Source organism: Rathayibacter sp. KR2-224, assembly GCF_049446075.1.
Taxonomy (GTDB): Bacteria; Actinomycetota; Actinomycetes; order Actinomycetales; family Microbacteriaceae; genus Humibacter.
Window position 1 is genome coordinate 513,386 of the sequence record NZ_JBMSEB010000001.1, and the last position, 55,655, is coordinate 569,040.

Genomic DNA, 55,655 nt, shown 5'->3' on the forward strand with positions numbered 1-55,655 from the left:
CATGAGCCCGACGCACAGGAGCATATGGGCCAGGGTGGCGGGCCACGAACCGGTTGCCCCAGTGCACGTACTCCTTGATCAGCAACGCCGGACGACCCGTGATCACATGGTCGACCGCCGTCCCATCACGCGTGAGCCACTGCAGCAGCGCATCGTGACGCCCGAGGCTGATGCACTCCGCGAAGTAGCGGCCTGCGAACGGCTTCGCGGCGCCGCCGGCCAGTCCATTCACAACATTCCTCGGCACGGCGAAAGCCATGAACGCCCCAGTTCGGCAGCCCATCTTCAGGGGTGACCCGTCTGGACCGGGCACCCGGGCTGCATCTCCGATCACCCAGACATCCGGATCCGAGACCGAGCGGAAAGTGTCATCGACGTAGGCACGATCGAGCTCATCAACCGAGATTCCGGATGCCTTCAGCAGCGGGTTCGCGCGGAATCCGCCCGCCCAGAACGTGAGCGCTGACGACAGTTCACGTCCGTCGTCGAGGGCGATAGTTTCCGGGCCGATCTGCGTCACGTTGCCCCGGATTCGTTCGATGTGGAGCCGGTCGAGAGCGCGATCGAGATGACGCAGACCGGGCTCGCTGAGCCAGTCCCCCGGAGGCCGCCGGCTCACGATGGCTACTCGGAGTCGCGGGTGCGATTCGGCGAGCTCTGTCGCGAGCTCGATTCCCGTAAGCCCCCCGCCCACCACGGTGACTCCGGCACCGTCGGGCAGGGCGCTGAGGCTTCGTGCCGCCGCCTGAATGGATGCCACATTGGTGAGCCCGTGCGCGTTCTCACGCGCGCCCGACACGGCCCCGAAGTCGATGACGCTACCGAGCGCGACCACCAGCGAGTCATAGGGCAATGATTCGCCACCAGCGAGCCGCACCATGTGGCAGTGGGCGTCGATGCGTTCCGCTGTCTCGACTCGCAGCTCTGCGCCCGACCCTTTCAGCGCGGCTGCGATCGGTAGCAGGGGGTACCGCTGCCCTGCCGCCAACTGATGCCAGCGCATGCGCTCGTTGCGCGTCGCCCGCTCTGTCACCAGCGTGACGGATACATCCTCCGAACGCATCCGCCTCGCGAGCTGTCCGGCGACTGCGACTCCGGTGTAGCCGCCACCCAACACAATGATTCGATGCCTGCTCATACCAGTACGACGCGGTGGCCCGGCCGGCTGTGACATCTACTCCGTCAGGTCACTGCCCATACGGTGCGTCTCGAATACAAAGAATCCGCGTGATTCACGAGGAAGTCACGCGGATTTCGGTGGATCTGAGGGGACTCGAACCCCTGACCCCCTGCATGCCATGCAGGTGCGCTACCAGCTGCGCCACAGACCCGTACACGTTGTTCCGCGGGCGGAACAACCTCACCAGACTACTACATGAGCAGGTCGCTCATCGAATCCGGCGGCGTCACGCCTCCCGGGCGACCGGCAGCTCGAATGGCACGGTCGGGCAGTCCTTCCACAGCCTCTCGAGCGAGTAGAAGGCGCGATCCTCCTGGTGGAAGACGTGCACGACGAGGTCCCCGAAGTCGAGGAGGATCCATCGCCCCTCGGAGCGGCCCTCCCTTCGCAGAGTCCTCGCACCCGCCTCGTTCAGCTTGTCTTCAACCTCTGCCGCGATCGCGATCACGTTTCGTTCCGAGTTGCCGGACGCGAGCAGAAACGCATCGACGAGGGGTAGTGGCCCTGAGACGTCGAGCCCGACCAGATCGGTCGCGGCCTTCGAATCGGCCGCCTCGGCGGCCAGCTGGAGCAGTTCGCGCGCACGCGCGGACGCGGTCATACGGATAACACCTCGTGGAGTGGAAGAAGGATCGCACCGGCGTCAGGCCCGAACAATCCGCGGAAGGAAGATCGATGGAAATCAGAATGCATGAAAGTAGAAGCCGGCGGCCAGCAGGGCCCCGACACCGGCCGCGAGGACCGCGGCGGTCGCGGCCAAGATGACCGGAAGCTTGTTGCCCCTTGCCCTGGGCGGAGTGATCATGCCTCGCGTCGACGTGTGCGTCGCGATCGCCTTGCTCGCGCGCACCGGGGCCACCGCCGAGGTGGCGGGCGATGCATCCGATTCCTCGAAGAGGCGATCGATGTCCGACGAATCGAAGTGGTCAGGGTGCTGTCCCGTGGCGCCGAACGACTTGGGCAAGTCGATCGACCCGGTCACGATAACCTCGCCCGTGCTCGTGAGCGGCGAGGTCGTGAGCCCTGCAGAAGGGATGGACGGGAGGATCAACGCGTTCGTCGTCGTGACGCTGCCCGTGGAAACGGCCGATCGCGAGGTCTCCCCCGTCGCGTTCTCTTCGTCCATGTTCGACCAGTGTCCGGCCGCACGCGCCGTCAGCTGGGGGTTCGCGGCCGGATCAGTGCCAGCGTCGTGCGAGTCCGATTCGGTCGTCGCCGCCTGGGCTCCCGCATCGGGGAACGCTTCGGGAATGACGAGCGGCGACACTGGAGTCGTCGGAGACGCTGCACGAGCGGCGGCCGGCGCCGACACCGCGGTGACCGGCGTCTGGGGCTTCGCTTCTTCTTCCTCGCTCACTAGCGGGGTGGCAGGCGGCACCACCCTGTGCGTGGTTTCGCCGGAAGCGCCCTCTGCACTGTCACCTGTGCCCTCTACCGGCACCGCAGTAACGCCGCCGGAAACGGAGCCCGGCTGTGCCGCCTGGTTCGCAGCCTGCGCCTGCAGCATCGCTCGGAGTTCGCGTCTGGTCAGCGGATGCCCGTCGACGGGAGACACTGTCGGCAGCGGGGGCATCTGCTGCGCGGCGGCTGCTTCACCCGACGCATCGCTCTGCTCGCCGGCTCCCGGCTGCGCATCCGGGGCGGACGAATCGTTCGAGCCATGACCCTCGCCCCCGGCTGCCGCATCGGCGGGTCCGCCGGCATGCGAAGCTGCAAGGAGGTTGTCGAAGGAGAGGTCGTCGTAGCGAGGTGCACGGGGTCGCGCGGGCGGGGCATCCGTCGCGACCGACCGCTTCTCGGAAGCGCTCTGCTGTTCGTCGGCTTCTTGCACGGCCGTCTGCTGTGCGCTGCTCTTCTGAGCTGCGGCACCGCGCTGTGCGGATGCGAACGAATAGGGGGTGGCGACGTCTGGGACCTCGCCTGCGGTAGTGGGTGCGATGGTGGCTGCGCGACGCGAGACGGGCACCTGTTGCTGGGGTGGCGTGGCGCCCTGCTCGCGCTCCGCGGCGCGCTGGTGCTCCCTAGCTTGTCGCCGCGTCTGTGGCGGCTGGTCTGGCCACGACGTCATGCCACACTCCGGTAAAGGTGATGCTTGGAGATGTACTGGACAACTCCATCGGGTACGAGATACCAGACAGGGAATCCCCTGCTGACTCGGTCCCTACAGTCGGTGGAAGAGATCGCCAATGCGGGAACCTCCAACAAGCTTACGTCGCCGTTGGGTAAACCCGTCACTTCGAGTAGATGTCCCGGTCGACTCACAGCGACGAAATGAGCCAATTTCCACAGCTCTTCGACATTCCGCCAGCTCAGGATCTGGGCGATCGCGTCGGCTCCTGTGATGAAGTAGAGGTCGGAGTCTGGGCGCGCCTTCTGCAGGTCGCGCAGCGTATCGATCGTGTAGGTGAGGCCCGCACGATCGATGTCCACCCGGCTCACCGTGAAGCGCGGATTGGATGCCGTCGCGATCACGGTCATGAGGTAGCGGTGTTCGGCCTCGGTGACGTTGCCCTTCTGCCACGGCTGACCCGTCGGGACGAAGATGACCTCGTCGAGGTCGAACGACTGCGCCACCTCGCTTGCGGCGACAAGGTGGCCGTGATGGATCGGGTCGAAGGTGCCACCCATCACACCTACGCGCCGACGACGCTGCCCCGACGGTCCGGTGGACGGTGACGGCCGCATTCAGATCCGCCGGTCAGTGGTCCTGCGGGGTGGGGTGGCCGCTTCCGTGGTGGTAGGCACCCGGCGCGCCCGCATGCTGCGCGGCATCCGCTTCTGCCTTGTGGCTGTGGCGGTTGGCGACGTCGCGGTACGTCCACGTCACGAAAGCCAGCGCTGCGAACACGCACAGCACGACAACCCCCAGAACCCAAGGCTGCACGGTGGCGCCTGCTGAGGATGCCTGGGCGGCGGCTACTGCGACGATCGACATGCGTAACGTTTCCTTTCGGGCGGATGCCGGAACTCAAGTCTACCCACGAAGCGTGCAGGGACCGGCGCTCACGCCCGCACGTGTCCTGTGCCGCGCACAATCCACTTGGTGCTGGTCAATTCGGGAAGCCCCATCGGCCCTCTGGCGTGAAGCTTCTGCGTCGAGATCCCGACCTCGGCGCCGAATCCGAACTCACCGCCGTCGGTGAACCTCGTCGATGCGTTCACCATGACGACGGCCGAGTCGACCTCGGCGAGGAATCGCTCGGCATTGACCAGATCATCGGTGATGATCGACTCGGTGTGGTGCGTCGAGTACCGGCGGATGTGCTCGATCGCTTCGTCGAGTGAATCGACGACCCCCACGGAGATGTCGAGGCTCATGTGCTCGGTCGCCCAGTCCTCCTCGGTCACGGGCACGGAGTCGGGGAAGATCTCGCGGGCACGCGCGTCGGCGTGCACCGTCACGCCCTCCTCACGAAGCGCCGTCAGTACGGGAGGGAGCAGCCTGGATGCCGCGTCCGCGTGCACGAGGACGGTCTCGACCGCATTGCAGACGCTGGGTCTCTGCACCTTCGCGTTGCGGACGATGTCGACGGCCCACTGTTCCCTGGCGCTCTCGTCCAGCACGATGTGCACGACGCCTGCTCCCGTTTCGATCACCGGGACCAGGGACGACTCGACGACGGTACGGATGAGCTCTGCACTCCCCCTCGGGATGAGGACGTCCACGAGGCCGCGCCCGCGCATGAGCATGGTGCCGCCTTCGCGACCGAACTCATCGACCGTCTGTACGGCACCCGCTGGTATGCCCGCTGCACCGACGGCCTTCTGGATCAGCTCGACGAGAACCCTATTGCTGGATTCGGCGGCTCGACCGCCTCGCAGCACGACCGCGTTGCCGCTCTTGAGCGCAAGTGCTGCGATGTCGACCGTGACGTTGGGACGCGCCTCATAGATGGCGCCGACCACGCCGAACGGCACACGGACCTGCTGGATGTGCACGCCGTTGGGGAGGCGGCTGCCTCGCAGCGACGTTCCGATCGGGTCGGGAAGCGCCGCGATTTCACCCACGGCCGCGGCCAGGGCGGCGATGCGGCGCTCGTCGAGGGCTAGCCGGTCGAGAAGCGCCTCCGCGAGCCCGTTCTCACGCCCCCTTGCGAGATCCTCGGCATTCGCCTCGATGATGAGCGACTCGTTATCGGTCAGCGCGCCGGCGATGCGTCCAAGGGCGTCGTTCTTCTGAGTCGTTGTAGCGGTAGCGAGAGGAATCGACGCGGCCCGCGCTGCCTCGAGCTTTCGGGTGAAAGCGGCGAAGTCTGTCGACGCGGGTGCCGAATCGAGCGTGCTGAGGGGCATCCCGCAAGTTTACCGGCCGAGCCCCGCCCGTCCCGCTGCAGGCTCAGTCAGGAAGTACCTGCGTCGCCCGGGAGACATCGGGTAGTCGCACGCCATCCTTGCGGGGCTCGAACCAGGTGCCGACCGGCCGGCCGGCCAGGGCGTCTGACACCAGTCGCGTCGACGTCAACAGCACGGCACTGCCGGCGTCGGCAGCGTGACGCGCCGCCGAGACCTTCGTGATCGCTCCGCCTGTGCCGACCCCGGCGGATCCGGTCGATCCGATCTCGACGCCCTGGAGCGGATCGCCCGAGGGAACGAGGTCGATTCGTTCGGCGCCTTGCTCGTGCGGAGGACGCGTGTACAGGGCATCCACATCCGACAGCAGCACCAGCAGGTCTGCGCCGATGAGCGTCGCCACGAGGGCCGCAAGCCGGTCGTTGTCGCCGAACCGGATCTCGTGTGTCGCCACGGTGTCGTTCTCGTTGACAACGGGAAGGATGCGCAGCTCGAGCAGGCGCTCCATCGCACGCTTGGCGTTGGAGCGGTGCGTCGGGTTCTCGAGGTCTCCGGCCGTGAGGAGCACCTGCCCGGCCACGATGCCGTACCGGTCGAGGCTGTCTTGATAGCGGTAGATGAGCACGTTCTGCCCAACCGCCGCCGCCGCTTGCTGAGTGGCGAGGTCGGTCGGGCGCCCATCGAGTGACAGATATGGGATGCCCGTCGCGATCGCTCCAGACGACACCAGAACCACCTGCACACCTCTGCCGTGTGCTGCGGCCAGCGCGTCGACGAGCGGTCCGATCTGGTGGGCGTTATCACCGCTGATGGACGACGATCCCACCTTCACAACGACGCGCTTGGCTTGCGGCACAAGCGAACGGTCGGTGATCACCATCTGTCTACGAGTCCTCCTCGTCGTCACGCCACAGTCCGGCGTCCCGTTCGCGCACCAACTCTGCCCGGGCCTCGGCCTTGGCGTCCATGCGCTCGTGGTACTCCTCGCGCCGCTGGTCACGCGTCGGACGGTGGACGCCGTCCAGACGCGGGTCGGTGCCACGTGGTGCTGTCACAAGTTCGGCCGTCGAAGTGAGCGTCGGCTCCCAGTCGAAGACGACCGCGTTGTTAGCACCGATGACCACTGTCGAGCCGGCCACGGCCCCCGCCTTCACCAACTCGTCCTCGACGCCCAGCTTTGCAAGGCGATCGGCGAGGAAACCGACTGCCTCGTCGTTAGCGAAGTCCGTCTGCGCAACCCACCGCTCCGGCTTGGCACCGAGGATGCGGTACAGGGGCCCGTCCGTGCCGCCTTCGACCCGTACCGTGAACCCCGCGTCGTCGACCGCCCGCGGCCGAATGACGATGCGCGGCTTCGACTCGGCGTTCGCCACGGACTCGGCGCGGGCATCCTCGACCACCTGGGCAAGGGCGAAGGACAGCTGGCGCAGACCTTGATGGCTGACCGTGGAGATCTCGAACACGCGGTAGCCGCGTGCCTCGAGCTCGGGCCGCACGAATTCGGCGAGCTCCGCGGCCTCCGGAACATCGATCTTGTTGAGCGCGATGAGCTGCGGACGCTGCAGCAGCGGAACCTGTCCGTCTGGGACCGGATAGGCCGCCAATTCGCCCAGGATGACGTCGAGGTCGCTGATCGGGTCACGCCCGGGATCGAGCGTTGCGCAGTCCAGAACGTGCAGGAGCGCGCTGCAGCGCTCGACGTGGCGGAGGAACTCGAGGCCGAGCCCCTTGCCCTCGCTGGCACCTTCGATGAGCCCTGGCACGTCGGCGATCGTGTATCGCACCTCGCCGGCCTGTACGACGCCGAGATTGGGGTGCAGGGTCGTGAACGGATAGTCGGCGATCTTCGGCTTGGCGGCCGACAGCGCCGCGACGAGGCTGGACTTGCCGGCCGAGGGATAGCCGACAAGTGCCACGTCTGCCACCGTCTTCAGCTCGAGGACGACGTCGCCCTCCCAGCCCGGGGTTCCGAGCAGGGCGAATCCGGGCGCCTTGCGCTTGGTCGAGGCGAGGGCGGCATTGCCCAGGCCGCCGAGGCCGCCGGGCGCGACGACGAAGCGCATGCCCGGCTGGTCGAGGTCGACGAGCAACTGCCCGTCGGCATCCTTCACCACGGTGCCGACGGGCACGGGAAGCTCCAGATCTCCGCCGGAGGCGCCGCTGCGGTTGTCGCCCATCCCGAAGCCGCCGTTCTCGGAGGAACGGTGCGGATGCCTGTGGTACGCAAGCAGCGTCGTCACGCCGGCATCGCTGACCAGCACGATGTCGCCGCCGTGGCCGCCGTTGCCGCCGTCAGGGCCGGCAAGCGGCTTGAACTTCTCACGGCGCACGGACACGCATCCGTTGCCCCCGTGGCCCGCTCGCAAGTGCAGCGTCACGGTGTCCACGAACGTCGCCATGATGCTCCTCTCCCCCGCATGCGGGCCGTCGATGATCGGTTGCCGGCCGCGACGTCAGCCTCGGTCGGCGATGCAAACACAGATGGGCGGGCACGAGGCCCGCCCATCGGCTGTGTTCGTCACAGGAATGGTCAGTCGACCGCCACCACGTTGACGACCTTGCGGCCGCCCTTGGTGCCGAACTGAACGGCGCCGGGTTCGAGGGCGAACAGCGTGTCGTCGCCGCCTCGTCCCACGTTCGAGCCCGGGTGGAAATGAGTGCCGCGCTGGCGGACGATGATCTCGCCTGCGCTGACGACCTGGCCGCCGAAGCGCTTCACGCCGAGACGCTGTGCATTCGAGTCGCGGCCGTTGCGAGTGGAGCTCGCTCCCTTTTTGTGTGCCATGAGTGTCTCTCCTCGCGCTGCTTACTTGATGCCGGTGACCTTGACGCGCGTGAGCTCCTGGCGGTGGCCCTGGCGCTTCTTGTAGCCGGTCTTGTTCTTGAACTTCTGGATCACGATCTTCGGACCGCGGAGGTCACCGAGAATCTCGGCCGTGACCTTCACCTTGGCCAGAGACTCGGCGTCGCTGGTGATCTTGTCACCGTCGACGAGGAGCACCGCGGGGAGCTCGATGGTGCCGTTCTGACCGGCCTTCACGCGGTCCATCGTCACGATGGTGCCGACCTCGACCTTCTCCTGCCGACCGCCGGCGCGCACAACTGCGTAAACCACTACTCGTACCTATCTGATGAGGGGCCTGACGGCCCCAGACTGACGTTGATTTTCGCTGGTCACGCCCCCAGTGGGAGAAGGGTTCGAGCCAGAAAACGAAAGAGTGTTGGCCGCGATAAGTCGGCGCACACCAACGGTCAACCTTACCAGACGCCTGCTGAGCCCTCAAACCGAGGCGGCCGTAGACTCGCGGGCATGGCGATCCTCATCGACACTCCGATGTGGCCGAACCACGGCACGCTGTGGGCCCATCTCGTCAGCGACGCCTCCGTCGACGAGCTCCATGCGTTCGCACGGGCCAACGGCGTACCCGAGCGGGCTTTCGATCTCGACCATTACGACGTTCCGGCCGCCAGACACGCCGATCTCGTACGAGCGGGCGCCATTCCGGTTTCGAACCGCGACCTGGTCCAGCGACTTGTGGCGAGCGGATTGCGGGTCAGACAGGCGCAGCGCCGCGATCGTTGACCGCGGCGCCCCCGCCGAAACGCTTCCGAACGCCCGAGGTCGAGCTCTTCAGACCAGCGCCCGCTCAGCTCGCCGCAGAGTCGTCCTGCTGCCCCGCAACCACGCCTCCCGTGAGTCCCGCTGTGGTCACGCGCCGACGCGATCGGCCCTGCCCCGGCTGCTTGGGTTCGGGAAGCGCGTCGAGCACGGATCCGAGGAGTTCCTGCGCTTGCACCAGATCCACCTTGGGCTTCTTGGGCTCTGGATGCGTCGCCACGGGGATATCGAGAATCGACAGCGGACCCGCGGCCTCCTGGGCTACCGGCTCAGGGGCGGCCGACGGCGCAGTCTGCGACAGGGCGGCATCCTCGCTCGGCTGCTCTTCAGCCCTCTCATCCGCAGGCGCACCCGACTGGCGGCGGGAGTCGCGGCCGCGGTTCCCGCGCCTGCTGCGCGGCGCATCCTGGCGCTGCCTCGAGTCGCTTTCGCCCGACTCCGCACCGACCGGAGGAGTGGTTTCGGTCTCATCGGCACTCTCGCCGTCGCCGAGTAGATGCTTCGGACCCGCATCGCCGTGCTCCGCCGCCTCGTGGTGGTTGTGCAGAGTGCTGGCCGCGATCTGGGCGAGCGCGTTCTTCGCGTCGTCTGTGATGGCGTGCGTCACGACATGGCTGCCCGTCGAAGTGCTGCCGTTGCCATTGCCGTTGCCGTTGCCGTTGCCGGAAGAGGATGCGCCACCTTTGGACCCGCGGCGCCGCTCGGGCGGCTGGGGCGAGCGGTGGCGCGTGACGGGGTCGTGGTGAACGATGACGCCACGGCCTGCGCAGACCTCGCACGGCTCGCTGAAGGTCTCGAGCAGGCCGAGTCCGAGCTTCTTGCGGGTCATCTGCACCAGGCCGAGTGAGGTGACTTCTGCGACCTGGTGCTTCGTGCGGTCCCGGCTCAGGCACTCGACGAGGCGGCGAAGCACGAGGTCTCGATTCGACTCGAGCACCATGTCGATGAAGTCGACGACGATGATGCCGCCGATGTCGCGCAGCCGCAGCTGGCGCACGATCTCCTCGGCCGCTTCAAGGTTGTTCTTGGTCACGGTCTCTTCGAGATTGCCGCCCGAGCCCACGAACTTGCCCGTGTTCACGTCGATCACGGTCATCGCCTCTGTGCGGTCGATGACCAGGGAACCGCCCGAGGGCAGCCAAACCTTGCGGTCGAGCGCCTTCTCGATCTGCTCGGTGATGCGGTACTCGTCGAACGCGTCGCGAGAGCCCTCGTACGGTTCGACTCGTTCGAGCAGGTCGGGCGCGACCTGGCGCAGGTAGCTCTCGATGGTCTGCCTCGCGTCGTCTCCCGCGATGACCATCTTCTGGAAGTCCTCGTTGAAGACATCCCTGACGATCTTGATCAGCAGGTCCGGCTCGCTGTGCAGCAGGGCTGGGGCCTGGACAGTCGCCGTCTGCTTCGAGATGTCGGCCCATTGCGACGTGAGCCGGTTGACGTCGACCGTCAACTGCTCCTGCGTCGCTCCCTCTGCCGCCGTGCGCACGATCACGCCGGTGTTCTCGGGAAGTACTTCCTTGAGAATCTTCTTCAGCCGCGCCCGCTCCGTGTCGGGAAGCTTGCGGCTGATGCCGTTCATGGAGCCATTGGGCACGTACACGAGGTAGCGGCCAGGAAGGCTCACCTGGCTCGTCAGACGCGCACCTTTGTGTCCGACCGGGTCTTTCGTCACCTGCACGAGCACCTTGTCGCCCGGCTTCAGCGCCAACTCGATGCGTCGCGGCTGGTTTCCCGTCTCGGCGGCTTCCCAATCGACCTCACCTGAGTAGAGCACCGCGTTGCGGCCGCGCCCGATGTCGACGAAAGCCGCCTCCATGCTGGGCAGCACGTTCTGCACGCGCCCGAGGTAGACGTTGCCGATGAGGGACGCCTCCTGCGAACGAGCGACGTAGTGCTCGACGAGCACGCCGTCTTCGAGCACGCCGATCTGGATGCGGCCGTCTTTCGAGCGCACCACCATCTGACGGTCGACTGCCTCACGGCGGGCGAGGAACTCGGCTTCGGTGATGACGGGGCGTCGCCTGCCGGCATCGCGGCCGTCGCGACGTCGCTGCTTCTTTGCCTCGAGCCGGGTCGACCCCTTCACCCTCTGCGGCTCCGTGATGAGCTCCGGCTCGCGCTGACGCCTGCCGGCCTCATCTTCTCGAGGGGTGTCGCCCGATGTGCCGCGACGACGAGTGCGGCGACGGGACGTCGCGCTCTCCTCGCGCTCGTCCTCGTCTTCGTCGTTCGGGGCCGCGGGAAGCGGCGGGAGCACTGGCGGCGCCTGGAAGAACAGCGCCGTGCTCGGAAGGCCGGGAGCCTGGGCGGCGTGCGCCGGGGAGCCAGGTGTTGTCGGCTCGTCGGTTTGCACACCTACCGACGCCGCACCGGAAGGCTCACCTTCCGGTGCCGACATGGCATCCGCACCGGCATCTGATTCGGACGCTTGCTTCGGCGCGGCCGTGTCAGCCACGTCTGTTGTCTCGGTCACCGGTTCTGGGATGGCTGGCGCCTGGAGCTCGGGCTGAGCGGCGTCCTCGGGGGCAGGCGAAGCACCGGCCGAGGCCTGCGCCGATCCCGCCTTGCGGCTTACACGACGGCTTCCGAAGAGCCGACCGCGCCTACGCTGCGATCCGCCGTCTCCGCCCCGTGCTCCTGATTCGTCCCATGCATTCTGATCGTTCTCCACCATCGCTGGTGCACTCCTCGACCGCACGGCGCACGCGCGCGCCCGGTACGGATGTACTCATGCGGACGGCGCGTTGTGCGCTCGTTCGCCAATCCTCGGTTCGACGTACGAAACGGTGCGCGATGGTTCCGGCGCTTCGTGGTGCCGGCCTCCCGTCGTCGATTCCGAGGGAGCCGCTACGCGGGCCCGCCGGTCGTGCGATCGGGATCGCTGCTCTCGCTTTCGTTCGCCTGTCCCCTGTCTCGTCTGCACTGTCTTCTCGTCCGATCGCGCGCGACCGGACCACCCGGCATCCGCCGTTGTGGCGCTGCCTGGAAAAGCTTCTTCGACGCCTTCCGGATGCTCTCCGGACGGCTGGGCACCATTATCGCACGGCAGCCTGCGAGACCCGTTCAGCACCCGCGGACGTCATCAGGCGCTCTGCCATAATGCGATGGTGTCGCTCGACTCCCCCACCGAAACCAGGCGCCCGATCGGGCTCGCGATCTTCCTCATCGTCGCAGGGATCATCGGCTGGCTAGCCGCATTCGCGCTGACGCTCGACAAGTTCACCTTGCTCGAGCATCCAGCCGCCCAGCTGACCTGCAACATCAATCCTTTGGTGGGGTGCGGCAAGAACCTGGGTTCCTGGCAGGGGGCGGTACTCGGTTTCCCGAACCCACTCATCGGCATCGCCTGCTGGGCCGCACCGATAGCGGTGGGCGTGGGCATCCTGGCGGGCGCGCGCTTCCGGCGGTGGTTCTGGATGCTTTTCAACTTGGGCGTGCTCGGCGCGATGGTGCTCGTGGTCTTCCTGATCTACTCGAGCCTGTACGACCTGTACGTGTTGTGCCCGTACTGCATGATCACGTGGGTAGCGACCATCCCCACGTTCTGGACAGTGACGTTCTACAACCTCAAAGAGGGCAACATCCCGACGAACGCCCGCGTTCGCGGCCTCTTCGAGACGCTCTACAGCTGGATCCCGCTCATCACGCTGATCTCCTACGTGATCGTCGCCGTGCTTGCCCAGGTCCAGGTGCAGTGGATTCCCAACGCCTTCCGCTGATCCGGCGACGCGGTGCTGATGACGGCCCGAGCCCAGCCCGAATGCTGAGGCGCGGATCTCATCGACGATCGGCCGGAAACGCACGATGCGCCGGACGGAACTCAGGTCTCCGTCCGGCGCATCGCCGAATCGCCGGCGATCATGCCGATGTGGTCGAGGTCAGGTCAAAACCACAGGGCGAGCTCGCGAACAGCGCTTTCTGGCGAGTCGGAGCCGTGCACGAGGTTCTGCTGTACGGCCAGACCCCAGTCCCGGGCGAGATCGCCGCGGATCGTGCCGGGAGCGGCGGTCGTCGGATCCGTCGCACCGGCGAGTGAACGGAACCCCTCGATGACCCGGTTGCCCGCGACGCGGATGGCGACGATGGGCCCGGACTCCATGAATTCCACCAGCGGCTCGTAGAACGGCTTGCCCTGGTGTTCGGCGTAGTGCTGCGCAAGCAACTCCCTATCGGGCTCCACCAGCTTGATATCGACGAGCGCGTAGCCCTTCGCCTCGATGCGGCGGAGTATTTCGCCGGTCAGTCCTCTGGCGACGCCGTCGGGCTTCACGAGCACCAGGGTCTCTTGGATGGTGGTCATTCGTTCTCCTTGCGAGTTGGGTCAGGGCTTTGGGAATCGGATGATCGGTCGAACTCGTCTGTCTGAGCCCGGTATGCGGCACTCCTTCGGTCCAGGCGCGCGCCCGCGATCATCGCGTATGCCCAGATCGCCGTGAAGATCACGCCGACGATGAACAGCATGCCGACCAGGAACCCGGACGCGACAACGACCAGTTGCGCGAACCAGCCGAGCCAGTAGCCGACTCGGAAACGCAGGAGCGGGATCGCCACGATCATGAGCACGATGAGAACGGCTCCACCGCCCAGTGCCTGAACCGGCGTGAGCGCGTGAAGCCCGAACACCACGAGCGCCCCGAGGAAGACGACGACCAGTTCGAAACCGAGGACGATGGCGCCGAGGCTCTCTTGCGCCGTTCTTGCCCGGCGGGGACGTGCCCCACGGCTCGGCGCTTCCTCGCTCATCGCTCGAACCTCGAAGTACCGCCCTGGAACCTCATTGCGTGCCGGCCTTCCAGTCGCGTTCCTGCGCGAGTGCGAGTGTTTCGCCGATGAGCGCGATCGAGCCGGTGACCACGACCGCCCGCTTCGGGTCGGATTCCGCCCATTCACGGGCCGCCTCGATCGCCTCCGAGAGATCCTCATGCGCCTCGGCGTGCTCGTGCGTCCACTCCTCGACGTGGTCGGCCAGCTCTGCAGACGACGTGGAGCGTTCCGAATGGGACTGGGTCACGAAGATGCGGGCGGCCAAGGGGGCGAGAGCGTCGACGATGCCGTGAGCATCCTTATCGCGCAAGATGCCGAGCACGAATGCGATTTCGTTGAAGTCGAAGAACTCAGGCAGAGCCTTCGCGAGGGTGAGTGCCCCGGCCGGATTGTGCGCCGCATCGACGAGAACAGTCGGCTCGGTGCCGATGAGCTGCAGCCTGCCCGGCGAGGTGACTGTTGCGAAAGCCTCCTCCAGAAGCGGACCGCGCAGCGGTTCGACGCCGTCGCCGAGGAACGTCTCGACGGCCGCCACGGCCACCGCCGCGTTCTGCGCCTGGTGTGCGCCGTACAGCGGAAGGAACAGGTCGCTGTACGTTCCCGCGCGCCCGCGGATCGTGACCAGTTGCCCGCCGACTGCGACGGCGTCGCTCTGCACGTCGAATTCCGCGGGCTGGAAAGTGATGGATGCCTCGCGCAACTCAGCGGCTCTCTGCAGTTCCTGCGTCGCGGCATCCACCTGCGCGGCGCTGACCACGGATGCCGCCGGCTTGATGATGCCGCTCTTGGTGCGCGCGATCTCGGCGATGGTCGAGCCCAGCCGATCCGTGTGGTCGAGCGAGATCGGCGTGAAGACGGCGACCTGTCCGTCGCCGACATTCGTCGAGTCCCACTCGCCGCCCATGCCGACCTCGATGACGGCGACGTCGACTGGCGCGTCGGCGAAGCAGGCGAACGCGAGCACGGTGATCACCTCGAAGAACGTGAGCCGTTGCTCCCCCTGCTCGGCCAGTTCCGCGTCAGCCATCTGAACGTACGGCGCGATGTCGTCCCAGTTCCGGGCAAGGGCTTCGTCGGTGATCGGCTCGCCATCGATCATGAACCGTTCGTTGAAGCGAAGCAGGTGCGGGCTGGTGAACAGACCCACTCGCAGCCCGTAGGCACGCAGGATGCTCTCGATGATGCGGCTCGTGGACGTCTTGCCGTTCGTACCCGTCACATGAATGATCGGGTACGCGCGCTGCGGGTCGCCCAGGAGCTCCACTGCGCGACGCGTCGGGGCGAGCCTTGGCCGCGGGCTCCCCTCGCCCAACCTGGTCAGGAGTGTCTCGTAGACCGCGTCGGCTGCTTCGCGGAACTCGTCGTCTATCGCGTCTGTCACTGCACCCTCTCCAGGCTCACCAGAAGTGCCGAGCCGGCACCGACCGGCGTGGATCCCGCGGCATCGGCGACCGCGTCGTCCACATCCACATCCAGCTCGACTGCAAGCGTCTCAGAACTCACGAGGTCCGAGTGCGCGCGCACCGCGTCGGCACCGGCACGATCGAGCACGAGGCGCAGACGGATGCGGTCGCTCACCTCGAGCCCTGCCTGCTTGCGGCTCTCCTGCACGACTCGAACGGCGTCCCTGGCCAGACCCTCCGCTTCGAGCGCTTCATCGGTGTTCGTGTCGAGCAGAACGAATCCCTCGTCCGGCAGTAGTGCCAGTGCGCGTCCGGTCTCGTCGGCGTCTGCCGCCTCGAGCACCAGGTCGTACTCGCCCTCCTGCAGCTCGATGCCGCCGGCCACGACGACGCCACCCGACTCGCTCCAGTCGCCCTCGCGAGCCGCACGGATGGCCAGCTGCACGTTCTTGCCAAGGCGCGGGCCGGCGGCGCGTGCGTTCACGGTGAGTCGTTTGCTCACGCCGTACTCGGACGGACTCTCGGCGGTCAGCTCGACGAACCGCACCCTCTTCACGTTGAGCTCGTCGCGCAGGATGCCCTCGAACCGTTCGAGCGCCTCGGCGCCGCGCGCGACCACGGTCAGCTCGGCAAGCGGCAGACGCACCCGCAGGCCAGCGGCCTTGCGCAACGACAGTGCGACCGAACTCACCTGACGCACGCGGTCCATCGCTGCGACCAGCGGCTCGTCAAGCGGATAGTCGGATGCCCGCGGCCAGTCGGTGAGGTGCACGCTGCGACCTCCGGTGAGGTCCTTCCAGATGCGCTCGGTGACGAGCGGCAGGAGCGGCGCGGCCACCCTTGCCACGGTCTCCAGCACGGTGAAGAGCGTGTCGAACGCCTCCGCATTTCCGCCATCGGGTGTGACGCCCTCCCAGAACCTGTCGCGAGAGCGTCGCACGTACCAGTTCGTGAGCACATCGGCGAAGTCGCGGATCTTGGCCGCAGCGAGGGTGGAGTCGAGGTTCTCGAGGTCGAGCGTCACTGCGTCAACGAGTTCCCTCGTCTTGGCAAGAAGATATCTGTCGAGAACGTCGACCGAGTCCGTGCGCCACCTGGCGTCGTACCCGCATGCGTTGGCGTAGAGCGAGAAGAAATACCACGTGCTCCACAGCGGAAGCAGCGCCTCGCGCACACCCTGCCTGATGCCCTCCTCGGTCACCACCAGGTTGCCGCCGCGCAGCACGGAGGACGACATCAGGAACCAGCGCATGGCATCCGATCCGTCTCTGTCGAACACCTCCGCGACGTCTGGGTAGTTGCGCAGCGATTTCGACATCTTCTGCCCGTCGCTGCCGAGCACGATCCCGTGGCTCACCACGCGCTTGAACGCGGGCCGGTCGAACAACGCGGTGCCCAGTACGTGCATCAGGTAGAACCAGCCGCGCGTCTGCCCGATGTATTCCACGATGAAGTCGGCCGGATTGTGGTTGTCGAACCACTCTCGGTTCTCGAACGGGTAGTGCACCTGGGCGAACGGCATCGAGCCGGAGTCGAACCACACATCGAGCACGTCCGAGATGCGGCGCATTCTCGACCGTCCGGTCGGGTCGTCCGGGTTGGGCCGAGTGAGTTCGTCGATGTAGGGACGGTGCAGGTCGGGTTCGCCGTCCGCGTTCACGGGAAGGCGCCCGAAGTCGCGCTCGAGTTCCTCCAGCGAGCCGTACACGTCCACGCGGGGATACGCGGCGTCGTCGCTCTTCCACACCGGGATGGGCGAGCCGAAGTAGCGGTTGCGACTGATCGACCAGTCCCGCGCACCCGCGATCCACTTGCCGAACTGCCCGTCCTTGACGTTGTCTGGCACCCAGTCGATCTGCTGGTTCAGCTCCACCATGCGGTCACGGAACTCGGGAACGCGCACGAACCAGCTCGACACGGCCTTGTAGATCAGCGGGTTGCGGCACCGCCAGCAGTGCGGGTAGCTGTGCTCGTAGGATGCCTGCCGCAGCAGTCGCCCCATCGCCTTCAGCGCCTGCGTGAGCGGCTTGTTGGCCTCGAAGACCTGCAGCCCAGCCACATCCGAGACCTCCGGCAGGAACCGGCCGCCTTCGTCGACGGAGATGACGACAGGGATGCCCGCGGCGGCACACACACGCTGGTCGTCCTCACCATAGGCGGGAGCCTGGTGCACGATCCCGGTGCCCTCCTCGGTCGAGACGTAGTCGTCGACGAGGATCTGCCAGGCGTTCTGCGTTCCGTACTTCTCGGCATCCGCGTAGTAGTCCCACAGGCGGTCGTAGCGCACACCGGCGAGCTCTGAGCCGATGACCGTGCGCGAAACCGCCGCGCGGGCATCCTCAGCGGACTCGTACCCGAGATCCTTGGCGTACGAGCCGACCAGGTCGAGCGCGAGGAGGTACTCGGCGCCGAGTACCTCGCCGCCCGCTCCTGGCGATCCGAGGTCCTCCCTCGCCACCTCGGCGTCCGGCGTTCCGTTCGGGCCGGCGGGCACCACGGCGTACACGATCGCCGGGCCGACGGCCAACGCCGCGTTGGTGGGAAGGGTCCACGGTGTGGTGGTCCAGGCGAGCGCGCGCACGGCCGTGAGACCCATCGATTCGGCCTTCTCGCCCACGAGCGGGAATGTCACGGTGACGGTCTGGTCCTGCCGCGGCTTGTAGACGTCATCGTCCATGCGCAGCTCATGGTTCGACAGTGGCGTCTGGTCGCGCCAGCAGTAGGGCAGCACTCGATAGCCCTCGTACGCGAGGCCCTTCTCGTGCAGCTGCTTGAACGCCCAGATCACGGACTCCATGAACGTCACGTCGAGCGTCTTGTAGTCGTTGTCGAAGTCGACCCAACGCGCCTGCCGGGTGACGTACTCACGCCATTCGCGTGTGTACTTGAGCACGGATGCCCGCGCCGCCTCATTGAACGCGGCGATGCCCATCTGCTCGATCTGGCTTTTGTCCGTGATGCCGAGTTGGCGCTCGGCCTCCAGCTCGGCGGGCAGTCCGTGGGTGTCCCAGCCGAACCTGCGGTGCACCTGCTTGCCGCGCATCGTCTGGAAACGCGGGAAGACATCCTTCGCATAGCCGGTGAGCAGGTGTCCGTAGTGCGGAAGGCCGTTCGCAAAAGGCGGCCCGTCGTAGAACACCCATTCCTGGGCGCCCTCGCGTGCCTCGACCGACGCCCGGAAGGTGTCGTCGTCCTTCCAGAACGCGAGAACCTCCTCCTCGATCTGAGGGAAGCGTGGAGAGGGCGTAACGCGCTGTGCTTCAGCCGCTGCCGCGTCGTGTGTAGACGGCAAGCCGCCCGAGGGGCGGGAGTCATCGGACTTGGGGTACGGCATGTTTCTCCTGGGCAGCTGCGGACTTCTGCTCGAGGACGCCACCAGCCGGGTCTTTGACGACCCAACGCCGGAAACGCGGTACCACCCCGTTTGCCGTGCCCCGGCATCCATCGGCGAGGCGCGACCGCTCATTCTGACAGGCTGTGACGGGCCCGCCCGCCCGGTTCTACTGAGTGCTCCGCACCTCGCCTGAACGAGAGCGACGCTCCGTTCTTCCGGAGACTCCCCGGTGATGGCCGGATCGTTGTCGTTGCGCCCATTCTATAGGCGGAGCCGCCCCGGTCGGGTGGGGATAACCCACCGCCAGCTTGGGGAACCGGCCGGATGGAATACCCCGTGCGCCGCAGCGAGGCTCGAGGCATGACAGTGAGCACTGAATCGGCCGACCAGACTGTGGGTATGAGCGCGAGCACGTCTGGCATGGCCCGGGCATCCGGCACGCCCCGACGCGCAGGCGGGTTCTGGGCCTTCTACGGTCGCCTCTGGCGCCGCGTTCCCGCCGAGGCGGGAGTGTTGTTCGTCGCGTTCCCGCTCGCGGTGCTCGGTACCGCAGTGCTGTGGCCCGTCTTCTTCACGGGCGTGGGGATGCTCGTGCTCATAGCCGGGTTCTTCCTCGTGCTCGCCGCCCTGTACATGGCCCGTGCCTACGGGAACGTGACGCTCGCCCTGCTGGAGGCTGCGGGGCAGCCCAGAATCCCAAGACCGGCGTGGAACAGAAAGGTGGGGACCGGCTATCTCGGCCGGGTGTTCGGGCCGTTCGCCAACGGCCACTACTGGCTGTATCTGCTCGACGCCATGCTGGTGCAGATCGGGTTGGCCACGGTGACCTGGGGCATCCTCATCGCGTGGGTGTCGACGGCGTTCGGAGGTGTCACGTACTGGATCTGGGCCCCGTTCATCCCCCGGGACGGCCAGACCGTGTGGACCTCGCGGGTCGTGTGGGAATGGGCCACGCACTCCAACCCGACGTTCGACCCTATCCTCGGCGACGCCGTGCTGTACGGCGTGACCGGCATCGTCTTCCTGTTCACGCTCCCGTTCGTCACGCGCGGCCTGGTGAGCGTGCACTGGGTTGTCGCCAGGGGATTCCTCGGGTCATGGCAGACCGATCGGCTTCGACGCGAGGTCGATGAGTTGTCCCTGTCCCGCGCGGCCGCCGTGGCCGCGGAGGATCGCGAGCTCCGACGACTCGAACGAGACATCCACGACGGGCCGCAGCAGCAGCTCATCAGGCTGCGCATGGACATCGCTGCGGCCCAGCGACGACTGCACGACGACCCGGACGCGACCAACCGGCTGCTCGGCGAAGCCGGGCTCCGCGCCCAAGACGCTCTTGACGAGCTTCGCGCCCTGTCGCGCGGATTCGCCCCTCCCATCCTGCAGGACCGAGGACTGGCCGCCGCGCTCGACTCCCTCGCCTCGCGCAGCGTCGTTCCGGTGACCGTGGTCAACCGGCTGTCGAAGCGAGCGATTCCGTCAGAGGTTGAACGCAACCTCTACTTCGTGGCGGCCGAGCTGCTGACGAACGTGGGCAAGCACGCGAATGCGACCTCCGCTCGGCTCGAGCTGACCGCCGACGGCGACCAACTCGTGCTCACCGTCGAAGACGACGGCAACGGCGGGGCGAGTGAGACGGCCGGGCACGGGCTCGCGGGAATCAGGGAACGCATCACCGCGATGCGTGGCACGACGCAGTTCACGTCTGGCGCGTCCGGAACGACGGCGAGGATCTGCGTGCCGTTATCGTGAGAGCGTGACCGGGCCTCTTCGCGTGCTGTTGGCCGACGATTCGGTGCTTCTCAGAGAGGGACTTGTCCGGGTGCTCGAGGAGGCCGGGTTCGAAACGGTCGGAGCGTTCGGCGACGCCGAGTCTCTCCTCGCCGCCGCGGCCACAACGGGCTTCGATGTCGCAATCCTCGACGTGCGAATGCCGCCGACGTTCCGCGACGAGGGCGTTCGTGCCGCGCTCGAGCTGCACGGTAGGCATCCTTCCTGCGGAGTGCTGCTGCTCAGCCAGTACGTCGAAACCACGTACGCGCGAGAACTGCTCGGCGGCGGTGCCGGAGGCATGGGCTACCTGCTGAAGGACCGGGTCGCCAGTCTCGACGAGTTGGCGGATGCCGTGACGCGGGTGGCTGCAGGTGGAACGGTGCTGGACCCGGAGGTCGTCGCCCAACTCGTGGGCCGCCGCACAGACCCATTGAGCGCTTTGACCCCCCGCGAACGCGAGACGCTCCAGCTCATGGCCGAGGGTCGCACGAACGCGGCCATCGCCGAACGCCTGCACGTGGGGGTTGGCGCCGTGGAGAAGAACGTGACTGCAATCTTCGCCAAGCTTGGCCTCGAGGACTCCGGGGCCGACCACCGGAGAGTGCTCGCCGTGCTCACCTGGCTCGACATAGCGGGCTGAGCCCGAGCCCGCTGAGAGATCGGACACAACTCGGGGGCTCGGACGCTGGAGGAAACAATCGCCACGGCCCCGTTTCCAGGCACCACACTTGGAGCCCGTGACCGATTCCACAGCCATCGCCGCACGCAACGCCGACCGCAACGCCTGGCGGGTGACCCTCGCCTCCGTCGTCGGCACCTCGCTCGAGTCGTACGACTTCTATGTCTTCAGCTATTTCAGCGCGTTATTCAGCGCCTCGGTGTTCTTCCCCGAGCAGGACCGCGTCGTGGGCACCCTGGCCGCGTTCCTCACGCTCGCCACCTCCTACTTCGTGCGTCCGATCGGAGCGATCATCTTCGGCCACCTGGGTGACCGCCTGGGCCGCCGCACAACGCTCATCTGGACCATCGGCATCATGGGCGTCTCCACGGCCCTGATCGGCGTGCTGCCCGGATACGCGACGATCGGCGTTGCGGCGCCGGTGCTGCTCGTGCTGCTGCGCGTCATCCAGGGCATCTCGCTCGGCGGCGAGTGGGGCGGATCGATCCTCGTCGGCGTCGAACACTCGACCGAGAAACGCCGCGGCTTCTACGCCGCCCTGCCGCAGCTGGGCTCTCCGATCGGCACGATCGTCACCGCAGTCCTGTTCCTCGTACTCAGCTTCAACATGTCAGCCGCGGCTCTCGCGTCGTGGGGTTGGCGCATCCCGTTCCTGCTCGCGCTCCCCCTGCTCGCGGTCTCGCTCTACCTGCGACTCTCCATCGACGAGACACCGGTCTTCTCGCACCTGGTCGAGAAGAACCGCCGCACGAGGATGCCCGTGTTCGACGTGTTCCGCAGGCAGCCGGTCGCTCTCGTGGTCGCCGTCGGCGCTGCCCTTCTGGGCATCGGCTCGTACTCGCTGATGAACACGTACACCATCAGCTACGGCGTGTCGGCTCTGCACTTCGACTACACCCAGCTCTTCGTCGCGACGACGATCGGGAGCCTGCTCCAGCTCGTGACGATTCCGCTGTTCGGGCTTCTCGCCACGCGCATCGGCTCGGCTCGCGTTGTGCTGATCGGCGCGGTGACGACGCTGGTCATCGCCTTCCCGATGTACTTCCTCCTGCAGTTCGCGACGTTCCCGATTCTCGTCGGCACCATGATCGTCGGCGGCATCTTCCCCACGCTCAGCTGGGCAGGACTGGGTGGGCTGATGGCGGACATCTTCGGCCAGTCCATCCGCTACAGCGCGCTCTCGATCGCCTATGCGGTGGCTGCAGCACTGTCGGGTCTCATCCCGCTCGTGACCGAGTCGCTGGGCGCCGCGACGCACAACGCGTGGTGGCATCCGGGAATCGTGCTCGGCCTGCTTTCGGCCATCACCCTGGTGGCTGCGATCGCCGCGGTGTCCATTGCGCGCCGGCGCCGTGAAGACGTCGTCGACACGAAGGACGTGCTCGAGTCCGAGGAGTCTCTCGCCACCGCAGAGTGAGCATCGTCCTCCGGTAGAATGGCGGGAATCCCACACTCAGGCACCAGTTGACGCGGTGCCGCACATAGCGACCACGGAGACCCGCCATGACCGACGCTGCCAAGCCCCAAGCATCCGCAACCGGAGCGTTCGGAGCCATCCCAGACAAGCCGGCGCTCGAGGGTCTCGAGCGTGCATGGGACGAGAAATGGCGAGCGGCCGCCACCTACCACTTCGACAGGGATGCCGCGCTGGCAGCAGGCAGAACCGCCATCTATTCGGTGGACACGCCACCTCCCACGGCATCGGGTTCGCTGCACATCGGACACGTTTTCAGCTACACCCACACCGATATCGCCGCACGCTACCAGCGCATGCGGGGCAAGCACGTGTTCTATCCGATGGGGTGGGACGACAACGGCCTGCCCACCGAGCGCCGTGTGCAGAACTACTACGGGGTGCGCTGCGACCCGTCGCTTCCATACGACCCGGACTTCGTGCCCCCTTACGAGGGCGGCGACAACAAGAGCTCTCGCGCCGCCGACCAGAAGCCCATCTCACGCCGCAACTTCATCGAGCTCTGCGCGAAGCTGACGGTTGAAGACGAGAAGCAGTTCGAAGCGTTGTGGCGAGGCCTCGGCCTGTCCGTCGACTGGCGCCAGACGTACCGCACCATCGGCGACGAGTCACTCTTCGTCTCCCAGCTCGCCTTCCTGCGCAATATCGAGCGCGGCGAGGCGTACCAGGCCATGGCACCCACCCTGTGGGACGTCACGTTCCGCAGCGCCGTCGCGCAGGCCGAACTGGAGGACCGGGAGCAGCCTGGTGCGTTCCACACCGTGTCGTTCCACGGCGAAGCCGGCCCCGTCGTCATAGCCACGACCCGTCCCGAGCTGATCCCCGCCTGCGTCGCCCTCGTGGCACACCCCAGCGACGAACGGTACAAGCCGTTGTTCGGCAAGACCGTACGCACTCCGGTATTCGGCGTCGAGGTGCCGGTGCTGGCGCACCACCTGGCCGAGCCGGACAAGGGCACCGGCATCGCCATGGTGTGCACGTTCGGAGACATCACCGATGTCACGTGGTGGCGCGAACTCGATCTGCCCACTCGCGCGGTCATCGGCTTCGACGGCCGCATCCTGCCCGAACCGCCGGAAGCAATCGCGACGCAGGAGGGAAAGGATGCCTACGCACAGCTCGCGGGCAAGACCGTCTTCTCCGCGAAGCAGGCGATGGTCGAGCTGCTCAAGGCATCCGGCGACCTGCTCGAAGACCCCAAGCCCATCACCCACCCCGTCAAGTTCTACGAGAAGGGCGATCGCCCGCTCGAAATCGTCTCGACCAGGCAGTGGTACATCTCCAACGGTGCGCGTGACGAGAAGCTCTCCTCGCGCCTGATCGAGCTCGGGCGCGAGATCGACTGGCATCCGGAGTTCATGCGGGTGCGTTACGAGAACTGGGTGGGCGGGCTCTCGGGCGACTGGCTCGTGTCACGCCAGCGGTTCTTCGGCGTGCCCATCCCCGTGTGGTACCCCGTCGGGGACGACGGCGAGACCGTCTTCGACCGCCCCATCCTGCCGACGCGGGAGCAGCTTCCGGTCGACCCGACCACCGATACCGCACCCGGCTACGACGAGTCTCAACGAGGCAAGCCGGGCGGATTCGTCGGTGAGGTCGACATCCTCGACACGTGGGCGACGTCATCCCTCACTCCGCAGATCGCCGGAGGCTGGGAACGGGATTCTGGACTGTTCGACGCAGTGTTCCCGTTCGACCTGCGTCCGCAGGGTCAGGACATCATCCGCACCTGGCTGTTCTCGACGCTTCTGCGCGCTCAACTCGAGCAAGGCGTGTCGCCATGGGCGCACGCTGCCATCTCGGGCTTCATCGTCGATCCGGATCGCAAGAAGATGTCCAAGTCGAAGGGCAACGTCGTGACGCCCGCCGACATCCTCGAGCAGCACGGTTCGGACGCCGTGCGCTACTGGGCCGCATCCAGCCGCCTCGGTACGGACGCCGCCTTCGACCCGCAGAATCCCACTCAGATCAAGATCGGGCGCCGCCTGGCGATCAAGGTGCTCAACGCCGCCAAGTTCATCCTGGGCTTCCCCGCCGGAAGCTCGGCGGTGACCGAGCCCCTCGACCGCAGCATGCTCGCCGGGCTGGCCGAGGTGGTCGCCGAGGCGACCAAGGCGCTCGACACGTATGACCACGCTCGGGCGCTCGAAGTGACGGAATCGTTCTTCTGGGCGTTCTGCGACGACTACCTGGAACTCGTGAAGGAACGCGCGTATGGCGAGGGCACCGGAGCCGGTTCTGCTGCCGCCGCACTGCGCATCGCGCTGACGACGTTGCTGCGTCTGTTCGCGCCGTTCATCCCCTTCGCCACGGAGGAGTCCTGGTCGTGGTTCCAGCAGGGGTCGGTGCACCTGGCGGCGTGGCCCGACGCCGAGGAGGTGCGTACCGCTGCGGGTGACGCGGTTCCGCTCGTCCTGACGGCGACCTCTGGCGTGCTGACCGGCATCCGCAGGGCCAAGACCTCCGCCAAGGCGTCGCAGAAGGCTCCGGTGCGCCGGGCCGTGGTGAGCGCTCCCGAGCACGAGCTGAGGGCCATCGAGCAGGCGGCCGCCGACATCCGTGCAGTCGGCCGGGTGGTCGAGCTGGAGTTCCAGGTGGGCGACGAACTGACGGTCGAGGTCGAACTCGGCGATGAATCCGCGGCGTAGCAGATGTAGCCGTAAGGGCCGCCGGACAATAGGTTGTACAACACAGTGCGCTCTCTACAACGGAGTGGTGCAGAGGGGGACCGATGGGAATCACGATCCGCGAACCGGCAGAAGGCGATTTCTTCTCCTGGCTCGGACTGTATGAGGATTACGCGGCGCTCTTCGACCGGGAGCTGGACGACCAGGGTGCGCTCCTGGTGTGGAGCTGGCTGACGGATGCCTCGCACACGGAGCGCGGGCTGGTAGCGGTGGGCGACGACGGCGCACTCGTCGGTCTCGTTCACTACCACGACGTGCCCCGCCCCCTTGAGGGCGTCCACGCATTGCACATCGACGACCTCTTCGTGCTACAGGAGCACAGGGAGCAGGGATACGGGCGCGCCCTGATCGAAGCGGTCGCCGCGCAGGGCGCCGCTTCCGGCATCCGCATCGTCGAGTGGGTCTTCGACTCCACCGACTCCGACGCACGTGAGCTGTACGACGAGATCGCCGACGCGTCAGAGGTGACCGTGTACCGGCTGCGTTCGCAGGAGGCCTGACGATGCAGCTGGGCACACGCTGGCCGGTCGGCGGCAAGGCGCCTGAGCGGCTCCCCGCCGTCGTAGTATCGGCCGTCAAGGCGGTCGAGGACGAGCTCGAGGCAGTCGACGTCGATGCCTCGACCTGGCGTTGGACGTTGACCTGGCTGGAGGGCAAGCCTTTCGTCGAACTCGACGACGGCACCCTGATCAGCTACCACCCGGAAGAAGACACCGCGACCGTATCGCAGCCCGGGGAGTCGGAGGAGGCGCAGGCCTAGTCCTGTTCCGCGCCGGGTGCCGACGCAGGGCGCTACGGGAGCAGACCCGTTCGAACGGAAGCCGCACGAGTCGCCGCGGCGTTCTGCGCCTCGGCCTGACGCAGGTAGAGCCCACGTCGTTCGTCCTCCACCTGCTCCCGCCGCTCTCCCCATGACACGAGCGCACGGCCGATTCTGATCACGGCACGCTCCACGCCGAAGCCCCGTGCACCGACTGCACCGATGGTGCTCATGATTCCTGCTCCACTCCCCCGATGATCGGGAACGCATTGAACTGCACTTGCACCGGGCGTGCGCCCGCCGGTGTCTCCCTGTCGCGGAACGTGAGGATGGCGTCGTCGAGTGCCGTGAACACCCGTTTCGACAGTTCGGCGAGCTCCTCGACCGTCATCCGTAGATTCGCCGTAGAGATCGTGCTCGATTGCAGCCAGGCCTCCGACAGTGCGTCGCTCCCCCGCACCATGAATTCGTTGAGAGCGTTCTCCTGGTTCCTTCGGAACTCCCGGTTCACGAGGTCGTAGGCCTCGCGTCCCGCAGCGGTGTCGCCGAGTTCGGTCGGATCCATCGAAAGGCCGACGGGTGCACGCCGCCACCAGCGCTCTCGCGCGCTGCCCTTACCCTCGACCTCGAGCACGAAGTCGTGCTTGGCGAGCTGTCTCAGGTGATAACTGGTCGCGCCGCTCGATTCCCCGAGGCGATCGGCGAGGCCGCTCGCAGTCAGCGGACCGAACTTCGAAAGCTCGTCGAGGATGCGCACCCGCAGCGGATGCGCCATCACCTTCAACGCAGCGAGATCGACGTGTCGGTCAACGGGTCGCAGGGGCGCCGCAGCTTCGGAAGCCTCACCCGTCACCCGCTGCGCCTTGGGGTCGCGCTCTTCGCTCATGACTCGAGGATAACAATGCAAACACTTCTTTGCAAGCAGTTCTTTGCAATAGTTCGTTTGCACCAGTTCGTTTGCGAGCCGACCGCCGACTGGGCACCGGTGCCGACCGGTGACGCGGCGCAGACCGTGTTTGGCGCGCTCAGGCCGTGGCGATGATCTCGCCGTGGGTGAGCGCGAACCAGCCGTCGGGCGCCGAGGACCACTCGCGCCAGGCATCCGCTATTTCCCGCAGCTCGGCGACCGTCGCGTGTCCAGCCTCGATGGCACGAACGGCGAAGTGGGACTCGGTCACGCGTTCGGCCCAGGACGATCCCCACCACTCTCGATCGGCGTCCGAGGTGAAGCACCACACCGAGGCAGAGCCTGCCACGTCGTCGAACCCGGCCTGGATGGCCCAGGCCTTGAGCCGCCGGCCGGCGTGCGGCTCTCCCCCGCTGGTGTGCGCGGCCTCGACGTATACGCTCAGCCACTCGGCCAATCCGGGAAGCTGAGGATGCCATATGGTCGCCCCGTAGTCGACGTCGCGCGCTGCAACCACCCCGCCAGGTTTCAGCACGCGACGGAACTCCCGAAGGGCTGCGACCGGGTCCGAGAGGTGCTGCAGCACCTGATGGGCGTGCACAACGTCGAACGTGGCGTCGGGAAAGTCGAGCGAATAGGCATCACCGGTCTGGAATGAGACGTTGTGCAGATCGTTGTCGCGCGCGAGCGCGTTGGCATCGACCACCACCTGCGCTGACGCGTCGATCCCGATCACCGGTCCAGGGCTCACGAACCTCGCGAGATCGAGAGTGATGGTGCCCGGCCCACTGCCGACATCGAGTACGTGAAATCCCGTCTTCAGGTGGGGAAGCAGGTACCCGGCCGAGTTCTCGGCCGTGCGCCAGGAATGTGAGCGCAGCACGCTCTCGTGATGCCCGTGCAGGTAGCGCTCGTTGTCGTGGGATGCCATTTGCCCAGCCTAGAAAGGGGCGCGCCTAGGCTGAAGGATTATGACGACGAACCCGCTCCTCACCGCTAGCACGCTGCCCCATGGACTCCCGCGCTTCGCTGAGATCGAAGACGAGCACTACGTCCCGGCGTTCGAACAGGGCATGACCGAGCAGCGCGCCGAGGTATCCGCCATTGTCGAGGATCCCGCGGAGCCGACGTTCGAGAACACCTTCGTGCCCCTGGAACGGTCGGGGCAGGTGCTGCGCCGCGTCGGCCAGGTGTTCTTCAACAAGAGCTCTGCCGACTCGAGCGATGCGATCAGTGCCATCGAGGAGCAGCTGGCTCCGAGGCTGGCGGCGCACGAGGATGCGATCCGCCTGGATCCGCGTCTCTATCGACGCATCTCCGCCGTCTACGCCCACCTCGACGACAACGAGCTCGACCCGGAGTCCCGCTATCTCGTCGAGCGATATCACGAGGAGTTCACACTGGCCGGTGCGGGCCTCGAAGACGCAGAGAAAGAGCGCCTCAAGCAGCTGAATGCCGAGCTCTCCACCCTCTCCACGCGGTTCGAGAAGAATCTCCTCGCCGACACGAACGACCTCGCCGTGCTCATCGAGGATGCCTCCCAGCTGGACGGACTGACCTCTGCAGAGATCTCGGCCGCGGAGCAGGCCGCACACGAACGAGGACTCAGCGGATACCTCATCACCCTCGTGCTTCCCACGGGTCACCCATACCTCGGCCGCCTGAACGACCGAACCGTGCGGGAGCGCATCATGCGCGCATCCCGGGCTCGAGGCATCCGCGGCGGCGACCACGACACCCGAGAGCTGGTGCTTCGCATCACTGCGTTGCGCGCCGAGCGTGCACGGCTGCTGGGCTTCGAGAATCATGCCGCCTACATCACTGCTTCGCAGACGGCACGCACTCCTGATGCCGTGGCGGGCATGCTCGGCCGTCTCGCCCCGGCGGCAGCCAGGAATGCCGCGGCGGAGAAGGCCGACCTTCGTGCGTCGGCCGGCTTCGACATCGAGGCCTGGGACTGGGCGTACTTCGCAGAGAAGGTGCGCGCCGAGAAGTACGACGTAGACACCGCTGCCATGCGTCCGTACTTCGAGGCGGAGCGTGTACTGCACGATGGTGTCTTCTTCGCGGCGAACCGGCTGTACGGCATCCGCTTCGAAGAGCGATCCGACCTGCAGGCATACCACCCCGACGCGCGAGTGTTCGAGGTGTTCGACGAAGACGGCTCCGCCCTTGGCCTCTACATCAACGACCTCTACACTCGCGACTCGAAGCGCGGCGGCGCCTGGATGAACGAACTGGGCGAGCGCACGTCTTTGCTCGGCGGCTCCCCTGTCGTGGTGAACAACCTGAACGTTCCGAAGCCGGGCGACGGAGAGCCGACTCTGCTCACGTACGACGAGGTGGGCACGCTCTTCCACGAGTTCGGACACGCGCTCCATGGGCTGTTCGGGGCAACGAGGTATCCGAAGTTCGCAGGCACGAACGTGTTCCGGGACTTCGTCGAGTTCCCGAGCCAGGTCAACGAGATGTGGTTGCTGTGGCCGGAGGTGCTCGACAACTACGCGCGCCACCACGAGACCGGCGAGCGGATGCCTGCGGAGCTGGTGGAGCGCATCCGCGCGTCCGAAGCATTCAACCAGGGTTTCGCGACGAGCGAGTACCTCGCTGCGGCGATGCTCGACCAGGCATGGCACCGCCTCGGCGCCGGGGAACACGTCGAGTCGGTGGAGGTGTTCGAAGCGGACGCCCTGGCGAACGCCGGTCTCGACGACGCCGCGGTGCCACCGAGGTACTCGAGCACCTACTTCGCGCACACGTTCTCCGGCGGGTACGACGCGGGCTATTACTCCTACATTTGGAGCGAGGTGTTGGATGCCGACACCGTCGAGTGGTTCAAGGAGAACGGTGGACTCTCGCGCGAGGCGGGTGAGCGGTTCCGCCGACGTTTGCTCGGCGTCGGGGGCTCGAAAGACCCGTTGGAGGCGTACCGCGACTTCCGTGGAAGGGATGCCGTCATCGAGCCCCTGCTGCGCCGCCGCGGTCTCGACTGAGTCACCTTGTCTCGGGCGGCGCGTTGCGCCGTCACCGTGCAAGCGACGCGAAGGTGACCACCACGAGAAGCGTGCCGACGATTCCGGTTGTCAGTCCGATGCAGAACCAGCGCAGCCGGAGGCCGACCCGTTCGGGAGCGGCGGGAAGACCGGGCGTCGGGCCGCCCCCGCTCTTCATCGTCACGGGTCCCATCGAGCCTGGTCCGAGTCCGTTGCTCATGCCTCGACCCTACGTCTGGCAGAGCGGCCCGCGACGCGTTCCATGTGCGGTTCCGAGTCTTGATCCGGGCTATGTTGCGCGACGTGACGGTGTGGCGTGCGGCGGCTGGCGACATTTCGTACGGTGATCGGGTCGTCTAGATCGTCGACGACTCCATCAAGGCACAGGAAGAAGCCCATGGCACACCTCCCCGAACTCGGCAACACGGCACTCTGCTCGTGCGAGTCGGGTGCGATGTGCGTCGACATCCGCCCGGGGCACGGACTGCACGCGCTTCAACTGCGCTTGGCCGCGGCAACGCCCTCCCAATGGCGCGACGCCCTGGTCGTGCGGGTGCGCGAGGACGGCTGGGTCGACGCCATGACCCTGGAAGGTGCCGAGGTCACGCTCTGGAACCACGGAGACCTGGCCCACGTGGTCAAACCCGGCGAGCCGGTCGCCGTGCACTCGGTCTACAACGTGCTTTCTGCCGGGTCGCGCCGATTCAACGTGTTAGCGGCCTGAGAGCAGGTCACGCCATCTGGGCGTCGCTCATCATCGTGAGCATCGCCTGGCACGCCTTCATGCACTCGTCGCATGCCATCGCGCACATGTGGCAGGTCTCGCTCATCTCGGAGTGATTTCCGCACTCGTCAGAGCATGCCGAGCACATGGCCATGCACGCCTTCAGCATCGCCTCCATGGCAGCCATGTCGAAGCCTGCAGGACGCATCATCATGCGCATCATGGTGTTGCAGACATCCGCGCAGTCCATGCACATCGACGCGCACTTGATCATGCCGTCGGCCATGGCGTTGTCGGCGCACATCGTGCATGCCTGCTCACACGCGGAACACGCTTCGATACACTCCTGCATCGTCATGGTGTCCATTGCAGGCATCCCGATGGCGTCCATCGACATGTTCTGCATCATCTCTGCGGTCATCTTCGTGTCCATGGGGAACCTTCCGCTACGCGATCTGCTGTCAATCGCGATGCTACGCTCGCCCGGCGCCGGTAGCCATGGACGGTTCTCACCCGGCGGCCGCCAAGGGCAGGCGATGCCGCGCGGACGATGCTGCTTCGGCAGCACCGACTGCTGACCGAAGCCCTCAGGCCTCGGTGATCAGGCGGACTTCTCTTCGCGGCGGGTGCGACGGTGCGGCACGATGGTCGGGGCCGCGTTGTCGAGCACGGCTTCGCGCGTGACGACGACCCTGGCTACCTCTTCGCTCGAAGGGACCTCGAACATGATGGGCCCGAGAACCTCTTCGAGGATGGCCCTCAGCCCCCGTGCTCCCGTCTGGCGAAGAACTGCCAGGTCGGCGATGGCATCGAGCGCTGCGGAGTCGAACTCGAGCTCGACGCCGTCGATCTCGAACATGCGCTGGTATTGCTTCACGAGCGCGTTCTTCGGCTCGGTGAGGATCTGGATGAGGGCTTCCCTGTCGAGTTGCGTGACAGTGGTCACGACGGGAAGCCGGCCGATGAATTCGGGGATCAGCCCGAACTTGTGCAGGTCTTCCGGCAGAACCTCGCTGAACAGGTTCACGTCGTCGCCCTTGCTGTGCAACGGAGCACCGAAACCGATGCCCTTCTTGCCTGCACGGGACGAGATGATGTCTTCCAGTCCGGCGAACGCCCCCGCGACGATAAACAACACATTCGTGGTGTCGATCTGGATGAATTCCTGGTGCGGATGCTTGCGCCCGCCCTGCGGAGGAACCGATGCGACGGTGCCCTCCAGGATCTTCAGCAGCGCCTGCTGCACGCCCTCGCCGGAGACATCCCTCGTGATGGAAGGGTTCTCCGCCTTGCGGGCGATCTTGTCGACCTCGTCGATGTAGATGATTCCGGTCTCTGCGCGCTTGACGTCGTAGTCGGCCGCCTGGATGAGCTTGAGCAGGATGTTCTCGACATCCTCCCCGACGTATCCCGCCTCGGTCAGCGCCGTTGCGTCGGCGAACGCGAACGGCACGTTGAGCCGCTTCGCGAGTGTCTGCGCGAGATAGGTCTTACCGCAGCCAGTCGGACCGATGAGCAGGATGTTCGACTTGGCTATCTCTATGTCGTCGCCCACCGCCTCGGCCGGGCCGAGCGTGGTGCGGGCACGCACGCGCTTGTAGTGGTTGTACACCGCTACCGACAACGCCTTCTTCGCCGGCTCCTGGCCGATCACGTACTCCTCGAGGAAGGCGAAGATCTCCTTCGGCTTCGGAAGGTCGAACTGCCCGGCGTTCTCTTCGCCGGACTCAGCCATCCGCTCTTCGATGATCTCGTTGCACAGCTCGACGCACTCGTCGCAGATGTACACGCCCGGGCCCGCGATGAGCTGCTGAACCTGCTTTTGGCTCTTTCCACAGAATGAACACTTGAGCAGGTCGGCGCTTTCTCCGATGCGAGCCATGGAACCTCCCGAGTGGGCTGCTTCTTACGAGCCTAACCTGTGGTGCGGACATTGACCGGTAGGTCTGAAGTCGGTGTGGCAATCTCGTGCCGGGTGAGGAAAGCGGCGGAGAACTGGGTGTTCCCCGCCGCCTTCTTGTGCTGATTCGCCTACTTGGCGCTGAGCGCCGGCAGGTTCTTGCGGCTGGTCAGAACCTGGTCGATGAGGCCGTATTCGCGTGCCTCCTCGGCGGACAGGATCTTGTCGCGGTCGATGTCTTTGTTGACCTGCGAGACCTCCTTGCCGGTGTGCCTCGCGAGCGTCTCTTCGAGCCACGTGCGCATGCGCATGATCTCGTTGGCCTGGATCTCGATGTCGGACGCCTGTCCCTGGCCGGCCTCGCCGACCGCGGGCTGGTGGATGAGGATGCGCGCGTTGGGCAGCGCGAGCCTCTTGCCCGGCGTGCCCGCCGCGGTCAGCACAGCGGCCGCGGATGCAGCCTGACCAAGCACTACCGTCTGGATCTGCGGACGGATGTACTGCATCGTGTCGTAGATCGCCGTCATGGCCGTGAACGACCCACCAGGCGAGTTGATGTACATCACGATGTCGCGGTCGGGGTCCTGGCTCTCCAGCACGAGGAGCTGGGCCATGATGTCGTCGGCCGATGCGTCGTCGACCTGCACACCGAGGAAGATGATGCGGTCCTCGAAGAGCTTCGCGTAGGGATCCTGGCGCTTGTAGCCGTAGGCCGTGCGCTCCTCGAAGCTCGGCAGGATGTAGCGGGCGCCTGGCATGGCGACGCGCTGGCCGCCGGCGAGTCCGGAGAAGTTCGGGGTTTCCATCTGATTCGTGTCCTTCGCTCTCTCGCCTACTCCTGGGTTCCGCCGCCGCCGACGACGTCGGTCGCCGACTCGCGGATGTGATCGACGAAGCCGTACTCCAGCGCTTCCTGGGCGTTGAACCAGCGGTCGCGGTCGCCGTCTGCGTTGATCTGCTCGACGGTCTTCCCGGTCTGGGCCGCTGTGATCTCCGCCAGACGCTTCTTCATGTCGAGGATGAGCTGCGCCTGAGTCTGAATATCGCTGGCCGTTCCGCCGAATCCACCGTGCGGCTGGTGCAGCAGCACACGCGCGTTCGGTGTGATGTAACGCTTGCCCTTGGTGCCCGCCGTGAGCAGCAGCTGCCCCATGGACGCCGCCATGCCGATTCCGACGGTGACGATGTCGTTGGGAACGAACTGCATGGTGTCGTAGATCGCCATGCCCGCGGTGATCGAGCCACCCGGCGAGTTGATGTACAGGTAGATGTCGCGCTTCGGGTCTTCCGCCGCCAGGAGCAGCAGCTTCGCAGCGATCTCGTTGGCGTTGTCGTCGCGCACCTCCGAGCCGAGCCAGATGATGCGGTCCTTCAGCAGTCGGTCAAAAACACTGGGTTGCAGTGTCGGTTCGGCCATGAACGTGCTCCTTTTCGTACGTGCTCTCGAATCTATCGAAGCGGTCGCGAGGGCAAGGCCATGTTCGCCCTCGGCAGAGGCGAGGGCGAAGACGCTGCCGTCAGGCCGAGAGCTCGGCCGCGTACGCCGTCACAGATCTCGTGTATCGCGAAAGGTGAGGTGCAAGGGCCGTGAGGGCGACGGATGTCGCGCGCTGCGCATTCCCGCCCGTCGCGAGAGCAAGCGCGTAGAACGCCGCTACCTCGTCGCGGTAAGAGGATGCCTGGTGGTTGGCGTACTCGTCGGCCAGCATCTCGAGCGCCTCGTCGACGGATCCCAGGTTGCGCAGTGTGCTTGCAAGCTGCACAACGGCCTGCACCCGGTGTTCGTCGTCGAGCCCGAGGGCGAGGGCACGGCGATACAGGGGTTCGGCCTCTTCTTCGCGCCCCGCGGCATCCCGCGCGCCGGCCCGGTGGAACAACACGACGGCGTTGTCGCCCCACGCGAAGGCGAGCGAATCGATGCGCTCGACGCGCTCGTCATCTGTGAGCTCCTCATCGGCCCAGATCACGGCGAACTGCTCGTCCCAGTCGGTCATTCGACCCTCCCTTCTTGTCATTCCGCCGGTGTGTCGCGCGCCGAAGTCACGCGACACGACAGCGCCTATCGAACGCGCCTATAGAAAAGGGGACGGATGCCGCGCGGCATCCGTCCCCCTTTTTGCAAGCACAGGCTCGGCGACTACGCCTTGCTCTTGCTCGACTTCTTCTTCGGCTTCTCGTCGCCCGCTGGCGCCTCTTCGGTCGCGGGCTCAGCCTCGCCAGCGTCCGCCTCGTCAGCGTCCGCCTCGTCTGCGTTCTCGTCGACTGCGGCGAACTCCGAGAGGTCGACAGGGTTGCCCTTGCTGTCTTTCACGGACGCGCGTCCGAGCAGCACGGCGATGGTCTTGTTGCGGGCGACCTCGCCGAACATCTGCTGCAGCTGGCCGTTCTCCCCCAGGACCTGCACGAACTCGTTCGGGTCCATGCCGTACTGGCCGGCGGCCTGAACGAGGTAGTTGCTCAGCTCGTCCTGGGTGACCTGCACGTTCTCCTTCTGTGCGATCTCGTCGAGCAGCACCTGGGTGCGGAAGGCCTTCTCGCTGGCCTCCTTCACCTCGGCGCGGTGCTCGTCGTCTTCCAGGCGGTTCTCCGACTCGAGGTGACGGTGCACCTCGTCTTCGACCAGAGCCTCGGGAACCGGGATCTCGGTGAGTTCGAGCAAGCGGTCGACCAGGAGCGTCCGCGCCTCGTTGCCCTGCGCAAAGGTCTTGCCGCGGGCGGCCTCGCCTCGCAGGCTCTCGCGGAGCTCGTCGATGGTGTCGAACTCGCTCGCGATCTGCGCGAAGTCGTCGTCGGCATCCGGGAGCTCACGCTCCTTGACCGCGTTCAGCGTGACGGTGATCTCGGCGTCCTCGCCCTCGTGGTCGCCGCCGAGCAGCTTGGACGTGAACGTCGTGGTCTCACCTGCGGAGAGCGAGTCGAGCGCCTCGTCGATGCCCTCGACCAGTTCGCCCGTGCCGATCTCGTACGACACGTTGGCTGCCGTGTCGACCTGTTCGTCGCCGATCGTGGCAACCAGGTCGAGCTGAGCGAAGTCGCCCTTCTTGGCCGGGCGGTCCACGGTGACGAGCGTGCCGAAACGGCTGCGCAGGCGTTCCAGCTCGGCGTCGACGTCTTCGTCGGTCACCTCGGCGGCGTCGACCGTCAGCTCCAGGCCGTTGTACTCGGGAAGCGTGATCTCGGGGCGAACGTCGACCTCGATGGCGACGACGAGGTCGCCCGAGTAGTCCTTGTCGCTTGGCCACTCGGTGATGTCGGCCTCGGGGCGTCCGACCGGCTTGACGTCGTTCTCCTCCACTGCGGTGCGGTAGAAGCCCTCGATGCCCTCGTTGACGGCGTGCTCGAGCACGGCAGCCTTGCCGACTCGCTGATCGATGATGGGCGGCGGCACCTTGCCCTTGCGGAAGCCCGGGATGTTCACCTCTTGCGCGATGTGCTCGTAAGCGTGCTTGATGCTGGGCTGCAACTCGTCAGGGGTGACAGCGATGGTGAGCTTCGCGCGCGTGGGGCTCAGCTTCTCGACCGTGGTCTTCACGTGGGAGATCTCCTGTGTTCGAAGGTGGTTCGGTCAGAGTCGACCTTGTCGGGGCGACAGGATTCGAACCTGCGGCCTCCCGCTCCCAAAGCGGGCGCTCTACCAAGCTGAGCTACGCCCCGGATCATGGTGGACCCTTACGTGCGACCGGCCGGGCACGCGCCAGGGCGTTCAGCAAGCCGAAATGACCTCGCACAGTCTAGCGAAGAATAAAGGATGCCCGTTGCCGCTGATTCCAGACCCCCAGTCGGCATGCACTACACTTTCACAGCGGTGCACGTAGCGCCTCGGGGATGTAGCTCAATGGTAGAGCCTCAGTCTTCCAAACTGATGGTGCGGGTTCGATTCCCGTCATCCCCTCTCCATGGTCCTGACGCCGCTTTCGAGCGGTGGCAGGACCATCCGCGCGTGCAGCGAATCGAACCCTCGGGTAGGCCCACGCCGCCGGAGGCTCCGCGCGCCGCGAAGCGGTGCGTGGAGGGGCGGTGGGGACGATTCCCGTCATCCCCTCCGTAAGCCATACGGCTGACCCGGATGGGCATGCAGGCCAGGAAATCAACCCTGGACGCCGCGTTCCATCGATCTGTCAGGATGGGCGGATGCCGACGCGCCAGCCAGCAACATTCCGCGCCGTGTCCGTCATCGTCGCGGGGATCCTCGCGCTCGGACTGGCCGGCTGCACGGCTGTTGCAGCGCCGGTGCATGACCCGGCCCACTACTCGACCGGGGGTACGCACACGTGCGTGCACGGCGCATCCATCGAGCTAGATGGGGATTCCGTCGCGTTCATCATCGAGGGAGCGTGCAGTTCCGTCGTCGTTCATGGCGACGGCATGACGGTGCGCCTGCAACGGGCATTGGCACTCAGCGTGAACGGGCAGTCCGATTCCGTCACCGTGAACGACAGGATCGGCTCCGCCGTGCTCAAGGGGAACGGCATCTCGATCATGGCCGACTCGATCGGCTCGGTCCAGGTGACCGGTCAGAACAACTCGATAGCGGCGCCCGCGCTCGGATCGGTCATGGTGCAGGGCGATTTCAACGCCGTGACGACCCACCTCAAACCGAGCGACTACCGGGCGATCGGGCTCGACGACACCCTCGTGGTGCAGTAGCAGCGTGACGAGGCGTAACCCGCAGGTTCGCGCCAGAGCAACCATCGCGTTCGTGCGCGTCAACGAACGGCCACAAGGTTTGGGAGAATGGCCCCGTCTCAAGACGACTCTCTCCGACCGCCGACGAAAAGGCCCTCGAATGACACCAGATGAAGCAGCTGCCATCCTCGACGTCTCGAAGGATGCGACGGCCGCCGAGATCCTCGCCGCCTACTCCAAGAAGGCGCAGGCCGCGGGCGGAGCCAATGCGGGCAACCTGGAAGCAGAGAAGGCCGAAGTGGAGGTGCTCGGCGAGGCGCGCATCACGTTGATGACGCACAGACAGAAGACGCAAGGTACGCAACAGCGCACAGCCGTCGCGCAGCAGGCATCCGGAAAGGTACAGGCGGGCGGCGCTCAGCCGGAGTACGGCGAGCGCGCAGCCTCAGAGGCGGTGTGGCCGGAGGACGCGCCAGCCAAGGGCAAGGTGCGAACGCCGGAGGAGGAGCAGCTGCGAAAGCAGCGATCGTTCATCATCGCCGTTATCGGGCTCGTTCTGTCGCTGACCGCATGGGTGTGGTGGCTGCTCGAGCCGCTCTCGCTGTTCGGAATCGGTCTCAGCATCTGGGCGCTCGTGCGAGTGCGCGGATATGGCAGCGGCATGTACACGGGCACGCGCATCGTGGTGTGGATCTCCATTGTGCTCGGCGTGCTCGCGCTCCTCGGGAACATCCTGCTCATCGTCAACGGAATCGGCGCATCCCGGGGCTGAACGGGACTCTTGCGAATGGATGCTCTCGCGCAAGTCGGGCGGGACGTGAGAAAGGGCTTAGCCCAGCCTTTGCTTCCTTGCGGAATGACACCAGCCGCGTAGCGTTGAACACGATAACGAGCGAAGGGACGACCGATCCATGAGCAACACCGAAACGACCCCCAAGGCCACCACCAACCCCGACGTCGCCGCGGGCACTGCACAGTTCTTGACGCCTGTGGTGATCGAGCTCGAGGCGCTCGTGGTGAACGGCAAGCAGGCCCACTGGAACCTCCGCGGAGCCAACTTCATCGGCGTGCACGAGTTGCTCGACCTCTTCGTAACGCACGCCCAGGAGTGGGCAGATCTCGCAGCCGAGCGCATTGTCGCTCTGGGGCTGCCCATCGATGCTCGCATCGCGACTGTCGCGGCCATCACGAAGGCCGAGCCGCTCAGCGATGGCTTCGTGCAGTCCGATAAGTCGATCGCAGAGGTCATCGGCCAGATCGACGTCGCATTGGAAGCAGTGAACACCGCGGTGCGCGAGCTCGACGAGCTGGACCAGACGAGCCAGGACATCGCGATCGAGATCGCTCGCGGACTCGACAAAGACCGCTGGCTGCTGTTCGCGCACATCGCGAAGTAGCTTCAGGAATGGGAAGAGGGTCGCGGCCGCGAGGCTGCGGCCCTCTTCGGCGTGGGGGGCGGTTTCGACACGCGTCGGGATTCGCCCGGCGCTGCTCAACCGGCGGTAGGAGTCACGTCCAGTAGCCCGGCGCTGCTCAATCGGTGGCGAGCCTCAAGCCTGGCAATTCGGGCACCAGTACAGCTTGCGCGCGCCCATGACCTCCATCACGATGTGCGTACCGCACACCCGGCACGGCAGGCCCTCGCGCTTGTAGACCCAGTGCCGGTCCTCGCGACTGGCCATGGCACGTGTCCAGTCCTCGGGCGTCAGGTCGTCCATAGTCATCATCTGTCCGGTACGCACGCCGATGTCGAGCAGGTGCGCCCAGTCGCGCCACAGCGCTTTCGCCGTCTCACGCGGCACCTTCTTGCCAGGCGTGTGCGGGTTCAGCCGGGCCCGGAAGAGCATCTCGGCCCGGTAGACGTTGCCGATACCACTCATGACGGACTGGTCCATGAGCAGCATTCCCACGGGCGTCTGCTTCGAGGTGATCACGTCTGCGACGCGGTCTTCCACCTCAGGGCCGTCGTCGACGAGGGGGTCGGGACCGAGGCCCGCAATCACCTCCGCCACCTGCGCCTCGTCGATCACCTGGCACGCGGTCGGACCGCGAAGGTCGGCCACCGCGGTCTCTGTCAGCAATCGGGCCCGCACTGCACCCACGGGTTCGGGCGGAAAAGCGAAGGCGCTGTCGTCTTCCTTCTCGGATTCCGACATGCGCAGGCGGGCGCGCCTCGGCGCACCCATGCTCGCGATGGAGTCCTCCCCGCGTGAGTCGAGCAGCGTTGCGGCGCGGAGCCCGTCCTCCCGCTGCGCCTGCTCCGCGGGATCGAAAACCGTGCCGTGCTGGTTGGTCTGCCCCATGCGCCCGCGGGCCGACCGGATCGTGTCGTCGACCGTGATCTCGCCCGCGAAGTCCCAAGCACCATAGAGGCCGAGGTGCACACGCAACCAGAGGCCGTTGTCGAACGCGAGGAAGAGCTGCTTTCCGATGGCACGTGCATCCGTCATGATGTGGCCGTCGATGAGCGCGGCGTCGGCGCTGAACCGGCCTTGGGGTGAACTGACCGCGACGCGTTCGCCGACGAAGTTGCGCCGGAACTGCAGGGCGATGCGGTGGACGGAATGTCCTTCTGGCATACGGGCCTACCGGTCGACGCCTTTGCCGGCAATGTCGCCGGTGGCTTCGAACTCGGCGAGCTGCGCGATACGACGCACGTGACGCTCCTCGAACGAGAACGGCTCTGCGATGAACGTGTCGATGAACGAGATCGCTTCCTCCACCGTGTGCTGACGGGCGCCGATCGCGATGACATTGGCGTCGTTGTGCTGTCGTGCAAGCAGCGCCGTGCTCTCGTTCCAGACCAGAGCGGCACGGATGCCCAGTACCTTGTTCGCCGCGATCTGCTCGCCATTGCCTGAGCCGCCAAACACGACGCCGAACGCCTGCACACCGGCCTGCTGATCCGCCACCACACCCTTCGCCGCATTGATGCAGAACGCCGGGTAGTCGTCGAGCGGGTCGAATTCCTGAGGGCCGTGGTCGATCACCTCGTGGCCGGTCTCTCGCAGGTGCTGTTGCAGCGTCTGGGAGAACTCGAGGCCGGCATGGTCGGTACCGATGTGGATGCGCATGGCCACCAGTCTAGGGACGCGCTACGACTCGTTCGCGGCGTCAGGCGCCGGCCGAACCGGGCGATATCAGTCGAAGATCGGATCGCGAGTGCGGCTGCGTTTGAGCTCGAAGAATCCGTCGTAGGAGGCGGCCGCCACGATGCCGTCCCACAGCGTGAGAGCCTGCTCGCCGCGCGGCGTGGGAGAGATGACAGGGCCGAAGAAGGCCGTGCCGGCCACCGCGATGACGGGCGTGCCGACATCCTGGCCCACGCGCTCGATGCCGTCGGCGTGGCTCGCGCGAAGCTGCACGTCGTACTCGTCAGAGTCCGCATACCCGGCATAGTCCGCGGGCAGCCCGACCTCCTCGAGCGCCTCGGCGATCACGGCGTCGGAGTCTTTGCGCCTCCCGGGATGGATGCGCGAGCCCAGGGCGTCGTACAACGGCTTCACCGCCTGCTGCCCCTGCAACTCTCCCACCGCGGTCACGAGCCGTGCGTATCGCAAGGTGCGTGGCAGCGTCGCACGGTAAGAGTCCGACACGTCTTTGCCCTCATTAAGGACGTACAGGCTCATGATGTGCCAGGTCACGTTCAGGTCGCGGTGCGGTGACACCTCGTCGACCCAACGCGATGTCATCCAGGCCCATGGGCACGACGGGTCGAACCAGAAATCAACGTCGGTCATGCGTCCATCCAACCGGCTGCGCCTCGGGATCGCAGCGGATGCGCCGCCGATAGGCTTGTTCGTCGGGCGCCGTACACGACATGGCGGCCCGATCCAGCGCTGCGCAGGACTGCGCAGAATGCCATGCGCCGCCATCGCCAGCGCCGACGGCCAGAGACAGGAGAACCATGCCAGGAGAGAACCTCATGCGCATCGAGGCAGCAGAGCGACGCGCCATCGTCGACACCCACAGCTACGACGTCACGCTCAATCTCACGACGGGCGACGAGACCTTCCTCAGCGTCACGACGGTGAAGTTCGCGGCTGAGGAAGGCGCCTCCACGTTCATCGACGCGATCACGGAGTCCGTCGAGTCGATCCTGCTCAACGGGGAGCACCTCGACGTCGCCGAGGTCAACGACGGCGTGCGCATCCAACTGCGGAATCTCAAGGCCGAGAACGAGCTCACCGTGGTGTCGCACCCGCGCTACACCAACACGGGTGAGGGCCTCCACCGCTTCGTCGACCCGGTCGACGGCGAGGTGTACCTCTACACGCAGTTCGAGGTTCCCGATTCCCGCCGCGTGTTCGCGGTCTTCGAGCAGCCCGATCTCAAGGCACGGTTCACATTCACGGTCACGACACCGGAAAAGTGGGCCGTCGTGAGCAACTCCCCCGTGGCATCCGTCGAGTACGCAGGCCCGCTGAAGACGACGGTCTTCGAGGAGACCCCGGTCATCTCGTCGTACGTCACCGCACTCATCGCGGGGCCGTACTCCTCCTGGCACTCCGAGTTGACGAGCAGCGACGGGCGCACCATACCGCTCGGCGTCTACGCCCGCGCCTCGCTCGCGGTGTACATGGACGCGGACTACATCTTCGAGAAGACGCGCCAGGGGTTCGCCTTCTACGAGAAGCGCTTCGACGTTCCCTACCCGTTCGCCAAGTACGACCAGCTCTTCGTACCCGAGTTCAATGCCGGCGCCATGGAGAACGCGGGCGCGATCACGTTCACCGAGACGTACGTGTTCCGCTCCAAAGTGACCGACGCGATCAAGGAACGCCGCGTCGTGACCATCCTTCACGAGCTTGCGCACATGTGGTTCGGCGACCTCGTCACCATGAAGTGGTGGAACGATCTCTGGCTCAACGAGTCGTTCGCCGAGTACGCCTCCACGCTTGCGACAGCAGAAGCCACCGAGTGGCGCGAGGCGTGGACGACGTTCGCTGCGATGGAGAAGAGCTGGGCCTACCGGCAGGATCAGCTGCCATCCACGCATCCCATCGTCGCGACCATCAACGATCTCGAAGACGTCCAGGTCAACTTCGACGGCATCACATACGCCAAGGGCGCCTCTGTGCTCAAGCAGCTCGTGGCCTGGGTCGGGCAAGACGACTTCCTCGCCGGCGTCTCGAACTACTTCAAGAAGCACGCACACTCCAACACCGAGTTGCGCGACCTGCTCGTTGAGCTCGAGGCGACAAGCGGACGCGATCTCACCACCTGGTCGAAGCTCTGGCTCGAGACCGCTGGCGTGAACACACTCCGTCCCGAGATCCAGACGGATGCCCGCGGCACCATCACAGCGTTCGCAGTGCTGCAGAGCGCGCACCCCGACTATCCGACGCTTCGCCCGCACCGCCTGGCCATCGGCCTCTACAGCCTTCACGAGAGCTCGGACGGCACGAAGAAGCTCGTCCGCGACCGCAGGCTGGAGCTCGACGTCGACGGCGAGCGCACCGAGGTGGCGGAGCTCATCGGCGAGCAGCGGCCCGACCTGGTGTTGATCAACGACGACGACCTCGCCTACGCGAAGATCCGCCTCGACGAGCAGTCGCTGGCATTCGCGATCGAGCATCTCTCGAAGATCGAGTCACCACTGGCTCGCTCCCTCGTCTGGGGATCCGTGTGGGATGCCACGCGCGACGCCGAGACCGCGGCGAGCGACTTCGTGCGGCTCGTGCTGGGCAACATCGGCTCTGAAACGGAGTCGACGACGCTGCGCACCACCCTGAACCAGCTCGTGCTGAGCGTGAACACATACGTGGCGCCCGAGCGCCGCGTGTCCATCGCGCAACAGGCGGCCAGTGGGCTCTGGGACCTGGCGTCGTCGGCCGAGGCCGGCAGCGACGCTCAGTTCCAGTTCGTGAAGTTCTTCGCCGTACTGGCCTCCACCGCTGACCAGTTGGACAAGGTAGCCGGACTGCGCGATGGGTCCATCGTGCTCGAGGGCCTGACCACCGACACGGACCTCTCCTGGGAACTGCTCACCTCGCTGGTCACGGGCGGACGAGCAGGCTCGGCCGAGATCGACGCCGCACTCACCGCCGACAACACGGCGACGGGCGCACAGGCGGCGGCTCAGGCTCGCGCCGCGATTCCCACCGCCGAGGGCAAGGCGGCCGCCTGGTCGAGCGTGTTCGACTCCGACGACTTGCCGAACACGATCGTCAGAATGACCGGCGTCGGCTTCCAGCGCGTACACGACACCTCGCTGCTCGAGCCGTACGTCTCCAGGTACTTCGACTCGCTGCAGTCGGTGTGGGCATCCCGCACCTACAAGATCGCCGAATACCTCGTGGAGGGCATGTACCCGTTCCCGCTGGTCGACTCTCGTTTGGCCGAGGCGACCCGCGCGTGGCTGGATGCCAACCAGGAGCCTGCGGCCCTGCGACGTCTTGTGTCGGAGAACCTCGCGTCAGTGGAGCGCGCCCTGAAGGCGCAGGAGCGCGACGCGCAGGTCTGACGGCGGCAACGCTGGTTGAGTAGCGGCTCGCGGGCCTGAACCCATCGCTACCTGGGGCGCGAAGCAGCGTATCGAAACCACAACGAGTTGGGGTGGTTTCGATACGCGGCGCTTCGCGTCGCTACTCAACCAGCGATCTGGGCTCCCCATGGCACGGCGGTGTTACACCCTGGGGTGCAGGGCGCTCATCCTCCAGGCGGATGCCCGCACGCACGTCCGGGCCGTAGCGTGAAGCCATGATCGAAATCACTGGCCTCACCAAGAGGTATGGCCCCAAGCTGGCAGTCGACAATGTCAGCTTCACGGTGCGTCCGGGCATCGTCACCGGATTCCTCGGACCCAACGGCGCAGGCAAGTCCACGACCATGCGCATGATCATGGGGCTCGACAAGCCGACTGCGGGGACGGCGCTCGTGGACGGCCGGCTGTACGCGCAGCATCCCGCTCCGCTTCACGAGGTAGGGGCGCTCTTGGAGGCCAAGGCCGTGCACACCGGCCGGAGCGCGTTCAACCATCTGCTCGCGCTCGCGGCGACGCATGGCATCCCTAAGAAGCGGGTGCACGAGGTCATCGGAATGACCGGCCTCGAGACCGTGGCGAACAAGCGCGTCGCCGGCTTCTCCCTCGGCATGGGACAGCGACTCGGAATCGCCGCTGCGCTGCTCGGCGACCCCCACACCCTGATCTTGGATGAGCCCGTCAACGGGCTCGACCCAGAGGGCGTCCGATGGGTGCGCGAATTCAGCCGCTACCTCGCTTCCCAGGGCCGCACGGTTTTCATCTCCTCTCACCTCATGAGCGAGATGGCTCAGACTGCGGATCACCTGATCGTGCTCGGCCGCGGCCGGGTGCTGGCCGACGCGCCCATCGCAGACGTGATCGCGGGCGCCACGCGCCGCGTCGTGCGCGTGCGGACCCCCGACGTGCGCGGCCTCACTGGCGCCCTCTCGGGCCCCGACGTGACAGTGACCTCATTCGACGACGGAGCCCTGGAGGTCTCGGGGCTCGACGCCGCGCAGATCGGCGACGCCGCGGCAGCACACGGGGTCGCACTGCACGAGTTGACCCCCGTCGACGCCTCCCTCGAAGAGGCATACCTCGAACTCACGCAAGACCAGGTCGAGTACCACTCGGAGGTGACCCGATGACCACGGCAACCGACACCCTGCGCCCGCGGGACTCCGCGCCCGCCTCGCTCGACGGCATCCGTCTCAGTTTCATCGGCCTTCTGCGGTCCGAGTGGATCAAGCTGCGAAGCCTCCGCTCGACTGTCTGGTGCCTGGCCCTCGTTATCCTGCTCTCGGTCGGGTTCTCCGCGCTCATCGCCGGCGTGCGAACCCTTCAGCACGCGTCCGCCATCTCGGCAGCGGACGCGGCACCCACGCTCGTTTCGGCCACCACCATCGGCGTCAACTTCACGCAGCTCGTCGCAGCAGTGCTCGGCGTGCTCGTGATCAGCGGTGAGTACGGCACCGGGATGATCCGGTCGACCTTCACGGCGGCCCCCGGCCGACTCGGCGCCTACTTCGCCAAGCTCATCGTGCTCGCGGTCGTGGTCTTCGTGGTCGGAGTCGTCTCGCTCGGCATCTCCGGCATCGTCGCGACGGTCCTCTTCAACGCGCGCGGCTTGAACGCCGACCTTGCTTCATGGGACGTGATACTCCCCATCATCGGCGGCGCGGCGTACCTCGCCCTGGTGGCGATGCTCGCGTTCACCTTCGGTGCGATCATCCGCAGCTCGGCCGGAGGCATCGCCGCGGCTCTCGGAACGCTGCTCGTGCTTCCGGTCGCGCTGCGGATCGTCGCCGGCCTCACGAGCGCCCAATGGGTGTCGAACGTCGCGAGCTTCCTGCCGTCCGAGGCGGGCGGTCAGATCTATGCATACACACCGGCGCACCCGGCACCCGTGCCAAGCGGTGCGGTCGCGCTGGACGCACTCCAGGGCGGGCTCGTGCTCGTCGCGTGGGTTGTCATCGGGCTCGTCGTCGGAGCCGTGCTGGTGAAGCGCCGAGACGTGTAACGACTGCAGGGACCGCCGGGTGCGACACCACCCGGCATCGGATGCCCGCGAGCGGCTGGAATCAGTCAGCTCGCGGGCATCCTGTCGTCGGCGGGGCACTCAGGTTCGACCAAGTCCTCACCCAGGATGCCCGGATTCGGCTCAGTAGACTCGACGGCGATGATCTTCTCCGCAGCGCTCCCCCTCGCGAACGACATCACCGACCCCACGTTCTGGACCCAGGTGCTCTCGACCCTCGTCATGGTCGGGTGGAAGTTGGTCGGAGTCGCCGTCATCATCGTGCTGGCGTTCCTGGCCGCGTGGGTGCTCCGCGTCGTCATCCGCAAGGTCGTGCACCGCATCGTCTCGGGCGTCAAGAACAAGCAGAACGTCGAGGACACCCAAGCCCTCACGGCATCCCCCATCGCCGCGGTGCGCCTCGTTCAGCGCACCCGCACCCTGGGCACCGTGCTCAGCAATATCGTCAACGTCGTGATCGCGATCATCGCGATCATCCTGACCGTGAACTTCATCGACCAGACGATCATCGGGTCTTTCGCCCTCCTCACCGCCGCCATAGGTGCAGGCCTCGGTTTCGGCGCGCAGAACATTGTGAAAGACGTGCTGAACGGCCTCTTCATGGTGATCGAAGACCAGCTCGGTGTCGGCGATGTCGTCGACCTCGGGCCGGCAACGGGCATCGTCGAGGTGGTCGGCATCCGCGTCACTCAGATCCGCGATGTGAACGGGACCTTGTGGTTCGTGCGCAACGGCGAGATCCTTCGGGTCGGCAACATGTCGCAGGGCTGGGCGCGCGTCATCACCGACCTCGCCGTGCCGTACGACAGCGACGTCGAGGCGATCGAGGAGCGCATGCTGCAGGTCGCCAACGAGCTCGCGACCGCACCTAGGTGGCGCACTCGCATCGTGGAGAAGCCCGAGCTCTGGGGCATCGAATCCGTCTCGGCAGATGCGATCGTGCTGCGCATCGTGATGAAGACGCGCACGACGGCGAAAGATGACGTCGCGCGCGAGCTGCGCAAGCGCCTGAAGTCCGCGCTCGACGACATGGGAGTGGCGCTCCCGTCGCTCTCGAGCGTCGTGCTGACCGGCTTCGACGGCGCAGCGAGCGTCACGGGCGCGCATCCGCCGCGCACGCGGCCCAATCCCGTCGTCACCACGCAGGAGGCGAAGCCCAAGCGGCGAGGCCGAGCCCGCGACACTGCGGCTGACGCCGCGAAGGGGAACGCACCCGCGCCCGCACCCGCGCGAGGGGCAGGCGGCCGTGCTTCCGCTGGATCGGAAACGGCCAGGCATCCGCTTGCCATCACCAAGCCGCAGCAGACTCCCGACTCCACCGCCGCACCGCGCAACCCGTCTCCCGGCGAGCACGGCCTGCAGAGCGACCATCACGACGAAGGGCAGCCGTGACGGACCCGATGCTTCCAGCCTCGACGGGCGGTGCCGCGTCGCCGGGTGAATCCGCCGGCGCGCCTGCCGCACGACTCGTTCTGCGCTCCTCCCAGAACGGCGAGGCCGTCGCCGGCAACTTCTATGAGCAGGTCGGTGGCCATGAGACCTTCCAGCGCCTCGTGAGCACCTTCTACCGAGGTGTTGCCGACGACCCCGTTCTCCGGCCGATGTATCCGGAGCAAGACCTCGGACCGGCGTCCGAACGGCTCCTGCTGTTCCTGGAGCAGTACTGGGGCGGTCCGACGACGTACAGCGCAGAGCGCGGGCATCCGCGGCTGCGCATGCGACACGCGCCGTTCAAGGTCAACCCTCACGCTCGCGACCGCTGGCTGGCTCACATGCGAGCTGCTCTCGACGAGCTCGAGTTGCCGCCGCTGCAGGATGCCACGCTCTGGTCGTACCTGGAGCGCGCGGCACACGCGATGGTGAACACGTTCGACGACTGACTCCGGGCTTCCGATCGATCGACGCCTTGTCGATCGTCAACTTGGTCAATTGACCAACTTTTTACGGGAAGGCACTGACTCAGGGCCATCAGCGGGCGATACTGAGACGACGTGATCCGATCGAAGGAGACCCGGATGCCCGCATCACCCGCCGCCTCGTCCCCCGACTCCGACGCCGACAGCGGGGCATCACCACGGCTCGCGGCCGAGAGCGTCGACGCCATCGTCGTCGGCGGCGGCCTCGCCGGGCTTGTGACGGCGTCGGAGCTCCTCGAGCACGGCAAGCGCGTCGCCATCCTCGAGCAGGAGCCGCCGCAGAGCCTCGGTGGGCAGGCCTTCTGGTCGTTCGGCGGCCTCTTCCTCATCGACTCTCCCGAGCAGCGGCGCATGGGCATCCACGACTCGCTGGAGCTTGCGAGGCAGGACTGGTTCGGCACCGCAGGTTTCGACCGTGAAGAGGACGCTTGGCCTCGCAAGTGGGCGGAGGCCTACCTGGCGTTCGCGGCCGGAGAGAAGCGCGCCTGGCTGCGCTCGAAGGGTGTGAAGCTCTTCCCGATCGTCGGATGGGCCGAGCGGGGCAGCGGCACAGCCGGCGGACACGGCAACTCGGTGCCGCGCTTTCACATCACCTGGGGCACCGGCCCGGGGCTGTTGCAGCCGTTCGTCGAGCGCGTGCGGCGGGGTGAGGTGGAGGGGAACGCAGTGCTCCTGCATCGCCAGCGCGTCGACGGCCTGATCGTCGAGAACGGAGCGGTGGTTGGCGTGCGGGGCAGTGTTCTGGCCCATGACGACATGGAGCGTGGGGTGGCGAGCAACCGCGAGGTCGTCGGCGAGTTCGAAGTACGGGCGCCCGCCGTCGTCGTGACGTCAGGCGGGATCGGCGGCAATCACGACCTCGTGCGCAAGAACTGGCCGGAACGCCTCGGCACTCCCCCAGCCAACATGCTCGCCGGCGTCCCCGCTCACGTGGACGGCCGGATGATCCCGATCGCACAGGATGCCGGGGCGCGCGTCATCAACGCGGACCGCATGTGGCACTACACGGAGGGCATCCAGAACTGGAATCCCGTCTGGCAGAACCACGGCATCCGCATCCTTCCCGGGCCGTCCTCGCTGTGGTTCGACGCCGAGGGGAATCGGCTGCCCGCTCCCCTGTTCCCCGGCTTCGACACGCTCGGCACGCTCGAGCACATTCAGAAGACGGGGCACGACCACACCTGGTTCGTGCTCACGCAGAAGATCATCGAGAAGGAGTTCACCCTCTCCGGAAGCGAGCAGAACCCCGATCTCACCGGGCGCGACGTCCGCCTGCTCCTGCAACGCGTACGGCCGGGGGCGACGGAGCCGGTTGAGGCGTTCAAAGAACACGGCGCGGACTTCGTGGTGGCATCCTCGCTACCGGAGCTCTTCGCAGGCATGCACGCCATCAGCGACGTCCCGTTCGACGAGACGGCCATCGAACGCAGCGTGTTCGAACACGACCGAGAGCTCGACAACCGCTTCTCCAAGGATGCCCAACTCGCCGCCATCACCTCGGCTCGCCGATACCGCGGCGACAAACTCATCCGCGTAGCTGCCCCGCACAAGTTTCTCGACCCCAAGTCGGGACCCCTCATCGCGGTGAAACTGCACATCCTCACACGCAAGACGCTCGGCGGAATCGAGACGGATCTGCAGGGCAGAGCGCAGAACGCGCAGGGTACCGCCGTGCCCGGGCTGTACGCCGCAGGCGAGGTCAGCGGGTTCGGGGGCGGAGGCGTGCACGGCTACCGCTCGCTGGAGGGCACATTCCTCGGCGGATGCCTGTTCTCCGGCAGACAGGCCGCCCGCGGCGTGCTTGCCGACCTGACCTGAACGTCGGGCGCCGCGGGGCTATCGCTCCGCGGTACCGACTGCCTCGGATCAGCCCCGGAGCGACCAGGCGGGACGCTTCACCAGAACGTGACCACGGCGGAGCGTGAGGCGGGTCCACGGCCCGGTCTCGTGCACCGACACCGGCTCGTCATGTTCGACGATGAAGCCGAGCGAGTGGGCAGCGAACCCGGCACCCGAGGCGACGTATTCCAGTTCGGGTATGGGCCTGCTCCACACCTCGCCGCGCACGCGTTGCACCAGTTGTTCTCCGGCCTCGTGCGGGATGGTCTCCGCCACCTCGGCGATTCCCTCGGCGGCCGACCGTTCCAGCACGCCGGCCGTCGTCTCTCCAACGCGGTGCCATCCTCCACGAGGGGGCGTGATTCCCGCCCACGTGACGGTGCTCACCTGGAGTGGAAGCCGGATGCCGATGGGCGCAGGCTCACCGTCGGGCTGCTGCGGGGCATCCGCTGCTCTCGCGAGCCTGTCGAGCAGCGACCTGGTGGGAACGACCGCGTCGAACGTGACATCGCGATCGGTTGCGAATGTGCGCAGGCCGAGCACCGTGGGGATGCGGTCGAGCAGGCTGCGCGGGTACAGGATCGCGGTGTATGCCGCGAGTACACCTGAGCCCGCGACGAGGCGCACCGAGCCGTCTTCGACGCGTCCGGCGCGCGACAGATACACCTGGAGGTCGGAGACGGCGAGGGTGTCGACCAGGGAGAAGAACTCACTCATGTGCTGTCTAAACTAACGGAATACGGCCGCCGACACGGCCGCGCTGCACGTTCGCCGCGGCATCCCGTTCGATGACCCGAGAGGCACCATGACGAACCCCCTCGACGGCCTGCTCGCCGCCCTCGACCTGACCGACACGGGCGCCCGCACCGACGAGGACATCTTCACGGGCGTCAGCCAGTGGATGCCGCATGGCCGCGTCTTCGGCGGACAGGTACTGGCGCAGTCCCTCGTGGCCGCCATGCGGACCACGCAAGAGGGTAGAGCCGTTCACTCGATGCACGGCTACTTCCTGCGGCCAGGCGATGTGAACCAGCCGATAACGTTCTCCGTCGACCGCATCCACGACGGACGCTCGTTCTCGGCCAGGCGCACGCAGGCGTATCAGAACGGACTGCCCATCCTGTCGATGATCGCCTCCTTCCAGGAACCAGGCGAGGGCCTCGACCACCAGATCGACATGCCGTCCGACGTGCCGGGGCCCGAAGAGCTGAAGAGCGACACGGAGCATCTGACCGACTTCGATCATCCTGTTGGACGGCACTGGCGCGACGAGCGCCCGTTCGACCTTCGGCACTTGCCGTCACCCGTGTACTTCAGCGTCGAAGGCGAGCACGTGGCGCACCAGGCCGTGTGGTTCAAGACCTTCGGCAAACTGCCGGATGACCCGGACCTGCACCGTGCGGCCCTCGCCTATGCAAGCGACTATTCGATCCTGGAGCCCGTCATGAGACGTCACGGTGTGAGCTGGGCGACACCTGGGCTCAAGATCGCCAGTCTCGACCACGCCATGTGGTGGCACAGGTTCAGCAGGGTGGACGAGTGGCTGCTCTACGTTCAGGAGTCGCCGAGTGCCACCGGCGGGCGCGGTCTATCGCTCGCCCGCATCTATACCCAAGATGGGATGCTCGTGGCGAACGTCGCGCAGGAGGGCATGCTCCGGCTCCCCTCAGGCGCGGCCTGACTCCGGGTTACAAGAGGAACGTCAAGGAGACGGATGTCCGCAACAGCAGAGAACGCACGGGCCGTCGTGCTCACCCGCCGGACCGCGCTGGCGACGGCCGTCGGAACCGTAGGAGCGTGCGCTCTGGCGGCGTGCACATCGACCGGTTCGCCCTCTGGCAGCGGCTCCGAGAACTCCTCGGGGAAGAACGCCGCCGAGGGCATACCGCTCAGCGACATTCCCGTAGGCGGCGCGATCTCCGCGACGTTCAAGGGCGGCCCCATCCTGCTGGCGCAGCCGAAAGCCGGCACCGTTCTGGCGTTCTCCGCCGTGTGCACGCACATGGGCTGTGTGGTCGCTCCGTCGGGCAAGCAGTTCGACTGCCCGTGTCACGGATCCGAGTTCAGCGCCAGCACGGGTGATGTGCTCAGAGGACCGGCTACCAAGCCGCTGCCGAAGCTTACCGCCACGGTGTCGGGCGACAAGGTGACCGTCACGTCTTGAGCGCTGGCACGCACGGCACTCGTTGCCGATCCTTGTGCAAGCAAGCTGGCCCCATGATGTGGCCGTCCCCGATCAGCGGCGGTGGAACCTGATGGGCGGCTCCTCGTACGGGGACCAGGCCGCGCGTTCGCGCTCGTTGATGCGGCGAGGCCGGCCGGACTCGCGGTCCACGAGCACCAGCGTCGTGGCTGCACGTGCGTAGAGGACCGCGGGCTCGACGCCAGCAGGCGACCACACCTCGTAGCAGAGCTCCATGCTCGCTCCCCCCATCGCGGCCACCCAGAGTTGCACGTTCAGGGGCTGGCGCATGTACGGAATCGGCGCAAGGTATTCGATCTCTTGGCGCGCGATGAGGCTCAGGGTGTCGGCTCCCGGCCGGCTGTCGAGCACGGCCGTGGACGCCCCGACGGCTTCGCCTGCATCAACCTCGGCACCCTCGTCGTCCGGCGCCCAGAAGGCGATGATGCGCGCCTCTTCGAGCAGGCGAAGCATCTCGGCGTTGTTGACGTGCCCGTAGGCATCCAAGTCGCTCCAGCGCAGCCGGATCGGAACGCTCAGCCGCATTTGTCAGCCTCGCGCGTTCGGTTCGAACCTCGACCCGGCCGAATGGGCTGGGCACTGCGAGCAAGTTCGCATCGCGCTCACCTCAGTCGCGGGTCAGCTTGCGGTACGCGGACCGGTGGGGCTTGGCCGCGTCCGGGCCCAGCCGCTCGATCTTGTTCTCCTCGTATGCCTCGAAGTTGCCCTCGAACCAGTACCAGTCCGCCGGGTTCTCCTCTGTGCCCTCGTAGGCGAGGATGTGCGTGGCTATGCGGTCGAGGAACCACCTGTCGTGCGTGATCACCACGGCGCATCCGGGGAACTCGAGCAGCGCGTTCTCGAGGCTCGAGAGCGTCTCGACGTCGAGGTCGTTGGTCGGCTCGTCCAGCAGCAGCAGGTTTCCGCCTTGCTTGAGGGTGAGGGCAAGGTTCAGCCGGTTGCGCTCGCCGCCGGAGAGTACGCCCGCCTTCTTCTGCTGGTCAGGTCCCTTGAAGCCGAAGGTGGACACGTAGGCACGGCTGGGCACCTCGGTCTTGCCCACCTGGATGTAATCCAACCCGTCGGACACGACCTCCCACAGGCTCTTGTTGGGGTCGATGCCGCCGCGCGACTGGTCGACGTAGGAGATCTCGACCGTCTCGCCGATCTTCAGGTCGCCGGCGTCCAGCGGTTCGAGGCCGACGATGGTCTTGAACAGCGTCGTCTTGCCCACGCCGTTCGGTCCGATGACCCCGACGATGCCGTTGCGCGGCAGCGTGAAGCTCAGGCCGTCGATGAGCGTTCGCTCGCCGAAGCCCTTCTGCAGGTTCTTGGCATCGATGACGACCTGGCCGAGACGTGGACCCGGCGGAATCTGAATCTCTTCGAAGTCGAGCTTGCGCGTGCGCTCTGCCTCCGCCGCCATCTCCTCGTAGCGCGCCAGTCGCGCCTTGGACTTCGCCTGACGGCCCTTGGCGTTGCTTCGCACCCAATCGAGTTCGTCGGAGAGCCGCTTGGCGAGCTTGGCGTCCTTCTTGCCCTGCACCTGGAGGCGCTCGCGCTTCTTCTCGAGGTAGGTCGAGTAGTTGCCCTCGTACGGGTACAGGTGCCCGCGGTCCACTTCGGCGATCCACTCGGCGACGTGGTCGAGGAAGTACCTGTCGTGGGTGACGGCGAGCACCGCGCCCTGGTACTTCTGCAGGTGCTGCTCGAGCCAGAGCACGCTCTCCGCGTCCAGGTGGTTTGTGGGCTCGTCGAGCAGCAGCAGGTCGGGCTTCTGCAGGAGCAGCTTGCACAGGGCGACCCGGCGCTTCTCACCGCCGGACAGCACCGAGACCGGGGTGTCGGACGGCGGGCAGCGCAGGGCATCCATGGCCTGCTCCAGCTGGGAGTCGAGGTCCCAGGCATCCGCGGCGTCGATCTCTTCCTGCAGTGTGCCCATTTCAGCCAGGAGCTTGTCGAAGTCGGCATCGGGCTCGGCCATGGCTGCGGAGATCTCGTTGAACCGATCCACCTTGCCCTTGATCTCGCCGACACCCTCCTGGACGTTCTCGAGCACGGTCTTCGACTCGTCGAGCTCCGGCTCCTGCATGAGGATGCCCACGCTGTAGCCGGGTGAGAGCTTCGCGTCGCCGTTCGACGGTGTATCGAGCCCGGCCATGATCTTCAGGATCGTCGACTTGCCTGCGCCGTTCGGGCCGACCACGCCGATCTTCGCGCCCGGCAGGAACGCCATGGTGACGTCGTCGAGGATGAGCTTGTCGCCCACCGCCTTTCGGGCGCGGACCATCGAGTAGATATATTCGGCCATGCGTTCCAGTCTATGGGCGCCGACCGGCTCGCCCCGCCGTCCCGTCGGGCCGTCCATGCCTCGCCGTCGCCCCTGTCGGCGCGAGCTCCCTCGGCGCTCGTCAGCGAATCGGAACAGTGTCGCCGATGAGGCATTTGCCGGTAGCGAGTACGGGCGCGACGACGCTGTGGTAGCCGCCGATGTCCTGTCCGAACTGGCCGATCAGGCAGCCGCCGTTGATCAGCACCGAGAACTGCACCGAACCGGGCGTGAGGTTGACCGTAGTGGTGTCGGCGGTCATCTGCATGTTCGCCTTCGAAAAGCCCGCGGCGGCGAGCGCGTCGACGAACTGCTGTGCGCTCGGATTCTTGTTCGACGCGATCGTGTGGTTGTTGACGTAGTCGAAGTACCCGAGGTTCTCCTTCGCGGTGCCCTTCGGGGCGAAGGTCGGCAGCACATCGGGTACCGGAGCCGAACTATGTGCGGAGGGCGTCGCGCTCCCGGTGTGGACGGGCGAAGGAGCACTGCAACCCGCCAGCGCGACAGTCAGCGCGACGGCCACCGATAGTCCACCCAACGCGAATGCCGACGCGCGGCGAACTCGGCGGCGCGATCTGCGATCCCCCACTGGTCAGATCCCCTTCCACCGCGGTGCACCTGTGCGACGGAGTGCGATCGGCGAGCCGCGGCCTGAAGAGTCTACGGGCGCGTTGCCCTGTGGTCGCTGTGGCGCGGGCTGCCAGTGCGGAATCAGAACGGTGGCTCGGCGGAGGCGAACTCGAGCTGCGCGAGCTCCGCCGTCGGATCGTCCGCGTCGTCTGCGGTGCTGCGGCTCGGCTCGGCCGAATCGCCGCCCGTCTCAGCCGAACCTCCGGGGAGCGCCCAGCCGTCTGCATCCACCTTCGCCTGGGCAGAGGACGCATCGGAACTCGGACCGTCGGCGGATTGTTCGTTCTGTGCAGGCGCCGCAGACGGGTTCTTGCTGTACCGGCTGGTGCCGAAGAGCAGGTCATGGCCTATGCCCTCGGCGAGGATGTCGACGGAGGTGCCGTGGCGTCCGTCACGTTCCCACTCGCTCACTCTGAGGCGTCCCGTGACAACCACCCGGTCGCCCTTGGCGAGCGAGCGAGACGCGTTCTCGGCCAGTCTTCGGAACGCGACGACCGTGTACCAGTTCGTCTCACCGTTTTCCCACCCGCTCGCCTCACGGTTGAACTTGCGCTGGGTCGAAGCCAGCCGGAATGTCAGGCGAGCAAGTCCGTTGCCCACGACCGCCATGGCCGGTTGCGTTCCCACGACTCCCGTCGCGGAGATGATGTCAGGCATCCTCGTGCCCTCCTTCGGTCGATGTGTCTTCTGCAAGGAATGCGGTCGATCGCTGAGGAAGGGCCGCCACACCACTGTGCGGGAGAGGGCGACCGCGGGCGGGGTGGTGCCGGTCGAATGTGGAGAGCCGTGTACCGTGCACTGCTGGGGACGGCGAGAGGATCCGGGTACAGGAAGCGGGTACTCGGTCAGGTGCCGCGGAATGGCTGCGCAGACGCGCAGGGATGCCGTTGCGTCATCGCCAATAGCATTCTGGGATGCCCTACGTTCCCGCTGACGACCGCTACGACACCATGACCTACCGCCGCACTGGACGCAGCGGCCTAGACCTTCCCGCCGTCTCGCTCGGTTTCTGGCACAACTTCGGTGACGGCCGGCCCATCGACGTGCAGCGTTCGATCGTGCGCCGCGCCTTCGACCTCGGCATCACCCACTTCGACCTGGCGAACAACTACGGCCCGCCTGCCGGTTCCGCCGAGCGTAACGTC

The 55,655-nt window shown here is 66.4% G+C and carries 55 protein-coding genes and 3 tRNA genes (2 of these 58 running past the window's edge); 23 read left to right on the forward strand and 35 right to left on the reverse strand.

Features of this window, described 5'->3' with window-relative positions:
- The 11 genes from ACO2Q7_RS02430 to rplU form a co-directional block, all read right to left on the reverse strand.
- On the reverse strand, positions 1-1,138 hold the 5' portion of the coding sequence (locus ACO2Q7_RS02430; RefSeq protein ID WP_423354044.1) for an NAD(P)/FAD-dependent oxidoreductase. The gene continues 44 nt to the left of window position 1, outside the view; 1,138 of the gene's 1,182 nt are visible here — the first part of the coding sequence; the start codon lies at positions 1,136-1,138; the stop codon falls past the left edge of the window.
- A gap of 120 nt (positions 1,139-1,258) precedes the next feature.
- Positions 1,259-1,331: transfer RNA gene (locus tag ACO2Q7_RS02435), tRNA-Ala, on the reverse strand.
- A gap of 75 nt (positions 1,332-1,406) precedes the next feature.
- The gene (gene rsfS / locus ACO2Q7_RS02440) at positions 1,407-1,781 is read right to left on the reverse strand and encodes a ribosome silencing factor (RefSeq protein ID WP_423354045.1); all 375 of its coding nucleotides are present in this window, start codon (positions 1,779-1,781) and stop codon (positions 1,407-1,409) included.
- Between the two features lie 81 nt (positions 1,782-1,862).
- Entirely contained in the window at positions 1,863-3,248 is a 1,386-nt protein-coding gene (locus ACO2Q7_RS02445) for a hypothetical protein (RefSeq protein ID WP_423354046.1), read from the reverse strand.
- A complete protein-coding gene (nadD, locus tag ACO2Q7_RS02450; RefSeq protein ID WP_423354047.1) occupies positions 3,245-3,865 on the reverse strand; it encodes a nicotinate-nucleotide adenylyltransferase in 621 nt (206 codons plus the stop codon). Before nadD ends, ACO2Q7_RS02445 begins: the two co-directional genes overlap by 4 nt.
- A 13-nt stretch (positions 3,866-3,878) precedes the next feature.
- The gene (locus tag ACO2Q7_RS02455; protein WP_423354048.1) at positions 3,879-4,115 is read right to left on the reverse strand and encodes a hypothetical protein; all 237 of its coding nucleotides are present in this window, start codon (positions 4,113-4,115) and stop codon (positions 3,879-3,881) included.
- A gap of 68 nt (positions 4,116-4,183) precedes the next feature.
- Entirely contained in the window at positions 4,184-5,473 is a 1,290-nt protein-coding gene (locus tag ACO2Q7_RS02460) for a glutamate-5-semialdehyde dehydrogenase (protein ID WP_423354049.1), read from the reverse strand.
- A 43-nt stretch (positions 5,474-5,516) separates the two neighbouring features.
- Entirely contained in the window at positions 5,517-6,350 is an 834-nt protein-coding gene (gene proB, locus ACO2Q7_RS02465; RefSeq protein ID WP_423354050.1) for a glutamate 5-kinase, read from the reverse strand.
- Between the two features lie 4 nt (positions 6,351-6,354).
- On the reverse strand, positions 6,355-7,869 hold the full coding sequence (gene obgE / locus ACO2Q7_RS02470; protein ID WP_423354051.1) for a GTPase ObgE: 1,515 nt from the start codon (positions 7,867-7,869) through the stop codon (positions 6,355-6,357).
- 131 nt (positions 7,870-8,000) lie between these two features.
- A complete protein-coding gene (rpmA, locus tag ACO2Q7_RS02475; RefSeq protein WP_423354052.1) occupies positions 8,001-8,255 on the reverse strand; it encodes a 50S ribosomal protein L27 in 255 nt (84 codons plus the stop codon).
- A 21-nt stretch (positions 8,256-8,276) separates the two neighbouring features.
- Positions 8,277-8,585 (reverse strand): 50S ribosomal protein L21, encoded by a 309-nt coding sequence (gene rplU, locus ACO2Q7_RS02480; RefSeq protein WP_423354053.1) that lies wholly within the window; start codon positions 8,583-8,585, stop codon positions 8,277-8,279.
- Between the two features lie 195 nt (positions 8,586-8,780).
- Here rplU and ACO2Q7_RS02485 point away from each other — a divergent pair, with 195 nt between their 5' ends.
- Entirely contained in the window at positions 8,781-9,053 is a 273-nt protein-coding gene (locus ACO2Q7_RS02485) for a DUF4031 domain-containing protein (RefSeq protein ID WP_423354054.1), read from the forward strand.
- 64 nt (positions 9,054-9,117) lie between these two features.
- On the opposite strand, the gene ACO2Q7_RS02490 is transcribed toward ACO2Q7_RS02485, so the two are convergent.
- Positions 9,118-11,763: a ribonuclease E/G gene (locus ACO2Q7_RS02490; RefSeq protein WP_423354055.1), complete on the reverse strand. Its 2,646-nt coding sequence runs from the start codon at positions 11,761-11,763 to the stop codon at positions 9,118-9,120.
- A 433-nt stretch (positions 11,764-12,196) separates the two neighbouring features.
- On the opposite strand from ACO2Q7_RS02490, the gene ACO2Q7_RS02495 reads away from it, so the two are divergent.
- Positions 12,197-12,808, forward strand: a complete 612-nt coding sequence (locus tag ACO2Q7_RS02495) for a vitamin K epoxide reductase family protein (protein ID WP_423354056.1) — start codon at positions 12,197-12,199, stop codon at positions 12,806-12,808.
- Positions 12,809-12,972: 164 nt separating this feature from the next.
- Here the strand turns inward: ACO2Q7_RS02495 and ndk are convergent, their stop codons facing one another.
- The 4 genes from ndk to ileS are packed head-to-tail and all read right to left on the reverse strand — an operon-like array spanning position 12,973 to position 18,590.
- Entirely contained in the window at positions 12,973-13,389 is a 417-nt protein-coding gene (gene ndk, locus ACO2Q7_RS02500) for a nucleoside-diphosphate kinase (RefSeq protein WP_423354057.1), read from the reverse strand.
- Positions 13,386-13,832 (reverse strand): DUF4233 domain-containing protein, encoded by a 447-nt coding sequence (locus ACO2Q7_RS02505; protein WP_423354058.1) that lies wholly within the window; start codon positions 13,830-13,832, stop codon positions 13,386-13,388. The genes ndk and ACO2Q7_RS02505 overlap by 4 nt, the downstream gene beginning before the upstream one ends.
- A 31-nt stretch (positions 13,833-13,863) precedes the next feature.
- A complete protein-coding gene (locus ACO2Q7_RS02510; RefSeq protein WP_423354059.1) occupies positions 13,864-15,234 on the reverse strand; it encodes a bifunctional folylpolyglutamate synthase/dihydrofolate synthase in 1,371 nt (456 codons plus the stop codon).
- Entirely contained in the window at positions 15,231-18,590 is a 3,360-nt protein-coding gene (gene ileS, locus ACO2Q7_RS02515) for an isoleucine--tRNA ligase (protein WP_423354060.1), read from the reverse strand. Before ileS ends, ACO2Q7_RS02510 begins: the two co-directional genes overlap by 4 nt.
- Positions 18,591-18,950: 360 nt before the next feature.
- Between ileS and ACO2Q7_RS02520 the strand changes: the two genes are divergently transcribed.
- The 6 genes from ACO2Q7_RS02520 (at position 18,951) to ACO2Q7_RS02545 (ending at position 25,960) form a co-directional block, all read left to right on the forward strand.
- The gene (locus ACO2Q7_RS02520) at positions 18,951-20,339 is read left to right on the forward strand and encodes a sensor histidine kinase (RefSeq protein ID WP_423354061.1); all 1,389 of its coding nucleotides are present in this window, start codon (positions 18,951-18,953) and stop codon (positions 20,337-20,339) included.
- A gap of 4 nt (positions 20,340-20,343) precedes the next feature.
- The gene (locus tag ACO2Q7_RS02525) at positions 20,344-21,000 is read left to right on the forward strand and encodes a response regulator transcription factor (RefSeq protein WP_423354062.1); all 657 of its coding nucleotides are present in this window, start codon (positions 20,344-20,346) and stop codon (positions 20,998-21,000) included.
- 97 nt (positions 21,001-21,097) lie between these two features.
- The gene (locus ACO2Q7_RS02530; protein WP_423354063.1) at positions 21,098-22,456 is read left to right on the forward strand and encodes an MFS transporter; all 1,359 of its coding nucleotides are present in this window, start codon (positions 21,098-21,100) and stop codon (positions 22,454-22,456) included.
- A gap of 86 nt (positions 22,457-22,542) precedes the next feature.
- Positions 22,543-25,161, forward strand: a complete 2,619-nt coding sequence (gene valS, locus ACO2Q7_RS02535) for a valine--tRNA ligase (protein WP_423354064.1) — start codon at positions 22,543-22,545, stop codon at positions 25,159-25,161.
- Between the two features lie 83 nt (positions 25,162-25,244).
- Positions 25,245-25,700 (forward strand): GNAT family N-acetyltransferase, encoded by a 456-nt coding sequence (locus ACO2Q7_RS02540; protein ID WP_423354065.1) that lies wholly within the window; start codon positions 25,245-25,247, stop codon positions 25,698-25,700.
- Between the two features lie 2 nt (positions 25,701-25,702).
- Positions 25,703-25,960 carry a hypothetical protein gene (locus tag ACO2Q7_RS02545; RefSeq protein ID WP_423354066.1) on the forward strand — a complete coding sequence of 86 codons (258 nt, stop codon included), beginning with the start codon at positions 25,703-25,705 and terminating at the stop codon, positions 25,958-25,960.
- Between the two features lie 32 nt (positions 25,961-25,992).
- On the opposite strand, the gene ACO2Q7_RS02550 is transcribed toward ACO2Q7_RS02545, so the two are convergent.
- The 3 genes from ACO2Q7_RS02550 to ACO2Q7_RS02560 all read right to left on the reverse strand — a co-directional run bounded on the left by ACO2Q7_RS02550 (position 25,993) and on the right by ACO2Q7_RS02560 (position 27,798).
- Complete coding sequence (locus tag ACO2Q7_RS02550) at positions 25,993-26,193, reverse strand: hypothetical protein (RefSeq protein ID WP_423354067.1); 201 nt, start codon at positions 26,191-26,193, stop codon at positions 25,993-25,995.
- Complete coding sequence (locus ACO2Q7_RS02555; protein WP_423354068.1) at positions 26,190-26,846, reverse strand: ArsR/SmtB family transcription factor; 657 nt, start codon at positions 26,844-26,846, stop codon at positions 26,190-26,192. The genes ACO2Q7_RS02550 and ACO2Q7_RS02555 overlap by 4 nt, the downstream gene beginning before the upstream one ends.
- 139 nt (positions 26,847-26,985) lie before the next feature.
- The gene (locus ACO2Q7_RS02560; protein WP_423354069.1) at positions 26,986-27,798 is read right to left on the reverse strand and encodes a methyltransferase domain-containing protein; all 813 of its coding nucleotides are present in this window, start codon (positions 27,796-27,798) and stop codon (positions 26,986-26,988) included.
- Positions 27,799-27,838: 40 nt separating this feature from the next.
- Between ACO2Q7_RS02560 and ACO2Q7_RS02565 the strand changes: the two genes are divergently transcribed.
- Positions 27,839-29,860: a M3 family metallopeptidase gene (locus ACO2Q7_RS02565; protein ID WP_423354070.1), complete on the forward strand. Its 2,022-nt coding sequence runs from the start codon at positions 27,839-27,841 to the stop codon at positions 29,858-29,860.
- 31 nt (positions 29,861-29,891) lie between these two features.
- On the opposite strand, the gene ACO2Q7_RS02570 is transcribed toward ACO2Q7_RS02565, so the two are convergent.
- Positions 29,892-30,080, reverse strand: coding sequence for a hypothetical protein (locus tag ACO2Q7_RS02570; protein WP_423354071.1), 189 nt, complete (start codon positions 30,078-30,080; stop codon positions 29,892-29,894).
- 177 nt (positions 30,081-30,257) lie between these two features.
- On the opposite strand from ACO2Q7_RS02570, the gene ACO2Q7_RS02575 reads away from it, so the two are divergent.
- Positions 30,258-30,584 (forward strand): hypothetical protein, encoded by a 327-nt coding sequence (locus tag ACO2Q7_RS02575; RefSeq protein WP_423354072.1) that lies wholly within the window; start codon positions 30,258-30,260, stop codon positions 30,582-30,584.
- A gap of 7 nt (positions 30,585-30,591) precedes the next feature.
- Here ACO2Q7_RS02575 and ACO2Q7_RS02580 read toward each other — a convergent pair whose 3' ends face one another.
- From ACO2Q7_RS02580 to ACO2Q7_RS02610, 7 genes are all read right to left on the reverse strand, one after another.
- Entirely contained in the window at positions 30,592-31,017 is a 426-nt protein-coding gene (locus tag ACO2Q7_RS02580) for a four-helix bundle copper-binding protein (RefSeq protein ID WP_423354073.1), read from the reverse strand.
- Positions 31,018-31,185: 168 nt separating this feature from the next.
- Positions 31,186-32,466 carry an ATP-dependent Clp protease ATP-binding subunit ClpX gene (clpX, locus tag ACO2Q7_RS02585; RefSeq protein WP_423354074.1) on the reverse strand — a complete coding sequence of 427 codons (1,281 nt, stop codon included), beginning with the start codon at positions 32,464-32,466 and terminating at the stop codon, positions 31,186-31,188.
- Between the two features lie 149 nt (positions 32,467-32,615).
- Entirely contained in the window at positions 32,616-33,290 is a 675-nt protein-coding gene (locus ACO2Q7_RS02590) for an ATP-dependent Clp protease proteolytic subunit (protein ID WP_423354075.1), read from the reverse strand.
- A 26-nt stretch (positions 33,291-33,316) separates the two neighbouring features.
- A complete protein-coding gene (locus ACO2Q7_RS02595; protein WP_423354076.1) occupies positions 33,317-33,901 on the reverse strand; it encodes an ATP-dependent Clp protease proteolytic subunit in 585 nt (194 codons plus the stop codon).
- Between the two features lie 100 nt (positions 33,902-34,001).
- On the reverse strand, positions 34,002-34,478 hold the full coding sequence (locus ACO2Q7_RS02600) for a tetratricopeptide repeat protein (RefSeq protein ID WP_423354077.1): 477 nt from the start codon (positions 34,476-34,478) through the stop codon (positions 34,002-34,004).
- A 143-nt stretch (positions 34,479-34,621) separates the two neighbouring features.
- Positions 34,622-36,016 (reverse strand): trigger factor, encoded by a 1,395-nt coding sequence (tig, locus tag ACO2Q7_RS02605; RefSeq protein ID WP_423354078.1) that lies wholly within the window; start codon positions 36,014-36,016, stop codon positions 34,622-34,624.
- 48 nt (positions 36,017-36,064) lie between these two features.
- A tRNA-Pro gene (locus tag ACO2Q7_RS02610) sits at positions 36,065-36,138 on the reverse strand.
- 167 nt (positions 36,139-36,305) lie between these two features.
- Here ACO2Q7_RS02610 and ACO2Q7_RS02615 point away from each other — a divergent pair.
- The 4 genes from ACO2Q7_RS02615 to ACO2Q7_RS02630 all read left to right on the forward strand — a co-directional run bounded on the left by ACO2Q7_RS02615 (position 36,306) and on the right by ACO2Q7_RS02630 (position 38,507).
- Positions 36,306-36,376 (forward strand) — tRNA-Gly (locus tag ACO2Q7_RS02615).
- 239 nt (positions 36,377-36,615) lie between these two features.
- A complete protein-coding gene (locus tag ACO2Q7_RS02620; RefSeq protein WP_423354079.1) occupies positions 36,616-37,131 on the forward strand; it encodes a hypothetical protein in 516 nt (171 codons plus the stop codon).
- A gap of 139 nt (positions 37,132-37,270) precedes the next feature.
- On the forward strand, positions 37,271-37,882 hold the full coding sequence (locus ACO2Q7_RS02625) for a hypothetical protein (RefSeq protein WP_423354080.1): 612 nt from the start codon (positions 37,271-37,273) through the stop codon (positions 37,880-37,882).
- Between the two features lie 139 nt (positions 37,883-38,021).
- The gene (locus ACO2Q7_RS02630; protein ID WP_423354081.1) at positions 38,022-38,507 is read left to right on the forward strand and encodes a Dps family protein; all 486 of its coding nucleotides are present in this window, start codon (positions 38,022-38,024) and stop codon (positions 38,505-38,507) included.
- A gap of 153 nt (positions 38,508-38,660) precedes the next feature.
- Here the strand turns inward: ACO2Q7_RS02630 and ACO2Q7_RS02635 are convergent, their stop codons facing one another.
- The 3 genes from ACO2Q7_RS02635 to ACO2Q7_RS02645 all read right to left on the reverse strand — a co-directional run bounded on the left by ACO2Q7_RS02635 (position 38,661) and on the right by ACO2Q7_RS02645 (position 40,850).
- On the reverse strand, positions 38,661-39,689 hold the full coding sequence (locus tag ACO2Q7_RS02635; protein WP_423354082.1) for an Fpg/Nei family DNA glycosylase: 1,029 nt from the start codon (positions 39,687-39,689) through the stop codon (positions 38,661-38,663).
- Between the two features lie 6 nt (positions 39,690-39,695).
- The gene (locus tag ACO2Q7_RS02640) at positions 39,696-40,184 is read right to left on the reverse strand and encodes a ribose-5-phosphate isomerase (protein ID WP_423354083.1); all 489 of its coding nucleotides are present in this window, start codon (positions 40,182-40,184) and stop codon (positions 39,696-39,698) included.
- Positions 40,185-40,250: 66 nt separating this feature from the next.
- Positions 40,251-40,850 (reverse strand): DsbA family protein, encoded by a 600-nt coding sequence (locus tag ACO2Q7_RS02645; RefSeq protein WP_423354084.1) that lies wholly within the window; start codon positions 40,848-40,850, stop codon positions 40,251-40,253.
- A 167-nt stretch (positions 40,851-41,017) separates the two neighbouring features.
- Between ACO2Q7_RS02645 and pepN the strand changes: the two genes are divergently transcribed.
- From pepN to ACO2Q7_RS02675, 6 genes are all read left to right on the forward strand, one after another.
- Complete coding sequence (gene pepN / locus ACO2Q7_RS02650; RefSeq protein WP_423354085.1) at positions 41,018-43,576, forward strand: aminopeptidase N; 2,559 nt, start codon at positions 41,018-41,020, stop codon at positions 43,574-43,576.
- Between the two features lie 236 nt (positions 43,577-43,812).
- Complete coding sequence (locus tag ACO2Q7_RS02655; protein WP_423354086.1) at positions 43,813-44,724, forward strand: ATP-binding cassette domain-containing protein; 912 nt, start codon at positions 43,813-43,815, stop codon at positions 44,722-44,724.
- Positions 44,721-45,596, forward strand: coding sequence for an ABC transporter permease (locus tag ACO2Q7_RS02660; protein ID WP_423354087.1), 876 nt, complete (start codon positions 44,721-44,723; stop codon positions 45,594-45,596). The genes ACO2Q7_RS02655 and ACO2Q7_RS02660 overlap by 4 nt, the downstream gene beginning before the upstream one ends.
- Positions 45,597-45,755: 159 nt before the next feature.
- Complete coding sequence (locus ACO2Q7_RS02665) at positions 45,756-47,006, forward strand: mechanosensitive ion channel family protein (protein ID WP_423354088.1); 1,251 nt, start codon at positions 45,756-45,758, stop codon at positions 47,004-47,006.
- Positions 47,007-47,014: 8 nt separating this feature from the next.
- A complete protein-coding gene (locus tag ACO2Q7_RS02670; protein ID WP_423355943.1) occupies positions 47,015-47,494 on the forward strand; it encodes a globin in 480 nt (159 codons plus the stop codon).
- Positions 47,495-47,629: 135 nt separating this feature from the next.
- Positions 47,630-49,348 carry an FAD-binding dehydrogenase gene (locus ACO2Q7_RS02675; RefSeq protein ID WP_423354089.1) on the forward strand — a complete coding sequence of 573 codons (1,719 nt, stop codon included), beginning with the start codon at positions 47,630-47,632 and terminating at the stop codon, positions 49,346-49,348.
- Between the two features lie 48 nt (positions 49,349-49,396).
- Here ACO2Q7_RS02675 and ACO2Q7_RS02680 read toward each other — a convergent pair whose 3' ends face one another.
- Entirely contained in the window at positions 49,397-50,086 is a 690-nt protein-coding gene (locus ACO2Q7_RS02680; RefSeq protein ID WP_423354090.1) for a hypothetical protein, read from the reverse strand.
- A gap of 88 nt (positions 50,087-50,174) precedes the next feature.
- On the opposite strand from ACO2Q7_RS02680, the gene ACO2Q7_RS02685 reads away from it, so the two are divergent.
- A complete protein-coding gene (locus ACO2Q7_RS02685; RefSeq protein WP_423354091.1) occupies positions 50,175-51,050 on the forward strand; it encodes an acyl-CoA thioesterase in 876 nt (291 codons plus the stop codon).
- Positions 51,051-51,083: 33 nt separating this feature from the next.
- Positions 51,084-51,533, forward strand: coding sequence for a ubiquinol-cytochrome c reductase iron-sulfur subunit (locus ACO2Q7_RS02690; RefSeq protein ID WP_423354092.1), 450 nt, complete (start codon positions 51,084-51,086; stop codon positions 51,531-51,533).
- A 72-nt stretch (positions 51,534-51,605) separates the two neighbouring features.
- Here ACO2Q7_RS02690 and ACO2Q7_RS02695 read toward each other — a convergent pair whose 3' ends face one another.
- The 4 genes from ACO2Q7_RS02695 to ACO2Q7_RS02710 form a co-directional block, all read right to left on the reverse strand.
- Positions 51,606-52,097, reverse strand: a complete 492-nt coding sequence (locus ACO2Q7_RS02695; RefSeq protein ID WP_423354093.1) for an acyl-CoA thioesterase — start codon at positions 52,095-52,097, stop codon at positions 51,606-51,608.
- 82 nt (positions 52,098-52,179) lie between these two features.
- A complete protein-coding gene (gene ettA / locus ACO2Q7_RS02700; RefSeq protein ID WP_423354094.1) occupies positions 52,180-53,862 on the reverse strand; it encodes an energy-dependent translational throttle protein EttA in 1,683 nt (560 codons plus the stop codon).
- A 100-nt stretch (positions 53,863-53,962) separates the two neighbouring features.
- On the reverse strand, positions 53,963-54,298 hold the full coding sequence (locus tag ACO2Q7_RS02705) for a DUF6993 domain-containing protein (protein ID WP_423354095.1): 336 nt from the start codon (positions 54,296-54,298) through the stop codon (positions 53,963-53,965).
- 293 nt (positions 54,299-54,591) lie between these two features.
- Positions 54,592-55,167, reverse strand: a complete 576-nt coding sequence (locus ACO2Q7_RS02710) for a single-stranded DNA-binding protein (RefSeq protein WP_423354096.1) — start codon at positions 55,165-55,167, stop codon at positions 54,592-54,594.
- 257 nt (positions 55,168-55,424) lie between these two features.
- Here ACO2Q7_RS02710 and ACO2Q7_RS02715 point away from each other — a divergent pair, with 257 nt between their 5' ends.
- Positions 55,425-55,655, forward strand: partial view of an aldo/keto reductase gene (locus ACO2Q7_RS02715; protein ID WP_423354097.1) — the start only. It continues 777 nt past the right edge of the window; the window shows 231 of its 1,008 coding nt (coding positions 1-231); it begins with the start codon at positions 55,425-55,427; the stop codon falls past the right edge of the window.

Coding starts and splice junctions, on each gene's coding strand:
- rsfS (WP_423354045.1), bottom strand. CDS start 1,781: ATGACCGCGTCCGCGCGTGCGCGCGAACTGCTCCAGCTGGCCGCCGAG.
- ACO2Q7_RS02445 (WP_423354046.1), bottom strand. CDS start 3,248: ATGACGTCGTGGCCAGACCAGCCGCCACAGACGCGGCGACAAGCTAGG.
- nadD (WP_423354047.1), bottom strand. CDS start 3,865: ATGCGGCCGTCACCGTCCACCGGACCGTCGGGGCAGCGTCGTCGGCGC.
- ACO2Q7_RS02455 (WP_423354048.1), bottom strand. CDS start 4,115: ATGTCGATCGTCGCAGTAGCCGCCGCCCAGGCATCCTCAGCAGGCGCC.
- ACO2Q7_RS02460 (WP_423354049.1), bottom strand. CDS start 5,473: ATGCCCCTCAGCACGCTCGATTCGGCACCCGCGTCGACAGACTTCGCC.
- proB (WP_423354050.1), bottom strand. CDS start 6,350: ATGGTGATCACCGACCGTTCGCTTGTGCCGCAAGCCAAGCGCGTCGTT.
- obgE (WP_423354051.1), bottom strand. CDS start 7,869: ATGGCGACGTTCGTGGACACCGTGACGCTGCACTTGCGAGCGGGCCAC.
- rpmA (WP_423354052.1), bottom strand. CDS start 8,255: ATGGCACACAAAAAGGGAGCGAGCTCCACTCGCAACGGCCGCGACTCG.
- ACO2Q7_RS02485 (WP_423354054.1), top strand. CDS start 8,781: ATGGCGATCCTCATCGACACTCCGATGTGGCCGAACCACGGCACGCTG.
- ACO2Q7_RS02490 (WP_423354055.1), bottom strand. CDS start 11,763: ATGGTGGAGAACGATCAGAATGCATGGGACGAATCAGGAGCACGGGGC.
- ndk (WP_423354057.1), bottom strand. CDS start 13,389: ATGACCACCATCCAAGAGACCCTGGTGCTCGTGAAGCCCGACGGCGTC.
- ACO2Q7_RS02505 (WP_423354058.1), bottom strand. CDS start 13,832: ATGAGCGAGGAAGCGCCGAGCCGTGGGGCACGTCCCCGCCGGGCAAGA.
- ileS (WP_423354060.1), bottom strand. CDS start 18,590: ATGCCGTACCCCAAGTCCGATGACTCCCGCCCCTCGGGCGGCTTGCCG.
- ACO2Q7_RS02520 (WP_423354061.1), top strand. CDS start 18,951: ATGACAGTGAGCACTGAATCGGCCGACCAGACTGTGGGTATGAGCGCG.
- valS (WP_423354064.1), top strand. CDS start 22,543: ATGACCGACGCTGCCAAGCCCCAAGCATCCGCAACCGGAGCGTTCGGA.
- ACO2Q7_RS02540 (WP_423354065.1), top strand. CDS start 25,245: ATGGGAATCACGATCCGCGAACCGGCAGAAGGCGATTTCTTCTCCTGG.
- ACO2Q7_RS02545 (WP_423354066.1), top strand. CDS start 25,703: ATGCAGCTGGGCACACGCTGGCCGGTCGGCGGCAAGGCGCCTGAGCGG.
- ACO2Q7_RS02550 (WP_423354067.1), bottom strand. CDS start 26,193: ATGAGCACCATCGGTGCAGTCGGTGCACGGGGCTTCGGCGTGGAGCGT.
- ACO2Q7_RS02555 (WP_423354068.1), bottom strand. CDS start 26,846: ATGAGCGAAGAGCGCGACCCCAAGGCGCAGCGGGTGACGGGTGAGGCT.
- ACO2Q7_RS02560 (WP_423354069.1), bottom strand. CDS start 27,798: ATGGCATCCCACGACAACGAGCGCTACCTGCACGGGCATCACGAGAGC.
- ACO2Q7_RS02565 (WP_423354070.1), top strand. CDS start 27,839: ATGACGACGAACCCGCTCCTCACCGCTAGCACGCTGCCCCATGGACTC.
- ACO2Q7_RS02570 (WP_423354071.1), bottom strand. CDS start 30,080: ATGAGCAACGGACTCGGACCAGGCTCGATGGGACCCGTGACGATGAAG.
- ACO2Q7_RS02575 (WP_423354072.1), top strand. CDS start 30,258: ATGGCACACCTCCCCGAACTCGGCAACACGGCACTCTGCTCGTGCGAG.
- ACO2Q7_RS02580 (WP_423354073.1), bottom strand. CDS start 31,017: ATGGACACGAAGATGACCGCAGAGATGATGCAGAACATGTCGATGGAC.
- clpX (WP_423354074.1), bottom strand. CDS start 32,466: ATGGCTCGCATCGGAGAAAGCGCCGACCTGCTCAAGTGTTCATTCTGT.
- ACO2Q7_RS02590 (WP_423354075.1), bottom strand. CDS start 33,290: ATGGAAACCCCGAACTTCTCCGGACTCGCCGGCGGCCAGCGCGTCGCC.
- ACO2Q7_RS02595 (WP_423354076.1), bottom strand. CDS start 33,901: ATGGCCGAACCGACACTGCAACCCAGTGTTTTTGACCGACTGCTGAAG.
- ACO2Q7_RS02600 (WP_423354077.1), bottom strand. CDS start 34,478: ATGACCGACTGGGACGAGCAGTTCGCCGTGATCTGGGCCGATGAGGAG.
- ACO2Q7_RS02620 (WP_423354079.1), top strand. CDS start 36,616: ATGCCGACGCGCCAGCCAGCAACATTCCGCGCCGTGTCCGTCATCGTC.
- ACO2Q7_RS02625 (WP_423354080.1), top strand. CDS start 37,271: ATGACACCAGATGAAGCAGCTGCCATCCTCGACGTCTCGAAGGATGCG.
- ACO2Q7_RS02630 (WP_423354081.1), top strand. CDS start 38,022: ATGAGCAACACCGAAACGACCCCCAAGGCCACCACCAACCCCGACGTC.
- ACO2Q7_RS02635 (WP_423354082.1), bottom strand. CDS start 39,689: ATGCCAGAAGGACATTCCGTCCACCGCATCGCCCTGCAGTTCCGGCGC.
- ACO2Q7_RS02640 (WP_423354083.1), bottom strand. CDS start 40,184: ATGCGCATCCACATCGGTACCGACCATGCCGGCCTCGAGTTCTCCCAG.
- ACO2Q7_RS02645 (WP_423354084.1), bottom strand. CDS start 40,850: ATGACCGACGTTGATTTCTGGTTCGACCCGTCGTGCCCATGGGCCTGG.
- pepN (WP_423354085.1), top strand. CDS start 41,018: ATGCCAGGAGAGAACCTCATGCGCATCGAGGCAGCAGAGCGACGCGCC.
- ACO2Q7_RS02655 (WP_423354086.1), top strand. CDS start 43,813: ATGATCGAAATCACTGGCCTCACCAAGAGGTATGGCCCCAAGCTGGCA.
- ACO2Q7_RS02660 (WP_423354087.1), top strand. CDS start 44,721: ATGACCACGGCAACCGACACCCTGCGCCCGCGGGACTCCGCGCCCGCC.
- ACO2Q7_RS02665 (WP_423354088.1), top strand. CDS start 45,756: ATGATCTTCTCCGCAGCGCTCCCCCTCGCGAACGACATCACCGACCCC.
- ACO2Q7_RS02670 (WP_423355943.1), top strand. CDS start 47,015: ATGCTTCCAGCCTCGACGGGCGGTGCCGCGTCGCCGGGTGAATCCGCC.
- ACO2Q7_RS02675 (WP_423354089.1), top strand. CDS start 47,630: ATGCCCGCATCACCCGCCGCCTCGTCCCCCGACTCCGACGCCGACAGC.
- ACO2Q7_RS02680 (WP_423354090.1), bottom strand. CDS start 50,086: ATGAGTGAGTTCTTCTCCCTGGTCGACACCCTCGCCGTCTCCGACCTC.
- ACO2Q7_RS02685 (WP_423354091.1), top strand. CDS start 50,175: ATGACGAACCCCCTCGACGGCCTGCTCGCCGCCCTCGACCTGACCGAC.
- ACO2Q7_RS02690 (WP_423354092.1), top strand. CDS start 51,084: ATGTCCGCAACAGCAGAGAACGCACGGGCCGTCGTGCTCACCCGCCGG.
- ACO2Q7_RS02695 (WP_423354093.1), bottom strand. CDS start 52,097: ATGCGGCTGAGCGTTCCGATCCGGCTGCGCTGGAGCGACTTGGATGCC.
- ettA (WP_423354094.1), bottom strand. CDS start 53,862: ATGGCCGAATATATCTACTCGATGGTCCGCGCCCGAAAGGCGGTGGGC.
- ACO2Q7_RS02710 (WP_423354096.1), bottom strand. CDS start 55,167: ATGCCTGACATCATCTCCGCGACGGGAGTCGTGGGAACGCAACCGGCC.